Source organism: Streptomyces sp. 7N604 (assembly GCF_052245475.1).
In the GTDB taxonomy this organism is placed as follows: Bacteria; Actinomycetota; Actinomycetes; order Streptomycetales; family Streptomycetaceae; genus Streptomyces.
Genome location: NZ_JBQQBX010000003.1, coordinates 166959 through 222813, shown reverse-complemented (window position 1 = coordinate 222813; position 55855 = coordinate 166959). Strand labels below are relative to the sequence as shown.

Sequence of the window (55855 nt, the reverse complement as noted above, 5' to 3'; positions counted from 1 at the left end):
GCATCGGCGAACCCCACGGCGTCGACTTCGGCACCGACGTCAAAAAGGCGCTGCAGCAGCCACTCCAACTCGACCATGTCAGGTGCTGGAGAGGTCGCGGAGGAGAAGAGCCTCCAGTTCCTCGCGCTGGCGCCCCTCTGGAGGCAACTCACCGGTCACCAGGTACACGGCGTTGAGCAACTGGTCGGTCGCCAGCGTCGCCCGTCCCTCGAGACGTTCGGCGAAGCCCTGGATCAGTTGCTGGACGCTCGCCACGGCCTCGTCGCCCAGATGGGCACGGACGATTCTGGCGAGCCGCTCGGCGCTCGGATCCTTGACCTGGAAGCGGACACAACGCCGCAGGAACGGCGGCGGAAAGCTGCGTTCTCCGTTGCTCGTCATGACGATGACCGGGAAGTGCGTGCAGATGACCCGGCCCGACGAGATGTCCTCCGCACCGGTGGCGTCCCAACGGCGCACGCTCACCGTGGTCTTGTCGTGCCGCGCCAGCTCCGGAATCTCGAACTCGCCGCGCTCCAGGATGTTGAGGAGGTCGCTGGGCAGATCGAAGTCGCTCTTGTCGATTTCGTCGATGAGGAGTACCCGCGGCCCGTCGGACCAGGCCAGCGCCGTTCCGAGGGGGCCGAGGCGGATGAACCGGCCGATGTCGTCGTCCTCGTGGTGGCGCGTGGCGTCCAGACGGCCGAGCGCGTCATACCCGTAGAGCGCGTCGGGGAGCGTGCTACGGGAGGTGATGTGCCAGCGGAGCACCTCACCCAGGCCCAGTTCGCGGGCCACCGACTCGGCGACGGCGGACTTCCCGGAGCCCGGCGGTCCGGTGAGCAGCAACGGCCGCCGCAGGTACAGGGCGGCGTTGACGGCATCGACCAGACCCTCCGGTGGGTCGAAGCGGAAGGTGTCCTCGGCATCGCCGCCCTCGCCGCTTCCGTCGCCGCCGGCTGAGCTGGACGGCAGACGGCGCCATGGCGGGGGCGGGGGGAGTTCGACGGCTCGCTTCTCACCGTCTCCGCGGTAATAAGGGGCCCACGTCACAGTTGTCCTCCTGAGGGAGCGAAGCCCGCTCGATGCCGTTTCAACACATCACAGAACCTCTGCCACTCCCGGTCGTGCCACACTGCCCGGAGCTTCGCCAGAGCCGGGAGCTTCTCCGACGCGTCGGCCCGCCACGCCGTGCGATAGGCACGGAGAAAGGCGGCGGGCAGGTCCGGCCACCAGTCGCGTACATCGCACTCGACCTCGTCCCAGTCGGCCACCGACTCCTCGGGCCACATCAGGATGGGCACGTGCAGGAGCAGAAGGTCCAGCAGCCCCTCGGGGTCCGCCGACGGCAGGGAGCGAAGGCCCACGGCCTTGTAGTCACCGCTGTGGATGCGGCGGGTCAGCGTGGCACGGTCCCGGGCGTCGGCGTCGGGTATCCATTCGATCGCCGTGTCCAAACCGTCCTGCTCCATCTTGGCCAGCCGGAGACGGCACATGCGCAGGGCGCGTCGGCGCTCGGGAGGTTGCGGGCGCAGATGGTCGCTCCACCGCACGACGACATCGTGGTGCGCCCCGAGGCGGTCCCCGATGCGGCACTCCTCGGGTTTGTAACGCACCATCAGGGAGGTGGGTACGGCGACGTCCACCCGGCCGATGAGGAGCCCATGCTGTTCAGCGATGTCGAAGGCGTCCTCATAAATGTCCGCCATCGCCTCCTCGAGGCTCTTTCCCTCGGCCCGGTCCTCACCGGCCGTCCACGGCGGGGCCAGTACCTCGTCACCGTCGAGCAGCCAGGCGCGGAGCCGCTCCGCCCGCGCCGTCGTGCGTACGGCGTGCAGGTCGACGACGAGCCGCACATCGGAGGTACGCGTCTGGGCCGTGAGGCGGTTACGTAGGTCGTTGACGTGCGCGATGTCCGCCACGCTCTCCGCCCAGGCTTCGAACCCCGGGTCGCAGACATCCAGTTCCGCACTCATGGCCAGCCGCAGGGTGAACTCCACGACGGCCCTTCCGCAGCCGTCGTCCGTCACCGGATGGCGCAGCGCGATCAGGTCCAGGTGGTCGTCGAGGCCCACCGGCGACTCGCGCAGCGCGCCGGGCAGAGTGGCCAGCAGCGCCTTGCGGAGTGCTGCCGAGGTGAGGCGCTCCGCCGGTATCCACTGTCTGATGAAGGAGGCGGCGCGCAGGGCCAGCGACAGGTCCTCGACCAACTGCCGCAGATGGTCCGTGACATCGGGCGGGCCGACCTGATGCGAGCCCAGCCACTGACTGAGTCGGCGCAGATCCGGTTCGGTCCAGCGGTCCCCGTGAGGCGGCGCGCCGTCGCTCTGCGCCAAGGCATCGAAGAGTGCCTTGGCGCCGCGGTCGCCGAGCCGCGCGGTCGGGGCGCCCGCGGTGGGGTGCCCCGACGCGACCGGCAGGTCGTACGGCGTGTAGAGGCGGTTGCCGTGCAAGTAGGCGATGTCCAGGAGGTCGATGAGGCTGCCGTGGCGCAGCCGCTCGTGCCCGGCCAGGACGGCTTCGTCGAAGGTGAGTCGCCCGGCGGCCCCGTGCAGCGTCTCCGAATAGGCGAAGCCGGTGCATTCCACCAGGATGAAGGAGTCCGTCTCGACCATTCTCAGCAATGCCGCCTTGACCGCGGGATCACCGGCATCGCGGATCCTTCCGCCGCTGAGAATGGTGTGATCTCCCGGCGCAGGCCGCCCGGTACGGACCAGAGGGTCGACGTCCGCCTCCAGCCAGAGCGCGAGCAGGGCATGGCCTTCCAGGAGCACGACCAGCGGCCGGAGGCGCTGGTGTTCGCTGAGCCCGGCGAACACCAGCGCCAGTTCCAGACAGTTGCCGCCCTCCTGGCGTACCCGGTGCGGTGGGCGGATGACCTGCTCGGCCTCATGGCCGTTCGCGAAGTCCAGACGCGCGGTCTCGTAGGCGATGTTCAGCGCGGCCATGTGGTCGTACAAGGCGCGCACGGTGGTGCGGCGGTCCGTCTGACGCTCGTCGAACGCCGTGCCGTTCCTGGGCGCGGGGACCCCGAACCAGTGCACGATCGCGTTCGGGTCGACATAGCGGGCGAGCCGCTGCGGTTCGGTCTGTTTCCAGTTGACCCACGCCCGGTCGGGGTTGTGGGAGGCCGTGGGAGTCACCAGACCTCGAAGACGTCGGCGACGGTCCGGCTGCCGTAGGTGACGGTGGCCTCGTAGGTCCCGGCCGGCAGTCCTTCGACGACCCAGGCGGCCCCGTTCTCCTCGTCGGTTCGAGTGACCCGCTCGGGCCGCCCGGGGCCGGTGAGTTCCATGCAGGGCGTCGGGTCTTCGGCCGGGGATTCCCGCACAGCGCACCGGAGCGTGACGGGCTCGCCGCCGAGATGGACGTCTTCGACTTCGAGCGCGATGACCGGTCTGTCCTGGTGCGCGTCCCCCGGTTCGGTCAGGGCGGGCGCACCGTCAGGTCCTTGGAGATCGCTGATGCCCGTGCCGTACAGGCCCAGGGTGCGCAGAAGGCGCGCCAGCGCTCGCTCGCCGGTATGGCACGAGGAGTGCGTGCCGTTCTCCCACCAGTGAACCGGTCCCTCGCTCAGTTCGACGGGGATGGCCGACAGGGCCGGCACGGTGCCGTCCCCTGTTCCGAGCCATCGGCGGCCGCTGCCCAGGGCCAGGGGCTCTGCGGATGTCGCGACGCCGCTGTCGGACAGCACCGCGGCTTGCAGTGTGCTGTGCCCGTAACCCACGACGGGGATGAGGTGCCCCTGCCCCGGGCCTGTCCGTTCGGCCGCCTCCGGTCCCATTTCCTGGTGGAAGTCCGTATAGGCGCAGCGCGCTCTGGTCACGGACAACGAGCCGGCCGACTTCTCCTCCAGTTCAGAGACCCGCAGCGGAGCAGTGGGCCGGTCCGGTCCTGACCTGCGGTCGAGGACGACGGGATGGCGGGGCAGCAACTGGTAGACCGAGGTGTAGCCGGCCAGGAGTTCTGAAATCGGAGCGATCTCGATGCCGCATTTCCGATAGCCGTTGGAGAGGAATTCGAGCGCTTGGACCGACCCGCGAAAGGGGGTGCCGAAGGTGATGATGGACCGGGTGTGCGTCCAGCCGCCGAGGACGTCGGCGTAGAACTTGGCGACGAGTCCTCCCATGCTGTGGCACACGAATACGACTTTCGGCCGGCCGTAGGGGAGTGCGGAGCGCCACTTGGGAAGCTCACGGTCGATGAATTCCTTGAGACGGAGGGCGGAGACGCGGTTGTCGCGGCGCCAGTCGTAGGCGAACTCGAAATAGTTCGCGGGCGGTCCGTCCACGGAGGGATCACCCCGGACGACATCCAGACCGGAGAGGATCATCCTGCGCAGCGCGCGGTACTGATTCACCTTGGCGAGCCCGGGGATGGTGACCGGTGTGCCGATGAGTCCAGCGGCGGTCACCCCGCTGTCGTGCTCGGCGTCGTCCAGGTCGGCGCGGTCGCCGGCCAGCGCCTCGAGCAGCTCGGTGCGGTTGCGCAGCAGCCCGCCCGCCAGCTTCAGGGACGGTTCCCACAGGGGCGTCTGCCCTTTGCGTAAAACGCTTCCCCCGATACCGGGCAGTAGCACGATCACGTCGTTGAATCGGATTCGCTCTGTCAATGCCTGGCCTCCCCCCGGAGCCGCACCTGTGCTGCCGACATGATGCCGGGTCATGCGGGAGATGGTGCCCGGAATGAAGAAAGATGGTGCCGCATTGAAGAAAGTTGGGGTGCTTGATCGCGAAGGGGGCGCGCACTTGCTGCGTTCCTGACTTAACGCGCCCCCTCGATCGCTCCCGCACGCCCCCGAGTTCGAGTCATATTTTCGGTGTGCGTGTGGTTGTCTCGAAGGGTGCCAGTCTCCGTCCAGAGGTTACGGCGCGTCAGTTCACCGCTCATGCACCTAGGACCCGCCGTTGCTCATCCATCGTTCGACGATTGCCGGGCCGGCCTCGGCGCGCTCAGCAGAGGGGCGGTCTCGTCCTGTGGCCTGCCCGCCGGCGGCAGAGGCGCTCGGATGACCACGATCGAACCGAGTCTGGACTTCGACAGCTACTTCCACTTCAACTTCGAGGACCTGTCGGTCACGGCTGCGCTGATGCTGGCCGCCGACCTTCCGGCCGAACTGGCGCGCGCCGAGTGGCTGGTCAAGGAGGTCTGCTCGCAGGCGTACAGCCAGTGGGACGCGATAGGCGACCCGGACACCTGGATCAAGGCCAGGATCGCGCGGACGGTGATCGCGGCCTACGGCAGGCGACGCTCCTGGTGGCCGAGAGCAGTGCAGCCGACAGGCCCCGCCCGCCCCGCGCGCGCATCCGGCGACCCGCTCATCGACGTCCTCGACGAGATCCCCGCGCGACAACGGGCTGTCGCCGTTCTCTGGCTGCGCGAGAACTGGCCGCAGGGGAAGATCGAACGCGAACTGGGGATGAAACCGAGGGTGGTCAGCTCACAGATCGCCCGAGCCGAGGCCACGCTCAAGCGCAGGCTCAAACAGCTCGATGAGCCGGACGACTTCAAGGGGGATCAGTCGTGAAGCCGTTCCGCAGGAAGGTCTACGAGCAGCGGCCCGATCCCTTCGTCGCCGCCCGCCTCGCCCGGTCCGGCGCGTCGCTGCAAGCCCGCCTTGCCGACCCCGGAGGCGAGCGCCGCAGCGCGGCGCTCGCCGAGATCAAACGCCGGGCCGGCGGCCAGGAGAGCCCGGTACCAGCTGTCGTGCCAGCGCTCGTGGGCGTGGGCGCGCGGACACGCGAGGCACAGCCCGAGGGCGAGCCACCCGCCGACCCCGAAGAGCCACCGCGACGGGCGCCGCGGCGCAGCACTCCCCGAAGGCCGCGCTGGTACTTACTCACCGCCATCGGCGTGGACATCCTCGCCGCCGGATTGCCCACCCTCCTGCTCCTGCACGCCGCGGACCAGCGGGCCGCGGCGCTGTGCGCCCTGATCGCGGCAGCGGCGTGGATACTGGTCTGCGCCGTCCGCGGGCGCTACGCCCGGTACGCACTCGGCGAAATCAGCTCGCCGCGGCCGGTGTTCTACGACTGGGCGACCCTGCTCGGAGTGCTCGCCATCCTGCACGCCATCACCGACGCCACCACGGATCCCTATGTGGCACTCCTCGCTCTGACGCCGACTCCGGTGCTCAGCGCGACGGTGCGCAGGTCCCTGCACCGCCACCTGTCCGACAGGCGGCGCCGGGCCTCGGGAGTGCGCCGGGTGCTCGTCGTCGGGGAACCGGTGACCGCCGATCATGTCATCAACCTGTTGTCCCGCCACACCGATCACGAATACGTCGTCGTCGGGCTCTGCGCGGTCGGCGCGGGAGAACCGCTGATCGGCCTGCCCATCGCCGCCCGGCTCGACGAGGCCCCACCGGCCGGTACGGCCGACGCGGGGCAGGTGCGCAGTGCCGCCCGCTTCCACCGAGCCGACCTGATCGTGGCCATCCCCGGCGGGGCCATGGTCGGCGAGCGCTTGAGCCGCTTGATCTGGGGAGTGCACGACTCGGGACTTTCGCTGGCCGTCCTGCCCGGGCTCGCCGAGGTCGCACAGCACCGCGTTCGCTCCTCCGAGGCCGGTGGGCTGATGATGCTCCACATCGCGCCGCCGATCCGGCGGGGCGTCGAGTTGCAGACCAAGTATCTGATGGACCGGTTCGGGGCGGCGACGCTGCTGATGCTGCTGGCCCCCGTCATGGGTGTGATCGCTCTGGCCGTGCGGTTCGACTCGCCCGGGCCGGTTTTCCACCGGCAGATGCGGGTCGGCCTTCAGGGGCAGGCCTTCCACACGTGGAAGTTTCGGACCATGGTGGCGGACGCTGAGGCCCGCAAGCGGGCGCTGCTGTCGGAGAACGAGCACGACGGCCCACTGTTCAAGATGCGCCGGGACCCCCGGGTCACCCGGGTCGGCCGTTTCCTGCGCCGGTACTCGCTGGACGAACTGCCGCTCCTGATCAATGTGCTGCGCGGTCAGATGTCCCTGGTCGGTCCGCGCCCTCCGCTGCCCGACGAAGTGGCGCTGTACGACGAGACGGAGCGGCGCCGACTGGCGGTGCGCCCAGGACTCACCGGCATCTGGCAGATCAGCGGGCGGTGGGACCTGTCGTGGGACGAGACCGTACGGCTCGACCTGCGGTACGTGGAGAACTGGTCCCTCATCGGGGACATCGCCATCATGGCGCGCACATTCCGCGCCGTCATCGACGGCCGTGGCGCCTACTGACCCTGGGACCAGCCCCGGCGCAGCCGGCCCCGCTTGCGCCAGGCGACCGTAAGACCCGCGATCCCCGTCACGGCGATGAAACCGATGGCGATCAGGAACGCGGGCGAGGCCGGGGCCGTGGCCCTGCTGCCCGCGATGGCGTACGCGGCCGTGTTCGGCACGCACCCCAAGCCCGTGGCGAGCAGAAACGGCAGCCAGCCCATGCGCGAGACGGCGGCGCAGTAGTTGGCCGCGGCGAACGGCACGCCGGGGAAGAGCCGAAGCGCCAGCATCGAGCGGAAGCCGTGCCTGCTGAGCTGCCGGTCCGCCGCCGTCAGCCAGCGGGCGCGCAGCAGCGGCCGCAGCGCGTCCTGGCCGAGCACCCGCCCGAGGCCGAACGAGATGCCCGCGCCGAGCACCGTGCCCGCGACGGCGGCCGCGAGCCCGAACTGCGCGCCGAACAGCGCACCGGCCGCGAGGTTCAGAATCGGCCGCGGCACGAGCGCGGCCGTGCCCACCCCGTACGCGACGGCGAACAGCACCACGGCCGCGCCGCCCGAGACCCGGGGCGGCCAGCCCTCCGCCAGCAGCTGCTGCGGCTCGAACAGCACGACGGCCGTCGCGGCCGCGGCGAGCAGCACGACGAGCAGGGCGAACCGGGCCCATGGGGACAGCAGCGCCCTGGCATATGTCAGGGCCTGCGGGCGCTGCGCGGCAGGGGCAGGGGCAGGGGCAGGGGCAGGGACGGGCATCGGGGGAGACTAACCGACGCCGGTGTCCGATCGCCGTATGTTGGGCCCATGCGACCCATCACACCGGGCCCGGAACCCGTCGCGCCGGGCCCGGAACCCGTCACTCCGGGTCCGGGACCCGTCATTCCGGGTCCGGGACCCGTCATTCCGGGGCCGGGACCCGTCATTCCGGGGCCGGGACCGACCACGGGCGGGCCGGAGAGTGAGCTCGCGGACACCGTGATCGAGCGGCTGACCGCCGTCTACCCGTCCGCCGCCGATCCCGTACGGGCCGAGGGTGCCGCCGCGTACATGAAAGGCATCGCCCCCTTCCTCGGGATCCCCACCACCGAACGCCGCGCCCTGTCCCGTACGGTCCTCGCCGGCACCGCGCGCCCCGGCGAGGCGGACTGCACGGCCATCGCGCTGCGCTGCTGGCAGCTGCCCGAGCGCGAGTACCAGTACTTCGCGGTCGACTACCTGCGCCGGTACGCGGGCCGCTGCTCGTCCGGATTCCTGCCGGTCGCCCGCCATCTCGTCGCCACCAAGTCCTGGTGGGACACGGTGGACCTGCTCGCCGCGCACGTCGTCGGCCCGCTGGTCGCCGCCGACCGCCGGCTCGTGGCGGCGATGGACGAATGGATCGCGGACGACGACATGTGGATCGCCCGCACCGCCCTGCTGCACCAGTTGCGGTTCAAGGGCGACACGGACGCGGACCGGCTCTTCGCATACTGCCTGCGCCAGTCCCGCCATCCCGGCTTCTTCATCCGCAAGGCCATCGGCTGGGCGCTGCGCGAGTACGCGAAGACCGATCCCCACGCGGTCCGCTCCTTCGTCGAATCCGCACGGGACCGGCTGGCGCCGCTCTCGGTCCGCGAGGCGCTGAAGAACCTCTGACCGGCGGAGGGTTGCGGACAGCGTTCTGAACTGGCGCCTCGCGCAAAATCGTTGGACGCGCGGCCGACCGGGCCGCGATCATTGGCGGCATGTTCCGGCACGCCTTCCTCGCGCTTCCGTCCGCAGTCGCGGACGCGCCGAAGGCTGCCTTCGATCCCTCGGCCATCGCCCTGACCGCCGTTGCCGCAGTGGTCGCCGCAGGCGCTGCTGCCGCCGCTATTGCCGCCGCCGCCGCTGCCACCGACGCAGTCGCCGCGGCTGCCCCGGCACCCTTCGGCGGCGCCCGAAGCTGACCCTTCCCGGATCGTCCGGCGGACCCCGCAGGGGGAGGGTCGGTCAGGCCCAGGGGTCCCGCTGACGCTGCTCACTTCCGAGGAAGCAACCATGTCCAAGCAGGCATACGTGCGGACCAAGCCGCACCTCAACATCGGCACCATGGGCCATGTCGACCACGGCAAGACAACGTTGACCGCCGCCATCACGAAGGTGCTCAGCTCGCGCGGCTCGGGCACGTTCGTGCCGTTCGACCGGATCGACCGGGCGCCCGAGGAGGCGGCGCGCGGCATCACCATCAACATCGCGCACGTCGAGTACGAGACCGACACGCGGCACTACGCGCACGTCGACATGCCGGGCCACGCCGACTACGTCAAGAACATGGTCACCGGCGCGGCCCAGCTCGACGGCGCAATCCTCGTCGTCTCCGCGCTCGACGGCGTCATGCCGCAGACCGCCGAGCATGTGCTGCTCGCCCGGCAGGTCGGCGTCGAGCACATCGTCGTCGCCCTCAACAAGGCCGACGCGGGCGACTCCGAGCTGACCGACCTGGTCGAGCTCGAGGTGCGCGAGCTGCTGTCCGCGCACGGCTACGACGGGGACCGGGCGCCGGTCGTACGGGTCTCCGGGCTGCGTGCGCTGGACGGCGACCCGCGCTGGACCGGAGCCATCGAGGCGCTGCTCGACGCCGTCGACACGTACGTACCGACGCCGGTGCGCTACACCGACGCGCCGTTCCTTCTGCCGGTGGAGAACGTCCTCACCATCACCGGGCGCGGGACGGTCGTCACGGGCGCGGTGGAGCGCGGCCAGGTGCGGGTCGGGGACCGGGTCGAGGTGCTCGGGGCGGGCATCGAGACCGTCGTCACCGGTCTCGAGACCTTCGGCAAGCCGATGGAGTCCGCGGAGGCGGGCGACAGCGTCGCGCTGCTGCTGCGCGGCGTGCAGCGGGACGCGGTGCGGCGCGGGCACGTGGTGGCGGCGCCGGGCAGCGTGCTCCCGCGGCGGCGCTTCACGGCTGAGGTGTACGTGCTGTCGGCGGCCGAGGGCGGCCGGACCACTCCGGTCGCCACGGGCTACCGGCCGCAGTTCTACATCCGTACGGCGGATGTGGTCGGGGACGTCGACCTCGGTGACGCGGCGGTCGCCCGGCCCGGCGACACCGTCACGATGACGGTCGAGCTGGGCCGCGAGGTTCCGCTCGAGCCCGGCCTCGGCTTCGCCATCCGCGAGGGCGGCCGCACGGTGGGCGCGGGCACGGTGACCGCTCTCGCGGACGCGTAACCCGCGGCCGCCGGGGGCAGCGCAGCGCCAGGGGGGCGGCGCCTGCACGATCCCGTGGGCCCGGCGGCGCGGCGCCGACCCGCAGGGCGGCCCCTGCCCCACCGGCCGGCCCTCGGCGATTTCCCATCCACCCGCCCTCAAGAGGGCGGGTGGATGGGAAAACACCGGGCGCGAAGCGCCCGGGCCGCGGCCGCGGAGAAGCCGTGCGGCAGTGTCGGGCGGCCAGCGCCCGGGGGAGGCCGGGGCGGCAGCCCGTGTGGGCTGTCGGTCTTCGGGCAGGGGTGCCAGACTGCCCGGAAGCGCGGCGGCGGAGGGAGCGACACGTGGCGGATACGGCGCTGGTGCTCGGCGGCGGTGGCATCACCGGCATCGGCTGGGAGATCGGCATGCTCGCCGGACTCGCCGAGTCAGGAGTGGACTTGAGCACGGCGGGCGCGGTGATCGGGACCTCCGCCGGTTCCGTCGTCGGTGCTCAGCTCACCTCCGGTCTGCTCACGCTCGACGAGCTGTACGAGCGCCAACTGGCCGACCCCGCAGGGGAGATCGCGGCCCGGATGAGCCCCGCGCTGATCGCCCGCTACGCCTTCGGCGTCCTCCGGTCCCGCGACGGCGCCGCTCTCGGTGCCCGTATCGGCAGGCTTGCCCTCGCAGCGCGTACACCCCCTGAGGCCGAGCGGCGGGCCGTCATCGCGCAGCGGCTCGTCTCGCACAGCTGGCCGGACCGGCGGCTGGTGATCACCGCTGTGGACGCGGTCACGGGTGAGTTCGCGGCCTTCGACAGCTCGAGTGGCGTGGGGATCGTCGACGCGGTGGCCGCGAGTTGCGCTGTCCCGGGCGTCTGGCCGCCGGTCACCATCGACGGCCGGCGCTGGATCGACGGTGGCATCCGGTCGTCCGCCAACGCCGACCTCGCCGCCGAGTACGGGCGCGTGGTGATCCTCGCTCCGCTTTCCCAGGGCGGCGGTCCCGTCCCGACCGTCCGCGCGCAGGCCGCGAAGCTCACCGCCGGCGGCGCCCGGGTCGTACTGCTCACCCCGGACCGGGCGGCCCGCGCCGCCTTCGGGCGTAATCCGCTCGATCCCGCGCGCCGGGCCCCCGCAGCGCGGGCCGGCCGCGCCCAGGCGGCCGCACAGGCCGAGGCGGTGACGGCGGTCTGGGCCGACTGACCGCCGCCCTGCCTGCCCTGTCCTGCCCGCCCCGCCTGGTCCGGTCCCGCCTGGTCCGGCCCCGCCTCACCCCGGCGACAATGGGTCCGTGGACGAGCCGATTCCCGTCACCCGAGCCGTGGACTCCGGGACCGCCAAGCTGCTGCCCGACGTCGACCGGCCGCGGGCCTGGCTGCTCACCGTGAACGGGGCGCCCCAGTCGTACGTCGATCTGGACGACCCGGCGCACCTGGAGTTCGAGTACGCGCGACGGCTCGGCCACGTCCTCGACACGGTTGCCCATCCGGGCCGCCCCCTCGACGTACTGCACCTCGGCGGCGGCGCGCTCACCCTGCCCCGCTACGTGGCCGCAGTCCGCCCCGGGTCGCGGCAGACGGTGATCGAGGCCGACCGGGGCCTGCTCGACCTCGTCGTCGAGCAACTGCCGCTGTCGCAGCGAACCGGAGCCGGAGCAGGAGCCGGGATCACGCTGCACGGGGAGGACGCCCGCGCGTGGCTGGAGAACGCACCGGAGCACGAGGCCGACATCCTGGTCGCCGACGTCTTCGGCGGCGCGCGCGTGCCCGCGCACCTCACGTCCGTTGAGTACGCCAGGGCCGCCGCCCGCGCCCTGCGACCCGGCGGCGTCTACGCGGCGAACCTCGCCGACGCCGCGCCGTTCGCCTTCCTCCGCTCCCAACTCGCCACGTTCGCTGAGACCTTCGGCCACCTCGCCCTGATCGCCGAGCCCGCCGTACTGCGCGGCCGCCGCTTCGGCAACACGGTCCTCGTTGCCTCGGACGCCGAGCTCCCGGTCGACGACCTGGCCCGCCGGACGGCCGCCGACGCCTTCCCCGCGCGCGTGGAGCACGGGGCCGCACTGGAGCGGCTGTACGCCGGGGCCTGGCCGGTCCACGACGCCGACGCCGTACCGTCACCGGAACCGCCCGACGGCGCCTTCAGCATCGGCTGATACGGCACCCGGCAGGCGAAGAACCTCGCCTCACCGGTCGGCCGCACCGTGAACAGGCCGCAGGAAGCAAGCGGTTTGGCGCCGGGGGAGCCGAGCCCAGGTCAGCCGCAGTGCGACCGACGCGCGCGCCGGGAGCAGGACAGGCAGCGGTCAAGAGGCCGATTCGAGCGGGCGCAGTGAGCTCATGATCTTCTGGATGGTCGCGTCGGGGATCTCGTCCGCGACGCCCTTCGCCGCGTAGAGCGACCAGATCGCGAGGTCGCCGCTCTCCGCCTTGTACGCCACCGTGAAGGACTTGCCGTCGGACGAGCACTTGTCCGTCTTCTTCACGCCGGTGACGGTGGCGGAGGAGGAGAAGCCGGTGAGGCCGTGCTTGCTCGCGAACGGCTTGGCCTCGGTGACCTTGCGGGTGCCCGTCTCGTTCTGGTCGTAGCCCGCGTAGACCCACATCTCGGCCGCGTCCTGGGCGGCGCTTGCGGTGCTCTTGGCGCCCTGGGCGCCCTTGGTCCCGGCAGCCCCGAGGGCGGTGGTCGAGTCGTAACCGCTCTCCGTCTTGACGGTGCACCACTTCTCCTTGGCGAAGGCGGGTGCGGACATGACGATGAGGGCCCGCGGTATGTCCGACTTGTCCTTGGAGTCCTCGAACCCGATGGAGGTGCCCTGCGACTCCACCGACCAGTCCGGCGGCACGTCGAAGGCGTTCTGCCGCTTGGCGTTGACCACGACCTTCCAGCCCGGGATGACCGGCTTGACGTCCGAACCACCACCGCCGCGCGGGTTGTCCAGCTCACCTTCGCCGGACGGGGAGCCGCCGCCCTCCGGCGAGTTCCCGGGCGAGGGCGAAACCCGGGTCTTCCGGTCCTGCTTCGCCTCGTCGGTCTTCTCGTCGTCGCCGCCCAGGACGAAGACCCCCGTGATGACAGCTGCGGCCACGACGGCGACGGCCGTGACGATCGCGATCGTCGCGACCTTCTTGTTGCGGTTGTCCTGCGGCGGCTGCGGGGCGCCGGGCGGCATGCCCGGGTTCCACTGCGGGGCCTGCTGCTGGTACGGATTCGGCTGCTGGTACCCCGGCTGCTGATAGGGGTTCGGCTGGTGATACCCCGGCTGCTGGTACGGATTCGCGTTCGGGTCCTGCGGGTTCTGCTCGCCCCCGGGCGGCTGCTGTCCTGGCCACATGGCCCGTAACGATAGAGGGGCATGTGCATGCCTGCCACGGCCGCCCCTCCCCAGCTTTGCTACTCGCTGGTAACGTGGCCGCATGTCCGAGACCCTGCCGTCGATCGGCGAGATGCTCACGGCCACCGTGCCGATGGCCCGCACCCTCAACCTCGAGTTCGCCGAGACCACCGCGGAGCGCGCCGTCGTACGGCTGCCCGACCAGCCTGACTTCCACAACCACGTGGGCGGGCCGCACGCCGGCGCGATGTTCACGCTCGCCGAGTCCGCCAGCGGCGCCATCGTGCTCGCCGCCTTCGGCGACCAGCTCTCGCGGGCCGTCCCCCTCGCCGTACGGGCCGAGATCGGTTACAAGAAGCTCGCGATGGGGCCGGTCACCGCCACCGCCAGGCTCGGCCGCCCGGCCGCCGACGTCGTCGCGGAGCTCGACGCGGGGCAGCGCCCCGAGTTCCCGGTCGAGATCGAGATCACACGCGAGGACGGGGCCGTGACCGGGGAGATGTCGATTGTGTGGACACTGCGCCCCAACGGCTGACAGCTGACGGCTGGCGGCAGGGGCTGACGGCAACGGCTGACGGAACAGCTGTCGGGAACGCGGGAAACGGCCGACGAGAACGCGGGGAACGGCCGACGAGAACGCGGGGAACGGCTGACCGGAGTTGACCGGAGTTTTCCCGGAATCAAGTAGGCTGCCCGGCGTCCGCCCAAACGGCGCGCGCGCCGGGCAGCCCTGTACAGATCACGGGAGGAACCGGCTTGCACGTCCAGGAATGGCTCGAGACCGTGCCCGCGGTCAGCATTTATCTGCTCGTCGGGATCGTCATCGGCCTGGAGAGCCTCGGCATCCCGCTGCCCGGAGAGATCATCCTCGTCAGTTCGGCGCTGCTGGCGTCCCAGCACGGCGAGATCGACCCCGTGATCCTGGGCGCCTGCGCCACCACCGGCGCCATCGTCGGTGACTCCATCGGCTACGCCATCGGCCGCAAGGGCGGCAAGCCCCTTCTGACCTGGCTCGGCGGGAAGTTCCCCAAGCACTTCGGGCCTCATCACATCGCGTCCGCCGAGCGGTCCTTCGAGAGGTGGGGGATGTGGGCGGTCTTCTTCGGCCGCTTCGTGGCTCTGCTGCGGATCTTCGCCGGGCCGCTCGCGGGCGTGCTGCGCATGCCGTACTGGAAGTTCCTCATCGCCAACGTCCTCGGCGGCATCGTATGGGCGGGCGGCACGACCGCGGTCATCTACTACGTCGGCGTGGTCGCCGAGGCGTGGCTGAAGCGGTTCTCGTGGCTCGGCCTGGTCGCCGCGCTGCTGATCGGGCTCACCTCGTTCCTGGTGCTGAAGAGCAGGGCCAAGAAGGCCGCAAGGGAGCAGCAGGAGAAGCAGGCGGAGCAGGCTGCGGCGGGGGCGACCGGCGAGGCGGCCGAGCGGCAGCCCGCACCGGCGGCCGACTGAGGCCGCCGGCCGAGGCCGCCGACCGCTGCGGCGGCGCTCGCATGGCCCGACCGCTGCGGCGGCGCTCGCCAGGCCCCGGGCCGGGGCTTCCCGGTCACCGGGTGGTCGCTTTTTTCGCTCCCCGCCTGCCGTCAGCCTCCCAGCGCCTCCCGGTGCTCCCGCGCCAGGTCCACGTACACCGCAGCGTTGAACCTGACGCCTTCGAGCTCCTCCTCGGTCAGCTGGCGCTTGACCTTGGCGGGCACTCCGGCGACCAGCGAGCCGGGCGGGATCTGCATGCCCTGCGGTACGAGCGCCTGGGCGGCGACCAGCGAACCCGTGCCGATCCGTGCCCCGTTGAGCACCGTGGCTCCCATGCCCACCAGCACGTCGTCCTCGACCGTGCAGCCGTGGAGCACCGCGTTGTGGCCGACGGACACGCGCTCGCCGACGGACACCGGGAAGCCCGGGTCGGCGTGCACGGTGGAGTTGTCCTGGATGTTGCTGTCGGCGCCGATGGCAATCGGGCCGCCGTCGCCGCGCAGCACCGTCTGGTACCAGACGCTCGCCCCCGCGCCGAGCGAGACCTCGCCGAGCACGACGGACGTCGGCGCGGTGAACGCCTCCGGATCGATCTTCGGCTCCTTGCCGTACACCCCTGCGATCAACGCCCGCTCCGCCATCTCGTCCGCTCGCTCTCGTCTCCGGTCGTCCCCCGGTGGCACGTCCGGTCGTCCCTGGTGGCACGCTCTACCGGCACGGTAAGGGAAGGGCCGGGGAGGCTTACGGGCGGGTGGGGTGAAGATCACAGCACGGGGCGTACGCCGCCCGGCCGACGGCTGAGTACCGTGAGCGGGTGCCGAGAAACCGGAACACGTTCTCATCGCTCGCGGACTGGCGCCGCCGGGCCGTCACGCGCGCGGTGCACCGGTGCTGGCGCTGGATGCAGAACGCCGGCGCGGTGACCGCCGAGCGTCCAGGACGGCACCGCTTCGGACGGATAGGCCGCGGCACCCGGATCGCCTTCCCGCAGGGGACGCTCTTCGGCGAGCCGTGGATCCACCTCGGCGATCACTGCATCATCGGCGAACAGGTCACCCTGACCGCCGGGATGATGCCCGGTCTCGATCTGGGTCCCGAGCCGGTCCTGCGGCTGGGCGACGGCGTCGTCCTCGGCCGCGGCAGCCATGTCGTGGCCTCGCGTCCCGTGGTCTTCGGAAACGACGTGTTCTGTGGCCCGTACGTCTACGTCACGAGCGACAACCACAGTTACGACGACCCGGAGCAGCCGGTGGGCCGGCAGTGGCCGCGCACCGCACCCGTTGAGATCGGCGCGGGCAGCTGGCTCGGCGCCGGGGCCGTGATACTTCCCGGCGCCCGCCTCGGCCGGAACGTGGTCGTCGCGGCCGGCGCGGTGGTACGGGGCGAGGTGCCCGACCACGCGGTGGTCGCGGGCGCGCCCGCCCGTGTCGTCCGCCGCTGGGACCCGGATTCGGGCTGGCAGCCGCCGCTGCGCACGCCGCCCCCGGTGCCGATCCCCGAGGGCGTCACCCCGGAGCAACTGCTCGCGCTGGCCGAGCTGGACGAACTGAACGGGCGGGGCGCCGCCCCCGGCACACTGGACCTGTCGGCCGACCGCTGAGGCTGCGGGGGACGGCCGCGAGGAGGTTCGGACGATGAGCAACCGGAATCTGCGCATCCTGCTGGCGATCGCGGTGGTGATCCAGGGCATCGCGCTGGCGCTGTACGCGGCGCGCAGACTCTGACCGAAGGCTCTCAGGCCGTATGCGGCAAGCTCGGGCCGTATGCGGCAGGGGCCACGGCAGGGGCCAGCCCGTACGCGGCAGGCCTCAGGCTGTACGCCGCGGGCTCAGGCCGTACGCGACCCGGACGCGGGCGTCCGGGCCGCAGGTTCAGCCCGCCGCGAGAAGCACCGTGCCGAAGAGCGCGAGCCCCGCGCCCGCCGCCTGCACCAGCCGCAGCCGCTCCTTGAGGACGCCGCGCGCGGCCAGCGCGGTGATCACCGGGTACAGCGAGGCGAGCACGGCCGCGACGGTCACCGGGCCCTGCTGGGCCGCCATGGCGTACGTCCCGTTGGCGGCGACGTCCGCGAGCCCCACGAATCCGAGCGCCGGCAGCGAGGACCGTATCGTCCGCCAGCCCCCGTCCTCCGGCAGCGCGGTGGCGCCGCGCCGCACCGACACGTACAGGGCGGCGCCGCCGACCGCGATGTTCGACAGCCGCTGGACGAAGAGGGCGAGGAAGAGCCCGGTGACGGTGGAGGACGCCTCCGCGATGAGCGCCATCACCGAGCCGAAGCCGAAGGCGGCGACGAGCGTCAGCAGGATGGCCTGCCGCTGCACCGGCGCGCCGCGCAGCTGCGGCCCGCCGGCCAGCACCACTCCCGCGACGGCGACCACGATCCCGGCGACCTGCAGCAGCCCCGGCCGCTCGCCGATCACCAGGCCGACCCCCACGGGCACCGCGACTCCGATCGACCCGAGCGGCGAGACGACGCCCATCGGGCCGAGCGCCAGCGCCCGGTAGAAGCACAGCATCGCGGCCGGACCCACGACGCCCGCCGCGACCGCGAACCACAGCTGGGGTCCGGCCTCCTGCCAGCCGCCGGTCGCGACCACGATGGCGCCGAGCACGGCCGCGGCCATGGTCTGCGAGACCACGACGACCGTCAGGGCCGGGATGCGCCTGGTCAGCAGCCCGCCGCCGAAGTCGGCCAGCCCCCACAGGAAGCTGGTGGCCAGGGCGAAGACGGCTGTCATGGCGAAACCTCGCAGTACAGTGGAGTGAACAATGCAGTGCAGCACACAGTAGTGCATTAAAGTGAACTCTGTCATCCAGGATATTGGACGGAACGTGACGGACCTCGACCACCTCACCCAGTCGCTCGCGCGCAACCTCAAGCACTGGCGCACCGAGCGGGGCTTCACGCTGGACGGGCTCGCGGCCCGCGCGGGAGTGAGCCGGGGGATGATCATCCAGATCGAGCAGGCCCGGACGAACCCGAGCGTCGGCACGACCGTCAAGCTCGCCGACGCCCTCGGCGTCAGCATCACCACGCTGCTCGACTACGACCAGGAGCCCAAGGTCCGCGTCGTCCCCGCCGGCCAGGCCGTACGGATGTGGTCCACCGAGGCGGGCAGTTCGACCTCGCTGCTCGCCGGCGTCCAGACCCCCGGCCCCCTCGAGCTGTGGTCCTGGCGGCTCATGCCCGGCGAGGGCAGCACCTCCGACCCGCACCCGGGCGGGACCTTCGAGCTGCTGCACGTGACGGCGGGTGAGCTGACCCTCGTCGTCGACGGCGAGGAGTACCGGGTGCCGACGGGTGCCGCCGCCAGCTTCGAGGCGAACGGCGCGCACGCGTACCGCAACGACGGCACGGAGCCCGTCGAGATGACCATGACCGTGGCCGTCCCGCCCGTGCGCTGAGACGATCAACCGCGATGTCCGCGCCGCCTGTTAGCGTGGCGGACATGCGCGCTCCCATCGGAAACTTCGACTCCGTCCGGCCCGCCGCCGAGGTCCTGGACGAGCTGAGCCCGCCCGTCGCCGGTGCCGTCCGGGCATGGCGCGGCCCGGTGCCAGTGGAGCAGCTGCTGTACGTCGACACCGCCCCCGAGAGGGCCGACACCGCCGTCTTCGCCGAGGCATACGGGCCCGGGCTCCTCGAGGCGTCGGCGAACTGCGTGGTCGTCGCGGGCAAGCGCGGCCAGAGCGTCACGCTGACCGCCTGCGTGGTCCTCTCCACCACGCGGGTGGATGTGAACGGAGCTGTGCGCCGCCACCTCGGAGTGCGCAAGGCGTCCTTCGCGTCGATGGACACCGCGGTGGGGGAGACCGGCATGGAGTACGGCGGGATCACGCCCATCGGGCTGCCCGAGGGCTGGCCTCTGCTGGTGGACGCGGCGGTCGTGGACGCGCCGTATGTGGTCATCGGCAGCGGCCGTCGGCGCGGCAAGCTGCTCGTCCCCGGCAAGGCGCTCGCCGGGCTCCCCGGCGCGGTGGTCCTGGACGGCCTCGGCATCTGATCCATCCGGCCCGAGGTCGCCGCGGTGCCTCAGCTCAGGAGCGCCGCCGCACCCTCAGCTCAGGAGCGGGATCTCGATCGCCGGGCAGCGGTCCATGACCATGTCGAGCCCCGCCGCGCGGGTGCGCTCGTAGGCGTCCTCGTCCACCACCCCGAGCTGGTACCACACGGCCTTCGCGCCGATCGCGACCGCCTCGTCGGCCACTTTCCCGGCCAGCTCGCTGTTCACGAACACATCGACCACGTCCACCGGGAACGGGATGTCCGCCAGCGTCGCGTACCCCGGCTCGCCGTGGACCGTCTCCGCCTTGGGGTGCACCGGCACGACGCGCTTGCCGAAGCGCTGCAGCACCTTCGCCACCCCGTAGGCGGCCCGCCGCTCGTTGGTCGACAGGCCCACCACCGCCCAGGTGTCGCCTGTGCCGGTCAGAATCCTGCGGATCGTCTCTGCGTCTGCGTACATGCCCCCGACAACCACCGGCCCGGCGGCGCCATTCCCGGCACCCGGCATAGGGTGAGGTGATGCAGGAGCAGTACCGGACGGTCGCGCGCGAGGGCGTGCACGAGACCGAGATCAGCAAGTCGCGGTTCATCTGCGCGCTCGCGCCCGCCGCCACCGAGCAGGAGGCGCAAGACTTCATTCAGCGCATCCGCAAGGAGCACCCCACCGCGACCCACAACTGCTACGCGTACGTCATCGGCGCCGAGGGCGGCATCCAGAAGGCGAGCGACGACGGGGAACCCGGCGGCACCGCGGGCGTGCCCATGCTGCAGATGCTGCTGCGCCGCGAGGTCCGGTACGTCGTCGCCGTCGTCACCCGCTACTTCGGCGGCGTCAAGCTCGGCGCCGGCGGACTGATCCGGGCGTACGGCGGCGCCGTCGGCGAGGCGCTCGACGCGCTGGGCACCATCACCTGCAAGCGATTCCGGCTGGCCACCGTCACGGTCGACCACCAGCGGGCCGGCAAGCTGGAGAACGACCTGAGGGCAACGGGCCGCGAGGTGCGGGACGTCCGGTACGAGGCCGAGGTCACCATCGAGATCGGGCTGCCCGAGGCGGACGTGGACGCCTTCCGCGCCTGGCTGGCCGACACCACAGCGGGCACGGCCGTGCTCGAACTCGGCGGCGAGGCGTACGGAACGGTTTGAATCACCGCAGCGCTTCCCGCAGGGCATGCGGCAGCGCACGGGTGTGCACGAGGCCCAGCGACTGGGTCGCCCGGGTCAGCGCCACATACAGGTCACTGGTCCGGTACGCGGCGGGCTCGACCACGATCACCGCGTCGAATTCGAGCCCCTTCGACTGGCGGGCGTCGAGCAGGACGACCGGCCGGGTCAGGTCGGGTTCCGCGCCCGCCGTCACGCCCGGAAGTTCGGCGGCGAGAGCCCCGTGCAGGGCGCCCGGGGCGATCACGGCCAGGCGGCCGTCCACCGGGGTCTCGTGCGCCACCGCCTCGGCCACGGTGCGGGCGAGAGCCTCCGGGGATGTGGCGCGTCCCCAGGGCCGTACACCCGTCGACCGTACCGAGCTCGGCGGTTCGAACCGGGGGTTCTCCGCTGTCCGGACCGCTGCCGCGACCGACAGGATCTCGGCAGGGGTGCGGTAGTTGACGGCCAGCCGGGCGTGCTGCCAGCGGTCCTCGACGTACGGCGCGAGGATCTCTTCCCATGAGTTGCAGCCCTCCGCCGCCCCGGTCTGCGCGAGGTCGCCGACGAGCGTCATGGACCGGGTGGGACAGCGGCGCATCAGCAGCCGCCACGCCATGGGCGACAGCTCCTGCGCCTCGTCGACGATGATGTGTCCGAACGCCCAGCCGCGGTCGGTCGCGGCGCGCTCGGCGGCGCTGCGATGGTCGGCCTCCTCGTGGCGCTCGGCCATCCGCTCGGCATCGATGATGTCGTGCGCGGACAGCACCTCCGACTCCTCGTCGCCGAGGTCCTCGAACTCGAAGGTGCGCGAGCCGTAAGACAGGTCGAGGACGCCCTGTGCGTAGGCGATCCGCTCCTGGCGCTCGGCCCCCGCCGCGGCCCGGTCGGCCCGGTCGTCCTCGCCGAGGAGCTCGGCCGCCTCGTCGAGCAGCGGGACGTCGGCGGGAGTCCACTCCTGTGGCGTACGGCGTATCAACTCGGCGTCGGTGTCCGGCAGATATCCCTCCGGGCCCGCAAGAAAGTCGGCGATCAGGCGCTGCGGGCTCAGATACGGCCACAGGGAGTGGATCGCCGCGTGCACCCCGGGGTTGGCGTCGAGCTCATCGCGCAGCTGCTCGATGTCGGCGGGCCCGAGCAGGTTGGGCCCGCCGTACGGGTCGGCGCCGATGCGGTCGGCGAGCTGGTCGGTGAGGGCGCCCAGAACGAAGCCCTCGAAGTACTCACGGGCGAGGTTGTGCGGCAGCCCGGTGTCCCGGGCGCGGTCCCGGGCCGTGCGCACCGTCCCCTCGTCCAGGAGCAGCGTGTCGCGGTCGTGCTCGATCGCGAGCACCGGGTCGGGCAGTGCTTGCCGGTCCCGTACGACGGCGGCGAGCACATCGGCCATCTGCGCCCGCCCTTTGACCGCGGCCGCCTCCGGAGTGTCGGTCCCCGTGGCGCGTACGCCGGGGAAGAGCTCTCCCATGGTCGCCAGCAGCACTCCGGTCTCACCGAGGGAGGGCAGCACTTCGCCGATATAGCGGAGGAAGGCGAGGTTCGGGCCGACGATCAGGACCGCGCGCCTGGCCAGCAGCTCCCGGTGCTCGTACAGCAGATACGCGGCCCGGTGCAGGGCCACCGCGGTCTTGCCGGTGCCGGGGCCGCCTTCGACGACGAGGACGCCGCGGTGCGGGGCGCGGATGATGCGGTCCTGCTCGGCCTGGATGGTCTGCACGATGTCCGCCATGCGTCCGGTGCGTGCGGAGTTCAGCGCGGCGAGCAGCACCGCGTCGCCGTGCCGGTCCTCGTAGCCGGAGCGCTCGCGGTCGGTGAGATCCAGGATCTCGTCGTGCAGGGCGGTGACCGTGCGGTCTTCTGTGGTGATGTGCCGTCGCCGCCTGAGCCCCATGGGCGTGTGACCGGTGGCGAGATAGAAAGGGCGGGCGACGGGTGCGCGCCAGTCGATGAGGAGCGGGGTGCGTCCCGCGTCGGCCGCGTGGATTCCCATGCGGCCGATGTGATATGTCCCACCGTCAGTGAAATCGAGCCGACCGAAACACAGCCCGGATTCGTTCGCTTGGAGCGCGGCCAGGTTCCGGGCCTGCTCCGCGACGGTCACATCGCGCTCGAGCATGGCCTGAAACCCGCCTCCCACCTGGGCCATCGACGTCTGAACGGCCGTCTCGGCCGCGGCGCGCAGACGGTCCAGGCGGTGGTGAAGCAGGGAGACGAATTGTTGCTCGTGCCGCCATTCCTCGGTTGACAATTCAACTCCTCGCCGGATAGGATGATTTCGGAAAGTGAGACCTGAAATCTTTTGCCATGGCTCACAGAACCACCCAATATACGCAGCGAAATGCCCCGGACGTCAATCGGTCCGGGGCATTTCGCTGCGTATATCCGCGACGATCTGCGTATCGGCGCACCGGACCCCCGACCCGGGTGAGAAACTGGGGCTGGTGAGGGATAGCGTGCTGTCCGGGCCGACGGGGGCCGGTGTGACTTCCGGGTCCCGTGCCGGTTGGGTACCTCGGAGGCGAAGGGAACGGGAAGCGTGGGGGTCGGAGCGGTACGGTGAGGCTTCTGCACACGTCCGACTGGCACTTGGGCCGGTCCTTCCACCGGGTGAGCCTCCTGCCCGCCCAAGCGGCGTTCCTCGACCACCTCGTGGAGACGGTCCGCGAGCAGCGGGTCGACGCGGTGCTCGTCGCAGGCGATGTGTACGACAGGGCCGTGCCGCCGCTGGCCGCCGTGGAACTGTATGACAGCGCCCTCCACCGCCTTGCCGGACTCGGCGTCCCGACGGTCATGATCTCCGGCAACCACGACTCCGCCCGCCGGCTCGGCGTCGGCGCCGGGCTGATGGAGCGTGCGGGCATCCACCTGCGTACCGATCCGGCGGGATGCGCGGACCCGGTCGTGCTCGCCGACGAGCACGGCGACATCGCGGTCTACGGCCTGCCCTACCTCGAACCCGCCCTCGTACGGGAGCAGTTGGGCGCGGAGAAGGCCGGGCACACGGCCGTGCTCCGGGCCGCCATGGACCGGGTGCGGGCCGACCTCGCCACCCGTACCCCCGGGACCCGCTCCGTCGTCCTCGCCCACGCCTTCGTCTCGGGCGGCGCCCCCAGCGAGAGCGAGCGCGACATCACCGTCGGCGGCGTCGCGGCCGTGTCGGCCGAGCTCTTCGGCGGGGTCGACTACGCGGCCCTCGGCCACCTCCACGGCTGCCAGATCATCGGCGAGCGCATCCGCTACTCCGGCTCCCCGCTCGCCTATTCCTTCTCGGAGGCCGGACACCGCAAGAGCATGTGGCTCATCGACCTCGGCGCGGCTGGCTCGTTCGCGGCCGAGCGGATCGACTGCCCCGTACCGCGGCCGCTCGCCCGTATCCGCGGCCGCCTCGAGGACCTGCTCGCGGAACCGGGGCTCGCGCGGCACGAGCAGGCGTGGGTGGAGGCGACCCTGACCGACCCCGTCCGTCCGCACGAACCCATGGCGCGGCTCACCGAGCGCTTCCCGCACACCCTCCGCCTCGCCTTCGCCCCCGACCGGGCCGCCGAGGACTCGCTCGCCTCCTACGCCGAGCGGCTCAAGGGCCGTACGGACCGGCAGATCGCCGAGGACTTCGTGGCCCATGTACGCGGTGGCGCGGGGCCCGACGACAGCGAGCTGGCCGTGCTCCACGGGGCGCTGGACGACGTGCGCTCCGGTGGCGCCGAACGCTCCGGTGGCGCCGATCGGACCGGTGGCGCCGATCGGACCGGTGGCGTCGCCCGCGAGGTGGGCCGGTGAGGCTGCACCGCCTGCGGATCACCGCCTTCGGCCCCTTCGCCGGCTCGGAGGAGGTCGACTTCGACGAGCTGTCGGCCGCCGGACTCTTCCTGCTCCACGGGCCCACGGGCGCGGGCAAGACCTCCGTGCTCGACGCGGTCTGCTACGCCCTGTACGGCGGCGTACCCGGCGCCCGGCAGGGCGGCCCGTCGCTGCGCAGCGACCACGCCGATCCGCTCACGCCCACCGAGGTGCTGCTCGATCTCACCGTCGGCGGGCGGCGGCTGGAGATCACCCGCCGCCCCGAGCAACTGCGCCCCAAGAAGCGGGGCGAGGGCCTCACGCGCGACAGGGCCCAGACGTGGCTGCGCGAGCACACCGTCGGCGAGCAGGGCGGCGAGCAGCACGGTGAGTGGAAGGCGCTGAGCCGCTCCCATCAGGAGGTGGGGGAGGAGCTCGGGCAACTCCTGGGCATGAGCAGGGAACAGTTCTGCCAGGTCGTCCTGCTGCCCCAGGGCGACTTCGCACGCGTTCTGCGCGCCGATGCCGAGGCCCGGGGCAGGCTGCTCGGCAGGCTCTTCGACACCCGGCGCTTCGCCGCGGTCGAGGAGCGCCTCGCGGAGCTGCGGCGCGCCGCCGAGAAGCAGGTGGGCAGCGGCGACGAACGACTCCTCGCGCTCGCCCACCGGATGGCCCAGGCCGCGGGCGGCAGCGCCGACGTCCGGACACCGGGGGGCCACCCGCTGCCCGAACTCACCCCCGGCGAACCCGGTTTGGCCGACGCGGTCCTGGAGTGGGCGGCCATCGCCCGTACGAGTGCGCGCGAGCGCCTGGACATCGCCGCGGCCGCCGTCCGCGCCGCCGAGAGCTCCCATGAGCGTGCCCAGCGGCACGCCGAGGCAGCGCGGGAGCTCGCCGCGTTGCAAGCGCGACACGCCGAGGCGCGCCGCCGCGCCGCCGAACTCGATGAGCGGCGCGACGACATCGACCGCGTACGGGCGCGGCTGGACCGGGGACGGTCGGCGGAGGGTGTCGTGCCCGCGCTGGAGCTGCGCGAATCCGCCGAGCGCGAGCACCGCGCCGCCACCGCGGCCCTGCGGGACGCTCGCGCGGCGCTGGCCCGGGAACTGGCAGGGCGGGCGGGGGACGGGGCGCCCGACCAGCCCTGCGCCCGCGGGGGCGCGCCGGGTGCCGTCGGTGAGTGCGCGGCCGACCCGGAGCAGTCCGCCCAGCTGGGGCGGGAGACCGCCCTGTCCTCCGAGCGCGCCGTGCCCTCCGAGCGCGCTGTGTCCTCCGAGCCCGCCGTGCCCTCCGAGTTCGCCCCGCCCTTCGGCTCGGCCATGCTCTCCGATCTCGCCGAGGCCGGTGCGGAGCGCCTCGCCGCCCTTGAGCGCGAACTCCGCGAGGAGCTGGGCGGCTTGGCCGCCGCCCGGCGCGCCGAGCAGCGGGCCGCCCGGATCACCGCGGAGCGCGCGGACCTCGACCGCGAGGCGCGTGCCGACGAGGAGGTGCTCAGGGAAGCCGCGCACTGGCTCGCCGACTGGGACAACACGCGCCGGCGGCACCAGCGGCGGATCGAAACCGCCCAGGAGGCCGTCACCCGGGCAGAACAGCTCGCCGGCCAGATCGAACCGGCCCTGCAACGCCTCGACGCGGCCCGGCGGCGCGACCGCCTCGCCACCGAGTTGCACGACGCCGAACAGCAGCTGCTGCGCGCCCGCGAGCGCGCCACGGCAGCCCATGAGCACTGGCTCGACCTCAAGGAGCGCCGACTGCGCGACATCGCCGCCGAGCTGGCCGCCGGTCTGCGTGAAGGCCACCCGTGCGCGGTGTGCGGCGCCACCGAACACCCTGCCCCCGCGCAGGAACAGGCCGGCCACGTCGACCGGGACGCCGAGGAATATGCCCTCCAGGCGTACCAGCAGGCGGAGGACGGCCGCGCGGATGCCGACAGGGACGTGCAGTCCCTGCGCGAGGCCCTGGCGGGAGCCGCGGTGGCAGCCGGCAGCGCCACCACCGCGGAACTCGCCACCGTCGCCGAAGAGTTGCGCCGGTCCCACGCCGAGGTCCGTGGTGCGGCCGCCGACCTGCACGCCGGCCGCGAGGCCCTCGCCCGCGCCGAGCGCGAACACGAGCGGCGCCGCGCTCAGCAGCAGGACGCAGAGCGCCGCGCCGCCGCCCGCACCTCCCGGCGAGAGGCCCTCGCGGGTGAACTGGAGGCGCTGGAGGAGGAGTTGGAGCAGTCGCGCGGCGGTGCGGCGAGCGTCGCCGCGCGAGCCGCACTGCTGGAGCGGCACGCCGTCCGGCTCGCGGAAGCGGCCGAGGCGGTGCGCGCCGCCGACGTCGCAGCACAGCGGCTGAAGGAGGCCGACGCGCGACTCGCCGACGCCGCCTACCGGGCGAAGTTCGACACGCCGGAGTCGGCGGCCGATGCGGTACTCGCCGAGCCCCAGCGGCGCGAGCTGCAGTGGCGCCTCGACCAGTGGCAGGCCGAGAGCGCCGCGGTCGCCGCCGAGCTGGCGGACCCGCGGACCGCCGAGGCCGGGGCCCGCCCGCCCGCCGACCCCTCCTCCGCCCAGGTGGCCGTGGACGCGGCCACCCGGCGGCTGCGCGCCGCCTCCGCCGCAGAGGCCGAGGCCCGTACGCGCTGCGCCGAGCTCGACCGGCTCAGCGCCCGCGCCACGGCCGACGCGCGCGAACTGGCCCCGCTGCGCGAGTCGTACGACCGCGTGGCGCGGCTCGCCGGACTCGCCGCGGGCACCTCGGCCGAGAACGAGCGCAGGATGCGCCTGGAGTCGTACGTCCTCGCCGCACGGCTCGAACAGGTCGCCGCGGCGGCGAGCGTGCGCCTCCAGCACATGTCCTCCGGGCGCTACACGCTCGTCCACTCCGACGCCAAGGCGGGCGGCCGCGGCCGCTCAGGCCTCGGCCTGCACGTGATCGACGCCTGGACGGGCAGCGAGCGCGACACCGCCAGCCTCTCCGGCGGCGAGACCTTCTTCGCCTCGCTGTCCCTGGCCCTGGGCCTCGCGGACGTGGTCACGGAGGAGGCGGGTGGCACCCGGCTCGACACGCTCTTCATCGACGAGGGCTTCGGCAGCCTGGACGAGCAGACCCTCGACGACGTGCTCGACGTACTGGACGCGCTGCGCGAGCGGGACCGTACGGTGGGCATCGTCAGCCACGTTGCGGACCTGCGGCAGCGCATCCCGGCGCAGCTGGAAGTGGTCAAGTCCCGTACGGGCTCGGCCATCCGCCGCCGGGCGCCGGGTACGGCGGGCTGAGCCGCGCCGGGGAACGCACAGCAGCGGTAGCCGGGGGAGGGCGGGTCAGGGGAGAGGCCCGCTGAGCGGCCGTCGCCGCAGCGGCGAGGAGTACACCACGCTGGTCGTCACCGAACCGAGCCCGGAAATCCGCCCGGAGACCTCCTCCAGGTGGGACATCGAGCGTGCGGCGACCTTCAGGGCGAAGCAGTCGTCGCCCGTGACGTGATGTGCCTCCAGAATCTCCGGTGTCGTGTCGAGAAGGTCATGGAACGGCTTGTAGTTGCCGGTCGGGTACCGGAGTCGTACGAAGGCCAGGATTGGCACGCCCAGCCGCTCCGGCTCCACGACCGCCGCGTAGCCCGAGATCACCCCCGCCTCCTCCAGCCGCCGCACCCGCTCAGTCACGGCGCTTGCGGACATGTTCACGGCGCGCGCCAGCTTCGCGTAGCCGGCGCGGCCTTCGCGCTGGAGGACATCGAGAATGCGCCAGTCGGTGGGGTCAGGGGAATAGCCGGTCATGGCGCATCAATAGCAGGGTAATCCCCGGCAGAACAAGGGAGATGCCGGGGAATCCCACTTCATGAGGCCCTGGCGCCGCCCATAGATTTCCCGGCATGACACAGCACATCGCACCGGCCGTTCCGTCCCCGTCCGCCACCCCGTCCGCCGACCCCGTCCTCCGCGTGCCGCCCGCCGCACCCGAGGACGCCGCCGCCTACTTCGCCGCGAGCCTGGCCTTCCACACCGACGTCGCCGATGTCGCCGCCGCCCTCGAAGCGGGCGGCCGCGGCTTCACTGTGGCCGACTCCCGCAGCGCCGAGGCCTGGGAGCAGGGCCGCATTCCCGGCGCGCTGCACCTGCCCACCGCCCAGATCCCGTACCTGGCAGGGAAGTTCCTCGATCCGTCCGTGCCGGTCGTCGTGCACTGCTGGGGACCCGGCTGCAATGGCGCCACGCGCGCCGCGTACGCGCTCGCGCGCCTCGGCTACCAGGTCAAGGAGATGCTCGGCGGCATCGAGTACTGGATCCGGGAGGGCTTCCCGGTCGAGACCGGCGACGGCACCGAGCGGCGCCCCGCCGACCCTCTGACGGCGCCCGCAGGCGGGGGCCACTGCGGATGCTGACGACCGGTCCGTTGCCCCCGGCCCTGCCGGCCGGGCGGCTGATCCCGGCAGCGGTCCTCTGCCCACGGTTCCCGTCCACGGTCCGCGCCCGAGCCCCCCGGCAGGCCCGCCCGGCGCTCACCAGGCCCCTGACTCCGCAGGCTCCTGTTGCACCGGGGCGGACATGATCGTGTCCAGCATGCCGCGCGCCGCCTGGAGTTCGTCGATGGCGGTGATCCGGTCACGCTCCAGGGAGAGGCGGCCACACGGCCGACACGCCCGAACGTGCCCGGGAGACGGCGAGTTGGGCCGCCGCTCGCGGGGCCGACTACCTCGACGGGGCGATCATGACCCCGACGCCCACCATCGGGGAGCCCTCGGCCGTCGTCCTCTACAGCGGACCGGAGGCGGTCTACGCGGCCCACCGGCCGGCACTGGCGAGCCTCGGGGGCACGGCCACCCACCTCGGTACGGACCCCGGCCGGGCAGCGGCTTACGACGTGGCGTTGCTCGACATCTTCTGGACGGCCATGAGCGGCTCTGCCCACGCCCTCGCCCTGGCCAAGGCAGAAGGCATCGCGGCGCAGGAACTCCTGCCGTACGCCCGGGGGATCAGCGATCTGCTCTCGGACATCATGGGCGAGTTCGCGCGCAATGCTGACAAGGGGCACTACCCGGGCGAGCAGTCCACCATCGTCTCGGCCGCCGCCGGCATGGCCCACATCATCGACGCGGCCCGGGCCCGCGGCATCGACGCGAGCGTGCTGAGCGCCGCAAGGGCCGTCGCTCGGCGGGCCATCGACGCGGGGCACGGCACAGACGGCTTCGCGCGCCTGGCCGATGTACTCGGCAGGACGTCTCCCGAGGAGTGACGTCGGCGGGGCGGCGGGGCGGCGGGGCGAAAAGCGGATGACAGCCGCCCGCCCCCGCACCATGATGGCCTGCCGTGCCTAAGGATCATCGGCAGCCCGCGGAGCCCACTGCACACACGTCGCGCACGACGCCACCCAGCCCTGGGGCGCCGACGCGGACGGGCCCGAGGCGCTCGCCGGTGCCGTGCGCGAGGCGCTCGGCGACCCGGACGCCCGGGTCGCTCACGGCCCGGCCGACCTCGCGGCCCCGGAGGCCCCGGCCGAGCTGCTGACCGCCGCCGCCGAAGCCCTCGGCGGCCGCGTCGACATCCTCGTCGCCAACCACGCGCTGAGCGGGCACGACGGCACGCCCGACACCATCGACGCGGCGATGCTCGACGCTCACTGGGCGACCGACACGCGGTCCGTCGTGCTGCTCGCGCAGCACGGTGAACCCGGGACCGGTCGACACCGGATACATGACCGGTGACACGCACGCCGCCATCGCCGCGATGTTCCCCGCGGGCCGCTGGGGCGCGCCCGACGACCCGGCGCGGCTCATCGCGTGGCTCGCCACGGACGAGGCGGCCTGGATCACGGGCCAGGTCATCGACTCGGAGGGCGGCTTCCGCCGCTGAGCGGTCCGGCCGGTGGGCGTACCCCACCGGCCGGACCCGGGCGACCGCACGCGCAGACCGAGCCGGATACGCGCAGACCGAGCCGGATACGCGCGGGCAGAGCCGGATACCCGTACACCGAGCCGGATACCCCGCAGACTGAGCCCGATACGAGCAAACCGAGCCCGATACAAGCGGACCGAACGGGATCCGATGGACCGTCAGGCCCCGTGGCCTCAGAGGCGGGACAGTTCCTCGACGAGGTCGTCCAGGCCCAAGGAGCCCAGGGACAGCGCCGCCATATGCCACTTCTTCTGGTCGAAGGCGGCCCCGTGCGCCGCGCGGGCGGCCTCCCGGCCCTTGAGCCAGGCGCGCTCGCCGAGCTTGTAGCCGATGGCCTGCCCCGGCATTCCCAAGTAGCGGATCAGCTCGCTGTCGACGAAGTCGGCAGGCCGCCCGCTGTGCATGCCGAAGAACTCGTGCGCCAGCTCGGGCGTCCAGCGCTCGCCGGGGTGGTAGGGCGAGTCCGCGGGGATCTCCAGCTCGAGGTGCATGCCGATGTCGACGATCACGCGCGTGGAGCGCATCATCTGTGCGTCGAGGTAGCCGAGCCGCCGCTCCGGGTCGGTGAGGAAGCCCAGTTCGTCCATCAGCCGCTCTGCGTACAGCGCCCAGCCCTCCGCGTTGGCGCTCACCATGCCGACCGTCGCCTGGTACCGGGAGAGCCGGTCGGCGACGTGTGCCCACTGCGCGAGCTGCAGATGGTGCCCCGGCACGCCCTCGTGGTACCAGGTCGACACCAGGTCGTAGACGGGGAAGCGGGTCTCACCCATGGTCGGCAGCCACGTGATGCCGGGGCGGGAGAAGTCCACCGACGGCTGGGTGTAGTACGGGGCCGCCGCGCCACCGGGCGGGGCGATCCGCGACTCGACCCGCTTCACGCGCTCGGCGAGTTCGAAGTGCGTGCCGTCCAGGGATTCGATCGCCTCGTCCATCAGCCCCTGGAGCCAGACCCGCACCTCCTCGACACCTTCGATGTGCTTGCCGTGCTCGTCCAGGTACTTGATGGCCGCCCAGGGGGTGGCCGCACCCGGCAGGATCTTCTCGGCCTCGGTGCGCATCTCGGCCAGCAGCCGGTGGTACTCGGACCACCCGTACGCGTACGCCTCGTCGAGATCGAGGTCGGTGCCGTTCCACAGGCGCGACCAGCGGGCGTAGCGCTCGCGGCCCACGACGTCGCGGGCGCCCTCGACCGCGGGCGCGTACGTGTCGCGCAGCCAGTCGCGCAGATCCGCGAAGGCCCCGGCCGCGGTGGCGGCCGCCGTGTCGAGCTCGGTGCGCAGCTCGCCCGGGCCGGCGGCGGTGAACTCCGCGAACCAGCTGCGGTCCTTGCCGACCCACTCGTCCAACTGTCCGATGACGGTCTCCACTTGCCGGGGTCCGGCCGGCAGCCCCAGCTCGATGCCTTCGGCGAGCGAGGCGCGGTAGCCCTCCAGGGCCGCCGGGACGGCGCGCAGCCGCTCGGCGACGGCCGCCCAGTCCTCCGGGGTCTGCGTCGGGGTGACCGTGAAGGCGGCACGGACCGAGTGCGCGGGCGAGTGGATGTTGCTGACGGCCCGCAGGCCCTCGTGGGCTTCGTGGACGGCGAGTTCGGCGGTCAGCCGCTCGCGCAGCAGCCGGGCGCAGCGACGCTCGGCGTCGCTGTCGCCGCCCGGCCGGGCCTCCGCCTCGGCCAGCCGGTCCAGCGTCGTACGGGCCAGGTCGGCGAGGGCCTGCTGCCCGGCGGGGGAGAAGTCCGGGAGCCGGCTCGAACTCTCGGCAACGCCCAGGTAGGTGCCGGTGATCGGGTCGAGGTCGACAAGCGCGTCCACGTAGGCGTCGGCGACCTGGCGGGGCAACGGGCTGCTGATGTTGTCGGACATGGGCTCATCCTCGTACGGGACGGGCCACCGCGTCACCACCACCCGGCGACAGGCATGCGCCTGGCAGGGCGTGTCCGGCGGATCTTTCCCCTATGGGCCAGGAGCCGGCGGGAGCAGGGGGCCGCACTCCCACTGCTGGAAGATCAGCCGCGTCTCGACCCGTGCCACCTCGCGCCGCGACGTGAACTCGTCGATGACCAGACGCTGAAGGTCAGCGGTGTCGGTGACGGCGACATGGACCAGATAGTCGTCCGGACCCGTCAGATGGAACAGGGCGCGCGACTCCGGCAGCGCGCGGATCCGCTCCACGAACGGGCCGATCAGCTCGCGGCGGTGCGGTCGCACCTGCACCAGCAGCAGGGCCTCAAGACCGCGCCCCAGCTTCGCGGGGTCCAGCCGCAGCTCGTGCCCGAGGATCACCCCGGCGCGGCGCAGCCGCGCCACCCGGTCGAGGCACGTCGACGGCGCGACCCCGACTTCGGCCGCGAGGTCGCGGTACGTGGTCCGGGCGTCGTTCTGCAGAAGCCGCAGAATCTGCAGATCCACCGGATCCAGGGGTACGGAATCGGCCATTGGCCGAACATAGCACGGAGAATCGCCGCCGTACCCCGTCGAGTGTTCAGCATCGGACCATGGACACGACAGCGACGACAACCGCGGCGACGCCATCCCGCTCGCTCGCCACCGAAGCCGTGCACGCCGGCCGCGAGGACCTCGCCGAACTGGGCCTGCACGCCCCGCCCCTGGACCTGTCGACCACCTATCCGTCGTACGACAGCCGGGCCGAGGCCGCCCGGCTCGACGCCTTCGCCGCCACCGGCGCGCAGCTCGACGGACCGCCGGTCTACGCCCGGCTCGACAACCCGACCACCGCCCGCTTCGAGACCGCACTGGCCCGGCTCGAAGGCACCGAAAGCGCGGTCGCCTTCGCCAGCGGCATGGCCGCCCTCACCGCCTGCCTGCTGGCCAGGACGAGCCTGGGGCTGCGCCACGTCGTCGCCGTCCGCCCGCTCTACGGCTGCAGCGACCACCTGCTCACCGCGGGCCTGCTCGGCAGCGAGGTCACCTGGGTGGACCCGGCTGGGGGTACCCCCGACGAAGTCAGGGGGAGCGTCGCCGACGCCATCCGGCACGACACCGGCCTGGTCATGGTGGAGTCACCGGCGAACCCCACGCTCGCCGAGATCGACCTGCGGGCTGTCGCCCACGCGTGCGGTGTGGGCCCCTCCTCCCCGAAGGGGGGCGAGGAGGGAGTGCCGCTGCTGGTCGACAACACCTTCGCCACGCCCGTCCTCCAGCGCCCCGCCGAGCAGGGCGCGCGGATCGTGCTGCACAGCGCGACGAAGTACCTCGGCGGGCACGGCGACGTACTCGGCGGAGTCGTCGCCTGCGACGAGGAGTTCGCCCGGAAGCTGCGACAGGTACGGTTCGCCACCGGTGGGGTGCTCCACCCGCTCGCCGGCTATCTGCTGCTCCGCGGGCTCGCCACCCTCCCCGTACGCGTGCGGGCCGCCTCGGCGTCCGCGGCGCGGCTCGCGGAGCGGCTGGCGGCCGATCCGCGGGTCGCCCGCGTCCACTACCCGAAGCTCGGCGGGGCGATGGTGGCCTTCGAGGTGTACGGGGACCCGCACGAGGTGATCGCCGGGGTGCGGTTGATCACCCCGGCGGTCAGCCTCGGCAGCGTCGACACGCTCATCCAGCACCCGGCGTCCATCAGCCACCGCATCGTGGACGAGGGCGACCGCCGCTCCGCCGGGGTGAGCGACCGGCTGTTGCGGATGTCGGTGGGGCTCGAGGACGCCGAGGACCTGTGGCGGGACCTCGACCGCGCGCTCGGTGATCCGCGCGCTTCCCGCGGTGCCGTGGCCGACAGCCCGGGCGCGGGCCTGGGCGTCCCGGTCAGCGCTCGGCCGACGGCTGGTACACCGGCCCGTACGACTCCCCCCGCCCCGGGGCCGGCTCCTGCGGGCCGTGCGGGCCGTGCGGGCCGGGGGTCACGACGGGTGTCGGGGCCAGCCGGGCGGTGATGACGAGCGTGCCCTCCTCGATCTGGTAGTCGAGCGGCAGGCCGAGGCCGCGCATGGCGGCGACCATCCCGGTGTTCGACGACTGCGTGACGGCGTACACGCTGTCGCAGCCCGCTTCGACGGCCAGCGCGACCAACCGGCGCAGCAGCTCAGCGCCGACCCCGCGGCGCTGCCAGTCGTCCTCGACGATCAGCGCGACCTCGGTCTCGTCGCCGTCCCAGAGCAGATGGCCGAGGGCGACGAGCCGTCCTGACGGGGTCTGCACGGCGAGCGTGCGGCCGTAGCGGGGGCTGAGCAGGTGGGCGAGGTAGCGGTCGGCGTCGCGGACCGGGCCGTGGTAGCGCATCGACAGCGTCCGGGCGGAGCAGCGCGCCTGCATGTCGCGGGCGGCGGCCAGGTCGTCGGTGTCCGCCCGCCGCACGGTGATCTCGTTGCCCTCCGGCAGCGTCAGCACGTCCCGGCTGCTGGGCACGCGCGGGCCGAGCCGCGCGTCCAGCTCGACGAGGGCGCGGGCGCGGGCGAACTCGGTGGGCGTAAAGGGCAGATACGGCCGCTCGACCGTGATGACCCCGCCTGAGGGGTCGGGCAGCCGCAGCACGGTGTCCTCCAGGACGCCCTCCTCGGGGACCGGCTCGGCGAGCGGCTGCCCGCTGAGGGACTGCGCGGGCAGCGAGTGGATCGTGCAGCGGCCGAGCAACTGCCGTAGCGCGAGGGGGAGTTCGGCCGCGTCCAGGGCGGTGCGCGTTGCGAGGTTCAGCACCCGGGTCGGGGCGTCGACCAGGTCGTGGGCGTCGGCGCGCTCGATCCAGGTGCCGCGGCCGCCGACCGCGGCGATCTCGCGCGTCAGCTGGGCGGGAGCCAGTTCTTCCGGGGCGCGCAGCAGGAACTCGTCCACCGTGCCGTCGGACAGCGGGTGCGTCTGGAGGGTCAGGATGTCCACGCGGCGGCGGGCGAGGGCGGTGCACAGCACGGCGAGGCTGCCGGGAACGTCCCGTACGGTGGTCCGGAGGCGCCACAGCGTCGTACCGCCCGCATCCGGGCCCGCCGTGGCGGCGGGGGCCGACGCGGACGCGGCGGCGACGCCGTGGCCGGTATCGCCGGTATCGCCGGTATCGGGCGTATGGCCCAGCGGCGGGGCGTGGCCGTGGCGTCGTGCCCACCATGTGTGGAAGCCCGCCGTGGCGATCATGGCGACGGCGGAGGTGATCAGCAGTACGGGGCCGTGGGGGCCGTGCACGATCATGTTCGCGACGGCGTCCGCGACCGCGACGGCCGTGAAGAGGGCGGCGAGTTCGATGAGATCCCGCCGCCAGTGGTGCGGGCGGCGGGAGCTCTTCGCAGATGTCACATCAGTCATGGGATCACCCTGCCTGAAGGGTGTTGCGTGATCACGAACGCTTTGTGACCGACGGGTTAAGGGTGGTTCTGGTCGCCTAAGGCCCGGTTTTGGTCATTTATGAGCGGCCCGTGACGGGCGAGGTCTCGAGCCCCGGCAGGCACGAGCGCGTCATGGAAAGGACGGTAGGCCCCGGCACTGACCGTCAACGGGCTACCGCCCCACCATGGTCAGCGGTTCACTGCCCGACCCGCCCCGGCTCGAGGACCTTCGTGAACAGCACCGCGCCGCCGTCCTCGCGCAGCCGCACCGTCAGTTCCCCACTGTGCCCGTCGATGTCCACCTCGCCGTAGAACTGGTAGCCCTCGGCGGGCGAGACGTTCGCCCTCGCCGGGGCCTTCACGAAGACCCGGTCCGGACCGAACGTCCCGTCCAGCGCGTTCGCCGGGAACGAACCCGCGTTCAGCGGCCCGGACACGAACTCCCAGAACGGCGCGAAGTCCGTGAACGCCGCCCGCGACGGGTCGTAGTGCTGCGCCGACGTGTAGTGCACGTCCGCCGTCAGCCATACCGTGCCCGTGATCCGGCTGTGCTTGATGTACCGCAGCAGCTCCGCGATCTGCAGCTCGCGGCCGAGCGGCGCGCCCGGGTCGGCGTTCGCGACCGCCTCGAAGTCCGTGGCGCCGTCCGGCACCACGAGCCCCAGCGGCATGTCCGAGGCGATCACCTTCCACGCCGCCCGCGACCGGCCCAGCTCGCGCTTGAGCCACTCCAGCTGCTCGCGCCCGAGGATGCCCTGCGTGTCCTCCGGCTGCCGGTTCGGCGAGTTCCGGTTCCGGTACGTCCGCATGTCCAGCACGAAGACGTCCAGCAGCGGACCGTGCCGGACCACCCGGTGCACCCGCCCCTCCGTCCGGCCGGGCCGCAGCGTCGGGATCGGGAAGTACTCCGAGAACGCCTGCCGCGCCCGCCCCGCCAGGACGTCCACCGACTTCTCCGTGTACCGGGCGTCGTCCAGGATCTCGCCGGGATACCAGTTGTTGACGACCTCGTGGTCGTCCCACTGCACGATCGACGGCACCTGGGCGTTGAAGCGCCGCAGGTTCTCGTCCAGCAGGTTGTAGCGGAAGTTCCCGCGGTACTCGGCCAGGGTCTGGGCGACCTTCGCCTTCTCCTCGGTGGTGACGTTCCGCCACACGCGCCCGTCCGGAAGCGTCACGCTCCCCGTCAGCGGCCCGTCGGCGTAGACGGTGTCCCCGCTGAAGAGGAAGAAATCCGGGTTCCTGCGCCGCATCTCCTCGAAGATGCGGTAGCCGCCGTGCTCCGGGTTGATGCCCCAGCCCTGCCCTGCGAGGTCGCCCGACCACACGAACCGTACGCCCTCGCGCCGCCGCACCGGTGCCGTGCGGAACGTCCCGTACACCGGCTCGCCCGTACGCCGCGGGTCGTCGGGGTCGGCGAGCAGCACGCGGTAGTGGATCTGCTCACCCGGGGGCAGCCCGCGCAGCGGAGCCGTTCCGGTGAAGTCCGTGCCCGGGCCGACCACGGGGCCGTACTGGCGCTGTGCGTTGCGGAACGACTCGGTGGCCGACGTCTCGACGATCACTTGGGCCGGACGGTCGGACCGCACCCACACCAGGCCCGACGAGGCGGTCACATCGCCGACCTGCACGCCCCAGCGGGCCTCGGGCCGTCCCGACAGGGCCTGCGCGGGCGCCGCCCCGGTCAGCGAGAGCGACGACGGCAGCGCGAGCCCCGCCGACGCCACGGCCCCGCCCCGGAGAAGCGACCGCCGCCCGACGCCTCTCCCGGATCCCTGCGATCCCTGCCCCATCTGGTACCTCCCGTTGCTCACACCAAGTCCTGCCCCGGCCGCCCCGGCTGTCCGCGGCGCCGTCACCGTTGCTACCGGTGCCAGATGTCAGGCACCAAAACGCGCAGCCAACTTCTCGGCCCTGAAGGACCGAGCTTGGTGACTCGGTGCCCTTAAGCCAAGTCGCGCTCGCGGCTGTCCCCTACGACAGGACGGCTCACAATGCCGCTCGACCAGCAACGCAGCCAACTCCGGTGCTTCGCCGCTCCGTTCCGACGACCCATTCTTCCCCGGCCTGAAGGCCGGGACTTCCTGAGAGAAACCCGGTGAACAACCCGCCGCTGCCCAGAAGCCCTCGCGCAGGGCGCTGGCACTGCGCAATCGCGTGGTTCAAGCCCCGCCCGCGCCCCGCCACGCAGCCCCGATCGCCCCTTCCCACGTCGCCCGCCGCAGGGCAGCCGGGAACGGCGCACCGGCGCCGGGGCGTTGAGCGGGCATGATGATGACGAGCCTGCTGTCCATAAGCCTGCTGGTGATGGTGCCCTTCATGCTGGCCTCGGCCCGGTACGTGGTGCTGCGACGGGGCCGTCCGGAGTGGTTGCACCGCCGCTTAGCCGTACGCAGGCCCCGCACCGGGGTGGGCGTGGGAACCACCGCAATTGAGGAGCTGCACGCGTTCCTGAATGCTAATAAGCGCGTACAGCTGGAGCAGCGCCAGGTGGAGCAGATCGTGCGGAACGATGTCCAGGACGGTGCTCCGCCGCGCGTGCGCGTCGACCTGGACGCGGGGCGGGCGGTGGTCCGGCGGCGGGATGAGAGGCGGTCATGATCTGACCGCCGATCCCAGCAGGCCCACGGCCCGGGCGATCTCCGCTGGAGGCAGCTGCGCGTAGCCGAGCACGAGCCGTACCGCCCCGTCATTGCCCCGCCCGTCGTCCACCGCCCCGCCCCCCATCGGCAGCGTGCCGTACTCGGACAGCGGCCGAAGCGCCACTCCCGCCGCGGCCGCGCGCGACACGAAGCGCGCCTCGGGCCCATAGCGGGCCGGGAGGCGGACGATCGCGTGCAGGCCTGCGGCGATCCCGGTCACCTCCGCGCCGGGAAAGTGCGCGGCCAGGGCCGCCACCAGGGCATCCCGCCGCTCGCGGTACGCGCGCTGGCAGCGACGAAGCTGCCGGTCGTAGTCGCCGCGGACGACGAAATCGGCCAGGACCGCCTGGCCCAGGGCGGGATTGCCGAGGTCCATGGTCCGTTTGCGGGCGACCAGTTCACCGAGCAGCCGGTCCGGCACGACCGCCCACCCGAGCCGCAGGCCTGGCGCGAGGGACTTGCTGACCGAGCCGGTGTACGCGACCCGGTCCGGGTCGAGGCCCTGGAGCGCCCCCACCGGCGCCCGGTCGTAGCGGAAGTCCCCGTCGTAGTCGTCCTCCACCACCAAGCCGTCCACCTCGCGAGCCCACGCGAGCAGCCGGGCGCGGCAGTGCGCGGAGTACGCGATCCCGGACGGGAACTGGTGCGACGGTGTGGTCACCACCGCCCGTACGCCCGACGCGGCCAGCACCTTCGTGTCCAGGCCGTCCGCGCCCAGCGGCACTGGCACCGTCTCGACGTCCGTCGCGGCGAACAGCGCGCCGTGCTCCGGACTACCCGGGTCCTCGACCCCGACCGCCCGCTGTCCGCGCCCGCGCAGCACGAGCCCGAGCAGGGTCATCGCCTGGGCCACGCCCGAGCAGACGACGATCCGGTCCGGGTCCGCCACCACGCCCCGGCGGCGGGCGAGCAGGTCGGCGAGCGCCCGGCGCAGCTCCGGCAGGCCGCGCGGATCGGGGTAGCCGAGCCTGCTGTGCGGCAGCCGGGCCAGGACTCTCCGGTGCGCGGCCGACCAGCCGGCGCGCGGGAAGAGCGCCAGGTCGGGGGTGCCGGGCCGGAAGTCGGCGACCGGCCTTACGTGCGCCGTGCCGCCTTCAGGTGCCCGCCGGGCGGCGGACCGCGCTGCCTGTCCGACCTGCCCGACCCAAGTGCCCGCTCCTCGCCGGCTGTCCAGATAGCCCTCGGCCGTCAACTGCTCGTACGCGTCCGTGACCAGTCCACGCGACACCCCGAGGTCCGCGGCCAGCTCGCGGCTCGAGGGCAGCCGCGTTCCGGGGGCCAGCCGACCTGAGCGCACCGCCTGGCGCAGCGCCGACTGCAGCAGCCGGCCGCGCTGCCGCGGCGGCGCCGACGCGGTCGGCAGCAGCAACTCCCATGCGGCGGTCCATGCGGCGGCCCGCGTGGCGGCCTGCGCGGCGGCCTGCGCGGCGGCTTGCGCGTCGGTCTGCGCGTCGGTCCGTTCGTCGGTCCGCGCGGCACCGTCGCCCCCGCCTCCGCCCGAAGCCGAAGTGGTCCCTGAATCGCTCATCGGATTGGACCTTAAGGCGGTCCGGTTCCGTGCCTAGCGTCGGGGGCGTCCGGCTGCCTCCGGGCGGGGGAGGGGCAGCCGGTGGACAGGCCCGCGGGCGCGCAGCGCCGGTGGCCGTACCGGCCCGTTCCCGACGCCCCGCGAGGTGGACCACATGAACACCGCACACCGGCTTGGGGCGCTCCTCGCCGCCTTCGCCTGCGTCCTCGTCGGCGGGTCCTTCACCGCCAACAGCGTGCTCGGCAACTACCCGCACGCCGGCGGGCAGGCCCTCCGCTACGGGCTGGCGGCCCTGCTCCTCCTTCCGCTGCTCGGCCGCGGTGGCACGGCGCCGCTGCGCTCACTGACGGCCCGTCAGTGGATGCGCATGGCGCTGCTCGCCGCCACGGGCATGACCGGCTTCAACCTGGCGGTGCTGGCGGCCGAGCGGACCGCCGAACCGGCCGTACCGGGTGTCTTCGTCGGCTGCGCCCCCGTCCTGGTCGCGGTGATCGCCCCGGCCGCGGACGGCCGCAGGCCCGCCCGCCCCGTCCTCTACGGCGCGCTGCTCGTCGCGGCGGGCGCGTTCACGGTCCAGGGCTGGGGGCGCACGGACGCGGCAGGGCTCGCCTGGTCGCTCGGCGCCCTCGCCGGTGAGGTCTGCTTCGCGCTGCTCGCAGTGCCCGTGCTGCGGCCGCTCGGCCCCAAGCTGCTCTCGGCTGTGGCCTGCGCCATCGCGGCTCTGGAGTCCGCGGCGCTCGGCCTGCTGCTCGACGGGGGAGCGGTGCTGCGGGTGCCGGGCCCGGCGGAGGCGGTGGCGCTGCTGTGGCAGGCCGCCGTCGTCACCGTCGTCGGCTTCGTGTGCTGGTACAACGGCGTCCAGCGGATCGGGGCCGAGCGCGCCACCCTCTTCTCCGGCCTCATCCCGGTGTCCGCCGCACTGACCGCACCGGCCGTCGGCACGGGTGCGTACGGCGTGGCGCAGGCGGCCGGCAGCCTGCTGGTCGGAGCGGGCGTCGCGCTGGGCTCGGGGGTGTTGGGCTCAGGGTCGCCGGGTTCGAGGGCGCCGGGCTCAGAGGCTCCGGATTCGGCGGCGCCGGCCCCCAGGGCACCGGCCCCCAGGGCACCGGGCTCAGGGGCCACGGGCGCCCAGGCCTCCGGGCGCTTCCGTGGAACGCCGCGCCCCGGGCCCTCAACTCCCCATCGGTGGACGACTGCCGTCGAGGATCACCCGCGCCACGAGCGCCGGGTCGTCGCTCATGGGGACGTGACCGCACCCGGGGAGCCGTACGAGCCGGGCGCCGGGGATCGCGTCCTTGGCGCGGACGCCCTGGCGGGAGAGCAGGAGGCAGTCGCGCGTACCCCAGGCGATGGTGACCGGCACCCCGGGCACGTCGTGGGTGAACAGCACGTCACGCCCCGCGGAGAGCGTGGAGTGGAAGCCGGTGGCCTCCCGCAGGGCCCGGGTCTCGGCGGCAGCGGCCTCCGGTGAACGCCGCCCCGGCCGCGCGTAGATGGAGCTCACCAGCACCGCACGCCCGGCCGTCGTCCGCGACAGCCGCTCCACCACGGGCGGCGGCAGCAGCCGGGCCCCGGTCCGCATGCCGCGCAGCACGCCGAAGGCGTAGCGGCGCTCGGCCTGCGTCCAGAACCCGGCGGGGGAGAGCGCGGTCACGGACCGTACGAGCTTCTCGCGGCCCATGTCGAGCGCGAGGAGTCCGCCCAGCGAGTTCCCCGCGACATGCGGCCGGTCGAGCTCCAGCGCCTCGCACAGGGCGCCGAGGGCCGGGACCACCGTCTCCAGGTCGTGGGGCACGCCGTCCGGCAGTGCCGGAGACTCCCCGAAACCCGGCAGGTCGACGGCGACGACCTCGCGCTCCGCGGCGAGGACGCGCAGCACCGGGTCCCACGCCTGGCGGTGGTGGCCGATGCCGTGCAGGAGCAGCAGGGGCTCGCCCGAGCCCAGGCGTTCGTACGCGACGGTGACCGGATGCCTGCCGGACTGGGAGTCGATCGTGAAGGAAACCGTCGCGGGCATGGGGGTGCGCTCCTGACCGTCGCGGGACGACGCCGAGGGACAGCCGGTGGGCTGAGGTAGACAGGGTGTCAGGAATAATTACCCTTCGGTAGCCCGGAGTTCAAGAGGGCGTCCGCCCCCGTCCGCGGGATCCGGTCGAAACGGCCACGGCGCGCCCGCCGCCTGGACACGGGACCCGCCCGTCAGGTGGGATGAGCGCGTGGGCACCGATACCGCGACCGACGTCTTCGAGGAGCACCGGCCCGTCCTGACCGGCGTCGCGTACCGCATGCTCGGTCGCGTCGCCGACGCCGAGGACGTCGTCCAGGAGGCCTGGCTGCGCTGGTCGCGCGCCGATCGCGAGACCGTGCGCGAGCCGCGCGCCTACCTCGTACGGATCGCCACCCGGCTCGCCCTCGACCGGCTGCGCCAGGCCCAGTCCCGGCGCGAGTCCTACGTCGGTCCGTGGCTGCCCGAGCCGATCGTCACCGACTTCGCGGGCACGGTCCCGGACGCCGCCGAGCGGGCGGTGCTCGCCGAGTCCGTGTCGCTCGCCGTGCTCGTCGTCCTGGAGTCGCTGTCGCCACTGGAGCGCGCGGTGTTCGTGCTGCGCGAGGCGTTCGGCTTCCCGTACGCGGAGATCGCCGCGATCCTCGAGCGCGGCGAGCCCGCCGTACGGCAGCTCGCGGGCCGGGCCCGCCGGCATGTGGAGGAGCGCAAACCCCGGTTCCCGGTCGATCCGGCGGAGCAGCGTGACCTGACCGAGCGGTTCCTCTCCGCCGCGACCGGCGGAGACCTCGACGACCTGCTGGCGCTGCTCGCCCCCGACGCCCGCCTGGTCGGGGACAGCGGCGGCAAGGCGAAGGCCCCGCTGCGGGTCCTCGAGACCGCGGACAAGGTCGGCCGCTTCCTCTTCGCGGTGGCCCAGCAGCCCATCCCGGACATGGAGTTCCTCTTCCGGGAGATCAACGGCGTCCCGTCCCTGCTCGTACTCTCCGGCGGGAAGCCGGACAGCGTCATGTCGCTCGACATGACCGAGGACGGCCGGATCGCCTGTGTCTACATCGTCCGGAACCCTGACAAGCTCGGCGCCGTCGCGCCTTGAGCGGCTCCCGGGACCACGGCCTACAGGCCGCCCGCGACCCGCAGCACCGCCCCCGTGGTGTACGAGGCCTCGGGGGACAGCAGCCACGCCACCGCGGCCGCGACCTCGTCCGGCTCGCCGGGGCGGCGCATCGGCACGCGCTCCGGGTTGCGCCAGGGCCGCTCCGGGTCGCCCATCGAGGCGTGGATATCGGTGAGGATCATGCCGGGCTGCACGGAGTTCACCCGGATTCCCTCGGCGCCCAGCTCCTTGGCCAGGCCGACGGTCAGCGCGTCCACGGCCGCCTTGCTCGCGGCGTAGTGCACGTACTCGCCGGGGCTGCCGAGCGTGGCCGCGCCCGAGGAGATGTTGACGATGGCCCCGCCGCGGCCGCCGTACCGGGTCGACATCTCCCGTACGGCCCGGCGCGCGCAGAGCAGGGCGCCCGTGACGTTCACGTTCACCACGCGGCGCATCACGTCGGGCGGGGTGTCCGCGAAGCGGCCCAGCGGGCCGGTGATCCCGGCGTTGTTGACCAGCCCGGTGACCGGTCCCAACTCCTCCCGCACGGCGTCGAACAGGGCGTCGGCCTGCTCCTCGACGCTGGTGTCCGCCTGGACGACCACGCACGCGGAGCCCGCGTCCCGCACGGCCGCGGCCGTCTCCTCTGCGGCGTCGCGGGCGCGCTCGTAGCCGATGCCGATCCGGTGTCCGGCGCGGGCCAGCCGTACGGCGACCGCCGCCCCGATCCCGCGACCACCGCCGGTGACCACCGTGACCTGGTCCATCGCCCGTCGCCTCCCGTTCCGCCGGTGATCATCGACGCTACATCGCGCCACTTCCCGGTCATCGGGCCGGGGCTACACGAACGCCGTGTGAATGCTCTGTCGCACGGCTGCGGAAGGCGGGCAGCCGATCGAGGATTGGTATTGACCAAGGATGAGAGCCGCCCTATGGTCGCAGAGATAGTGCAAGAACCTTTAATAAACAAGGGCGATAAAACCTCTACCCCGGCCTTCGGTGCGGGGGATCCCAGGGACACGGAGATTGCGGAGGACAGGGTGGGGACTACGCAGCTCGAATCGGTGCCGGAGCCGAAGTACTGGCACCTGAAGACCGTGCTCAGTGAAGCGCTGGACTCCGAGTTCGAGGTGGGCGAGATCCTGCCCAACGAGCGTGAACTCGCAGCCCGGTTCGGTGTCGCGCGTGCCACCTTGCGGCAGGCACTCGAGCAGCTCGAACTCGAAGGCAGGCTGCAGCGCCGCCGCGGCGTCGGCACCACGGTCGCCCCGCCCCGGGTCGGCGTGGCCGTCGGCCCCGAGCAGCACGGCTGGCCCGGTTCGGGCGGCGACGCCTGGCAGCCCGTCGACTGCGAGGAGACCGTTCCTCCGGCCGCGGTCGCCCGATTCCTCGGCACCGACCCGGAGGAGCAGGTCCACACGGTGCGGCGTACGCGCAGGACGCACGGCCAGCCGGTCGCCGCGGAGCTGCTGTACGTACCGGCCGGATCCGTGCCCGGCCTCGCGGCCATCGACCGGCTCGCCGGTGCTGCGCGGGCGCGGGCCGTGCTGCGCGAGCTGCAGCGGCTGGAGCTGGAGGGCCAGGACCGCGCCGTCGAACTCGGTTCCGCGCGCGCCGACGACGCCAGGCAGCTCGACCGGCTGCCGGGCGCGCCGGTGCTGGTGCTCACGACGCGGTACTTCGCGCAGGGCCGTACGGTCGCGGTCGCCGTCGCCACGTACCGGGCGGACACCTGCCGCCTCACCTTCGGCGAGACCGGCTCGGTCCAGATCACACATACCGGCGAGGAGCGCCGCGCGTCCTGAGCGGTGCGAGCCGCGCGCTCACGCCCTCTGCGCGAGATCTCCCACCTGCCCGTCCGGAAGTGATTCCGGGCGGGCAGGTCGCAAGTTCCCGCCGCGCAGCGGCCGTTCAGCCGCACCGCTCGGTTGGCTCAGGCGTAGCCCCACGCCTCGTCTCAGGTCTCATCTCAGGTCTCAGCGCCGAGCGGTGACCGTGCCCTCGACGGCGAAGAGCTGTTCCTCCACATGATCCAGGGCCAGCCGCAGGGCCCCCGTGGCCACCGCCGCCTCGCCCAGCATCGACAGCTCGACCCGCGGCGGCCGCAGGCAGTAGCGGGCCAGTTCGACCCGCAGCGGGTCCAGGACGCCGTCGAGGCCCGCGGCCCAGCCGCCCACCACGACCAGCTCGGGGTCCAGGGCCAGCACCAGCGCCGCCACATCGTGCACCAGCCGCCGGATGAACCGCTCCACGGCCTGCTGCGCCCGCTCGTCCCCTTCCCACGCCTGCGCGAACACCCGTGCCACCGCCGCCTCGTCGAGCGGCGGCAGCGGCTCGCCGGTCGTCGACAGCACCTGCTCCGGTGTGGCCTCCCGCCCCAGCAGGTGCAGCGCGCCGATCTCCCCGGCCGCCCCGCCGTACCCGCGGTGCAGCCGCCCGCCGATGAGCGAGCCCGCGCCCGGGCTCAGCCCGGCCAGCACGAAAACGATGTCATCGGAGCCTGCGCCCGCGCCCTTCCAATGCTCGGCGACCACCGCCGCGTTCGCGTCGTTCTCCACGAGCACCGGGCAGCGAAAGGACCGCCGCAGCCGCTCGCCGAGCTGCAGCCCGGTCCACCCGGGCAGCGCCGTGCACAGGCGTACGGTCCCGTCCGCCTCGACGATGCCCGGCGTACCCACGCCGACGGCGCGCAGCGAGCTGCGCGCCACGCCCGTGCGGCGCAGCAGGTCGGCGACCGCCGCGCGGACCCGTTCGAGCCGCTCGTCCGCGGACGCCTTCTCGGGCACCTCGCGCACCGCGGACCCCGCCAGGTTCCCGCTGAGGTCGGAGAGCAGCGCCGCGACCCGGTGCGGGCCGATCTCGACACCCAGCAGATGCCCGGCCTCGGCGTGGAAGCGGAAGTGGCGGGCGGGGCGGCCCTGACGGCGCGTCCCGCCCTCCTCGGCGGGCGCCTCCCGCACCAGGCCGGTCTCGATCAGCCCCTCGACGACGCCTTCGACGGTTGGCCGCGACAGCCCCGTGACCTGGACGAGATGGGTCAGGGTCGCAGCTCCGCCGTCCCGGAGCGCGTACAGCACCACCGCCGAGTTGATCCGTCGCAGCAGGGATGGGTCCCCGCCGGTGAGCCGCGCCAAACCCGGCCTCCCTACCAGTGTGTGTGAGCCGGATCGTAGCCGCTGAGCTGCGGCGCGGCGAGCGTCGTGCGCATCTCGTAAGGCACCCGGCACGCTATCCGGGCTCGACGAACCCCGACTCGTACGCGGCGATCACCGCCTGTGTGCGGTCGCGTGCTCCCAGCTTCGCCAGCACCGCGCTGACATGCGACTTCACCGTCCCGGCGCTGAGCACCAACTCCGCGGCGATCTCGGCGTTGGACAGGCCGCGCGCCCGATCGATCGGGCCCGACCACGCGGGCTGGCAGGTGATGCACCCGGTGCCGGAGGGCCCGCTGGGTGCGTGGGCGGGTCTGGCGGTGATGGCCGGCTGGACCGCAGCCGCCGTGTGGGCGGGGTGGTGGGCCCTGGAACGGCGCGACGCCTAACGCCCGTCCGGCTCGGCGCCTGACGGCCCGCCAATTGTCAGTGGCAGCAGTTTTACTGACGGCATGGACACCACGAGGTCGCACCTGACGGCCATCGAGCGGCTGTGTGCGCGCCCCTTCCCCGCGCAGCGGTGCGTGGAGGGCCGGGTCGAGAGCGGCCCGGGGTTCCATCTCGCCGAACTCGACGCCGTGGACGGGCTCTGGGGGCAGGACATGTCCGTCGTGCAGGATGCGCGCGAGGAGTTCGAGTCCGAGCTGCAGGTGCTCGTCCAGGTGCTGACCTACCGCTGGGGCGAGCCCGAACGGACCCGGTTAACCGGCCGCTTGGAACGGGTCGCGAAGGGCGAGCCGGTCCCGGAGCCGCTGCGGACGCTCAGCGCGCTCGTGGGGGAGGTGTACGCCTGGCGGGTCGAGGGCCGCTGGGTCGGGCTCGGCATCACCCGGGAGGACGACCCGGAGCCGCCGCCGCGGCTGCAGCTCTTCGCCGCGATAGGGGAGGAGGACGTGCGCTGAGCCCGGGCAGCGCGGTAGCGCATACGGAGTCGGGCATGCGGAGTCGGGCATGCGGAGCGGGGCAGACAGAGCCGCGCACACGGAGCCGCGCGCACGGAGCTGCTCCCATGGAGCCGGTCGCCGCCTCCACCAGGCGTTACTCCGGTGACCGCGTCCCGTCCCCGGCGAGAAGACGCGCGGCGTCCCGGGCGCCCCGCTGCAGCGCCCGCACCAGTGCGTCGCGGTGGGCGCGGAGCGCCGGGACGGGCACCGCCACGGAGACGGCAGCCAGCACCCGCCCGTCCGGTGCGGTCACCGGCACCGACACGCACGCCTCACCGGGTGCGTGCTCCTCGACCGCCATGGCGATCCCCCTGCGCCGCACGCGCTCGAGCTGGGTCTCCAGGCGGGCGACGTGTGTGATGGTGCGTCCGGTCAGCCTCGGCATGCCCCGCCCCTCCAGGTACCGCCGCCTGGCGGAAGCCGTCAGGCCGGACAGCAGGACCTTGCCGTGGGCCGTGGCATGGGCATGGAGGTCCGGGCCGAGCGGGAGGACGGACTCGGGGCCGACGCCGGGCGCGTGGGCTCCGCTCTCGATGACGACGCTGCCCCCGCGGAAACGGGAGTAGTACGCCGACGACGTGCCACCCGCCCGCCGAACTCCTTCGAGCACGGCGCCGACATCCTCGGCGGCAGGCCCGCGCCGCACCCTGGCCCGGTGGAGGGCGGATACCCGGTCGCCGAGGACGTAGCCCCCGTCCGCGCGTTCCAGGTAGCCGCCGGCCATCAGTGTGTTCACGAGGTTGTAGGCGGTGGACAGGGAACAGCCGAGCTCGCGGGCGAGCGCCTTGGCCGTCACCGGCTCGGACGAGGCCGCGGCGGCGTCCAGAACCGCCATGGCGCGTTCGATGCTCCGCAGAGCCTGCCCCTCGGACATCCTGCCGCCCTTCTGCCCTTCTTCCGTCCTCTTCGCGGTGAACCCGGCACCTTACCCGGCTGGTTCGCCGTCAGGCGCTGACGGGAGCGTGCTCGCGCAGCAGCTCGGTGAAGGCGCGCATCCACGCCGGGTGGTCGTTCCAGGCCCGGGCGGAGACCATGTTCCCGTCCACGACGGCGGCCTCGTCGACGAAGGTGCCGCCGGCGCTCTCGACGTCCGGCGCGCACGCGGGCCAGGCAGCCGTACGCCGCCCCTTCAGCACGCCCAGGGAGGCGAGCGCCACGGCCGCGTGGCACACATGCGCGACCGGCTTGCCGGTTTCGAAGAAGTGGCCGACGACGCGCTGGAAGTCGGCATTCAGGCGCAGGTACTCGGGCGCACGGCCGCCGGGTATGACCACCGCAGCGTAGTCGGCCGGGTCGACCTCCGACAGCGCGAGGTCGGCAGGCCAGGCATGGCCGGGCTTCTCGGTAAAGGTGTCGAAGTCCTCGACGAAGTCGTGCACCACGAACTGGAGCTTCTTGCGTGACGGGGCCGAGATGTGCACCTCGTAGCCCTCTTCCAGCAGCCGCTGGTAGGGGTAGAAGACCTCGAGGTCCTCGGCGGCGTCACCGGTGACGATCAGTACCTTGGGCATGGGGCTCACTCCTCAGTCCGTTTACGGCGGATGCCGCGGGCATGCGGTCCGCTGTGGAGCCACCCTGACCGATCACCGGCCGACCGGGGAAACCATCCCGGGGCGCTTTCCAACGATGCTGGAAAGCGCCGGGGAAGCCCTGGTGGTGTGCCGGGGCGCTCGAGCGGCCTACCCGCTCGGGCCGGCGGCGAGCAGGCGGGAGACGCGGGCGGCCCCGAGACGTACGGCCTCCTCCAACTGCCGCCGGCGCGGCGCGAACAGCGTGGTGGGAACCGAGGTGGCCACGGCTCCCGCCACCTCGCCGTCGCTGTAGACCGGGGCGGCCACGCACGACAGCTCGGAGCTGAACTCCCCGACCTCGACGGCCACACGCGAGGACTGCACCTGCCGCAGATGCCCTTCCAGGACGTCGGGTGCGGTGATGGTGGAAGCGGTGAGACGGGCCAGGCCCTGGCCGCGCAAGTAGTTCTGGCGCCTTCTGGCAGGCAGGGACGAGAGCATGACCTTGCCGAAGGCCGTGGCGTGCGGCGCCTCGTGGAATCCGATGCCGAGCGGTTCGGCCCGCGGCGCCTCGGGTGAATCCGCCACCTCGGCGACGACGATGTCCTCGTCCCGGAAGACGGTGTAGTAGGCGGCGGCCGTGCACTCCTGGTGGATCTCGTGGAGCACACCGGAGACACCGGGGGTGACATCGAGCTCCGCGCACAGGTGGCGGTGCAGGTCGGTGAGCTTGTAGCCCAGCCCGTAGCCGCGGGAGTGGTGGAGACGGACCAGGTAGCCGTCGTGTACGAGCGTGTTCAGCAGGCGGTAGGTGGTGGGCAGGGTCAGACCGAGGCGGCGGGCGACGGCCTTCGCGGTGATGCCGTCGCCGCACGTGGCCACCACTTCCAGCACCATCAGCGCGCGCCGCACCGATCCGAGCAGGTCATGGGGCTCGACCGCGTACTGGTCGTTGCCGTGCATCGTCGCCCCCTTTCATGGGCTTCCGTGGGCCCCCGGGGTCCGGCCCGACGGGCCGGTCGCCGCCACGTCATGCGACGGCGGCCGGCGCGCCACGCTAACAGTCAGGCCGTGGCCGTCCGAATTCTGCTGACCGCGACATAGGTGCGGCCGGCCAGCAGACCCCCCACCACCTGCGCCGCGAGGTACACCGGCAGCTGCGACCAGAGGGCCGTACCGCCTCCCAGCGCGGCGGTGACCAGCGGCCCCAGGGTCCGCGCCGGGTTGAGCGCGGCTCCGGTGACCGGGCCCACGGCGACCGCGATCGCGAAGACGGCGAAACCGATGGGCAGACCCGCGAATCCGCCGGGGGCCCGCTGGTCGATGACGCCGAAGACGACGAAGACCAGGATGAAGGTGCCCACGGCTTCGGCGAAGAACGCCTGGGAGGAGGAGGTGGGGGCCGCGTAGGTGGCGACGCCCAGCCCCAGCCGCACCGCCCGCGTTCCGAGTACGGCGACGATGGCCGCGGCGCCGACGACCGCCCCCGCGCACTGGGCCAGGATGTAGCCGGGCACCTCCCGCCGGCTCATCCTGCCGGTCGAGGCCAGGGCCAGGGTCACGGCCGGATTGATATGGCAGCCCGAGACGTGCCCGATGGCGAACACGGCGGCCACGACCGCCATGGCGAACGCGAAGGCGATCATGCCCAGGTCTGCCATGGTGAAGCTGGTCTTTCCGCTTTCCTGCAGCATCAGCGTGGCCGGAATCGAGCCGACGCCGAGGAAAACGAGAAATCCGGTACCGAGGAATTCGGCAAGAAGTCGCTGACGGAAACTGTTCTCTGTCATGGCTTCACCGGTGGCCGTGGCCGTGGACGGCGCCGGGAACCAGAATTCCCCGGCCCTGCAGACGCCCGTTGTCCAGGTCGTCCATCGCGTCGTTCACCGCGTCCAGCGGATACGTCGTGGTGTGCAGCCGCACCTTTTCCTGAGCGGCGAGTGTCATCAGCTCCTCGAGGTCGTTGAAGCTTCCGACGAGGTTGCCGACGACATTGATCTCCGCGGAGATGATGTCGATGGTGGGGACGTTCACCAGCCCCCCGTATCCGACGACGAAGTAGGAACCGGCTCTGCGCAGCATCGCGACGCCCTGCGACTCGGTGCCCTGCTCGCCGACGAAGTCGATGACCACGTGCGCACCTTGCCCGGCGGTGATCTCCCTGACCGCCGCGACCGGGTCCCCGGCGGCGGCGTTCACGGTGTGGTGCGCCCCGAGGTTCTTGGCGAGCTCCAGCGCCGCATCCGACCTGTCGACCACGACGATTTCGGCGGCGGTGAGCGCCGTCAGGCACTGGACCCCGATGTGGCCGAGGCCGCCCGCGCCGATCGCCACGACGGTGGCGCCGGGGTAGAGCAGGGGCAGCGCCTTCCGTACGGCGTGGTACGCGGTGAGGCCCGCGTCGGCCAGAGCTGCCACGTCGGCGGGCTGCAGAGCGGGGGCGAGCTTCACACACGAGCGGGCGCTCGTCCGCATCAGTTCGGCCATGCCGCCGTCCGAGTCGATCCCGGGGAAGGCGCTCGCCGAGCAGTGCACATCATCACCGGAACGACAGGCGCGGCACAGCCCGCATGTCATCAGGGGGTGGATGATGACGGCGTCGCCGACCTCCAGACCGGACACTCCAGAACCGGTCTCGCGGACCCATCCCGCGTTTTCGTGCCCGATGGTGTAGGGCAAATCCACACCGGATTTCTCATTCCACTGGCCTTCGACGATGTGGAGATCGGTACGGCAAAGACCGGCACCTCCGATTTCCACGATGACATCCAGCGGGGACTCGATCACGGGCTCCGGAACGTCCTCGACGACCGGCCGCTCGTGGTAATTATGCAAACGCACTGCCTTCATTTTCACGGCTCCTCATCGCTGTATCCCTTGGCGATTGAGGAAATGCTCGTTCGTTCTCGACCATGGGTCAACCACGAAAATTCCGGCTATTGGGAAAACGGACATTTCTCTACGAGTCGCCCCGGTGCCGGGCGTCCGCCACGCCCGCGGCCTCGCGGAGCTTTCCGAACTCCTCGGCCATCGTCCGCAGGGTCCAGTGGGCGTTCAGCCCGCTGGGGTTCGGCAGCACCCAGACCCGCGTCCCGCCGATCGTCCGCTCCTGCGGCCCGACCTTCGCGTGCCGGTCGCCGAACGCCACCCGGTAGGCGGTCACGCCGACCACGGCGAGCCACCGCGGCTCGTACCGGCGTACCTTCTCCCGCAGGATGCGCCCGCCCTCGCGCAGCTCCTCGTCGTCGAGCTCGTCGGCCCGCGCCGTGGTGCGGGCCGCCACGTTCGTGATGCCGAGGCCGTACGCCGGCAGTTCGCCCTGCTCCGCGGGGAGCAGCCGGCGAGGGGTGAACCCGGAGGCGTGGAGTACGGGCCAGAAGCGGTTGCCGGGCCGGGCGAAGTGGTGCCCCGTCGCCCCGGACATCAGCCCGGGGTTGATGCCGCAGAAGAGCACATGCAGACCGCCCGCGAGCACGTCGTCGATCGTGCGGTCGCGGGCGGCCTCCAGGTCCTCGGGCCGAAGGCTGGTCAGAGGATCGCCCCGGGCGCGTACGCCGCGGCGTCCGGGTGCTGCGCCGCGATCTCCTCGATCCGCCGTACGACCGTCGCGACCTGGTCGGCGGCGGCACCCGTGAACGACAGCCGGTCGGCCATCAGCGCGTCCAGCTGCGTGCGGTCCAGCGGGATGCGCTCGTCGTCGGCGAGCCGGTCGAGCAGCTCGTTGCGCTCCACGCCCTTCTCGCGCATGGCGAGCGCCGAGGCGACGGCGTGTTCCTTGATCACCTCATGTGCGGCCTCCCGCCCGACCCCGCCCCGCACAGCGCCCATGAGGACCTTCGTCGTCGCGAGGAAGGGCAGGTACCGGTCGAGCTCGCGGGCGACGACAGCGGGGAAGGCGCCGAACTCGTCGAGCACCGTCAGGAAGGTCTCCAGCAGCCCGTCGAAGGCGAAGAAGGCGTCCGGCAGGGCCACGCGGCGGACCACCGAGCACGAGACGTCGCCCTCGTTCCACTGGTCGCCCGCCAGCTCGGCGGCCATCGAGGCGTAGCCGCGCAGGATGACGGCGAGTCCGTTGACGCGCTCGCAGGAGCGGGTGTTCATCTTGTGCGGCATCGCGGAGGAGCCGACCTGGCCGGGCTTGAAGCCCTCGGTCACCAGCTCGTGCCCGGCCATCAGCCGGATGGTCTTGGCGAGCGAGGACGGTGCGGCGGCGAGCTGGACCAGCGTGCTCACCACGTCGTAGTCGAGGGACCGCGGGTAGACCTGGCCGACGGAGGTGAAGGCGTGCGAGAAGCCGAGGTGCTCCGCCACCCGCCGCTCCAGGTCCGCCAGCTTCGCGGTGTCGCCGCCGAGGAGGTCGAGCATGTCCTGCGCGGTGCCGACCGGGCCCTTGATGCCGCGGAGCGGGTAGCGGCCCAGCAGGTCGTCGAGGCGCGCGTACGCGACGAGCAGCTCGTCGGCCGCCGACGCGAACCGCTTCCCGAGGGTCGTGGCCTGGGCCGCGACGTTGTGCGAACGGCCCGCCATCACCAGCTCGGCGTGCTCGGCCGCCAGTCGGCCCAGGCGCGCCAGGACGGCGACCGTGCGGTCCCGGGCCAGCTCCAGGGAGAGGCGGATCTGCAGCTGTTCGACGTTCTCGGTGAGGTCCCGCGAGGTCATGCCCTTGTGCACGTGCTCGTGCCCGGCGAGGGCGTTGAACTCCTCGATACGCGCCTTCACATCATGCCGGGTGACCTTCTCGCGCTCGGCGATCGAGGTCAGGTCGACCTGCTCGAGGACCCGCTCGTAGTCGGCGAGCGCCTGCTCCGGCACCTCGATGCCGAGGTCCTTCTGCGCGCGGAGCACGGCCAGCCAGAGCCGCCGCTCCAGCGTCACCTTGTACTCGGGGGACCACAGGACGGCGAGCTCCGCAGAGGCGTAGCGGCCGGCCAGGACATTCGGGATGCGGGGCTTGGAGGTCACGTGTAGGGATTCTACTGGCGATCCGCGCAGGCCAGTGCCCTGCCCGTCCCGGTGGCCCGCTACGCGATGGGCCGCAGGACCGCTACGAGGCCGGGACCTCGTACGGCAGCAGCTCGGGGCGCTTGGGCGGACGGCCGTCGCCCGACGAGCGGCCCGTCAGCCGGCGCCCGATCCACGGCACCAGGTGCTCGCGCGCGAACCGCAGGTCGCCGGCGCGCCGGGCCGCCCACCCCGGCCGCACGGCGGGGGGCAGCATGGCCCGCCAGTCGTGCTCCGCCTCGAGGCCGAGGGTCTGCCACACCGCCTCCGCGACCCGCCGATGACCCTCGGCCGTCAGATGCAGCCGGTCGACGTGCCACAGGCGCTGGTCCGCCAGCACCGGAGCCCCGTACAGATCGACGACGAGGGCGCCGTGCCGCGCCGCCAGTTCGTCGACGAAGGAGAACAGCTCCTCCATGCGCGGGCGGAATCGCTCCATCACCGGGCCGTTGCGGCCGGGGCTGCGCATCAGCACCAGCTGCCTGCAGGAGGGGGCGAGCCGCCCGGCGGCGTCCTCGAGCAGCCCGCGGACCCGGCCCATGTCGCACTTGGGCCGAAGGGTGTCGTTGAGCCCGCCGACCAGTGTGATCACGTCCGCGCCCATCGCTGCGGCGGTGTCCACCTGCTCGTCGACGATCTGCCCGATGAGCTTGCCGCGCACCGCGAGGTTGGCGTAGCGGAAGCCGGGCGTGCGGGCGGCGAGCCGTGCCGCGAGGAGGTCGGCCCAGCCACGGTACGTGCCGTCGGGCAGCGCGTCCGACATGCCTTCGGTGAAGGAGTCGCCGACCGCGACGAGGCTGGTGTAGGGAGCATTCATCTGCATGGCGCGGTGATCCTACTCCCGGGTACGGCCGCCCCCAGCCGCGGCCCCCGGGGAGTACGGGGCCATGTCGCTCAGGCGGAATCCGGCGGCGAGGCCGACGCGTCGATTTCGTCGGCGAGGGCGGGATCGATGTGCCGGAGCGCGCCCACGGTGAAGGCTGTGGCGAATTCCCCCGCGGCCGCGGTGTCCAGGGATTCGGTGGAGAGCGCATAGCGGGCGCCCTCGACGGTCAGGCCCACAATCAGCGAGGCGCACAGCTCCGCGCTCACGCCCCAACGCCCCCTCCCGTGGCGCTCGGTGAAGTCGCGAATACGCCGGGCGAGTTCCTGGGCCGTGGTGCCGGTCATCCGCTGGCGGGCCTCCGCGACGGTGCCGACCGGGTCGGGGCCGAAGAGCAGCAGGAATTTCGACGGATGCCGGGCGGCGTAGCCGAAAAGGGTCTCCATGCTGGCCCTGACCTGGGCCTCCAACGGAAGTTCCGCGGCCGCCGCATACGACTCGAAAACCCGTGTACCGAGAGTGTCGGCAGCGAACTCTGCGCACCGCCGATAAAGATCGTCCTTGCTGCCGAAATGGGCATAGAGGGTGGGCTTCGTTGTTTTCGCGTGGGCCGCGATGTCCTCCATCGTGGCCGCGTGGAAACCGACTTCGGCGAATACCGCGCAGGCGGCGTCGAGCATGTCCTCATCACTCGGGCGATCGATCATGTACAGCACTTTACTTCTCGGTAAAGCCAAATTAGGGTCGTACCAGGCAGTATGACCGTGACAGTGATCCTGGGACGTGATCACTTTCCCGAGACGGGAAGCACAGCAAAGGCGGTCCCTACCAGGCCGGCATTCTCGAGCCGCCGGCCATGGCCCAGTGGAGACCCGATGCACCATCCCCACATACCCGGGGCCCGGGAGGTTGCCTTTCCGCAGAGGGCGGAGGGGCCGGTCCTCTCGGGCGTCCCTCGCCAGGACGGCCGCATATCCGGACCCTGGCATCTGCCGAGCGACCCCCTTGCGTGCCGTCGCGCCCGGACCGCCATACGCGCCGTACTCGCAGACTGGCAGCTCGGACATCTCACCCACACCGCCGAGCTGCTCGTGAGCGAGCTCGTCGGGAACGCACTGCTGCACACCGACGGGCCGCTCCAGCTCACCGTCGAGCGGCGCCAGGGTCTGCGGTGCCGGGTCGAGGACGGCAGCCGGAAGCTGCCCAGGAGGCGATCCGCCGCTCCCGACGACGAACACGGCCGGGGTCTGGAACTGGTCCACCTGATGTCCAGCGAGTGGGGTGTCGAGCAGACCCTGGAGGGCAAGTCGGTCTGGTTCGAACTTCGCTGAGCCCACCGCCGTACCCCGCCCCGCACGGCGCTCGTCTTGTCGCGCCGAGCCGGTCCCGCCCTACCTACCGATCTTCCAAGGGCAGCAGCCGCCCGTCCGCCATCTCCCGCCTCGTACCGGTGAACCGTGCCCGCAGCCTCCGGTCGTGCGACACCACCACGAGCGTGCCCGCGTACGCCGAGAGGGCCTGCTCCAACTCCTCCACGAGCTCCGGCGACAGGTGGTTCGTCGGCTCGTCCAGCAGCAGCAGCTCCACGGGCCGGGTGAGCAGCCGGGCCAGGGACAGCCTGCGTCGCTGGCCCACCGACAGGCCGCTGACCGGCACCTGGAAGTCCTCCTCGCGGAACAGCCCCAGCGCGGCCAGCGCCTCCGCGTGCTCCTCCGGCTCGCCCGGCAGACCCTCCGCGAACGCCGCGAGCAGCGGTCGCCGCGACGCGATGGCGGGCACCTCCTGCGGCAGCCTGCCGATCCGCTCAGGAAGCCGGACCCGGCCCCGGTCGGGCGCCAGCTCCCCGGACAGCACCCGCAGCAGCGTCGTCTTGCCCGCGCCGTTCGGGCCCATCAGCAGCAGCCTTTCGCCCGGGGCGAGCGCCAGCCGGTCCACCGACAGCCGCCCGTCGACCGCCACC

At 72.5% G+C, this 55855-nt stretch carries 52 protein-coding genes and 4 pseudogenes (2 of these 56 only partly in view); 26 read left to right on the top strand and 30 right to left on the bottom strand.

Annotation, left to right across the window (positions count from 1 at the left end; translation table 11 throughout):
* The 4 genes in view from ACTWP8_RS04880 to ACTWP8_RS04865 are tightly spaced (at most 1 nt apart) and all read right to left on the bottom strand, a layout consistent with a single transcriptional unit that may run on beyond the window.
* Positions 1-77 carry the start of an SAV_2336 N-terminal domain-related protein gene (locus tag ACTWP8_RS04880; RefSeq protein WP_443320901.1) on the bottom strand. Its footprint begins 4522 nt before the window's first position, so only the first 77 of its 4599 coding nucleotides appear in the window; it begins with the start codon at positions 75-77; its stop codon lies off the left edge, out of view.
* A 1-nt stretch (position 78) separates the two neighbouring features.
* Positions 79-1032: an AAA family ATPase gene (locus ACTWP8_RS04875; RefSeq protein ID WP_443320900.1), complete on the bottom strand. Its 954-nt coding sequence runs from the start codon at positions 1030-1032 to the stop codon at positions 79-81.
* Entirely contained in the window at positions 1029-3122 is a 2094-nt protein-coding gene (locus ACTWP8_RS04870) for a vWA-MoxR associated conflict system protein (RefSeq protein ID WP_443320899.1), read from the bottom strand. Before ACTWP8_RS04870 ends, ACTWP8_RS04875 begins: the two co-directional genes overlap by 4 nt.
* Positions 3119-4591 carry an esterase/lipase family protein gene (locus tag ACTWP8_RS04865; protein WP_443320898.1) on the bottom strand — a complete coding sequence of 491 codons (1473 nt, stop codon included), beginning with the start codon at positions 4589-4591 and terminating at the stop codon, positions 3119-3121. Before ACTWP8_RS04865 ends, ACTWP8_RS04870 begins: the two co-directional genes overlap by 4 nt.
* Before the next feature lie 396 nt (positions 4592-4987).
* Here ACTWP8_RS04865 and ACTWP8_RS04860 point away from each other — a divergent pair, with 396 nt between their 5' ends.
* Both ACTWP8_RS04860 and ACTWP8_RS04855 read left to right on the top strand, forming a co-directional pair.
* A complete protein-coding gene (locus ACTWP8_RS04860; protein WP_443320897.1) occupies positions 4988-5506 on the top strand; it encodes a hypothetical protein in 519 nt (172 codons plus the stop codon).
* Positions 5503-7191 (top strand): sugar transferase, encoded by a 1689-nt coding sequence (locus ACTWP8_RS04855; protein ID WP_443320896.1) that lies wholly within the window; start codon positions 5503-5505, stop codon positions 7189-7191. The genes ACTWP8_RS04860 and ACTWP8_RS04855 overlap by 4 nt, the downstream gene beginning before the upstream one ends.
* Here ACTWP8_RS04855 and ACTWP8_RS04850 read toward each other — a convergent pair.
* Positions 7185-7922 (bottom strand): TVP38/TMEM64 family protein, encoded by a 738-nt coding sequence (locus tag ACTWP8_RS04850; protein WP_443320895.1) that lies wholly within the window; start codon positions 7920-7922, stop codon positions 7185-7187. The two genes, ACTWP8_RS04855 and ACTWP8_RS04850, sit on opposite strands and share 7 nt — an antisense overlap.
* A gap of 48 nt (positions 7923-7970) precedes the next feature.
* Here ACTWP8_RS04850 and ACTWP8_RS04845 point away from each other — a divergent pair, with 48 nt between their 5' ends.
* The 5 genes from ACTWP8_RS04845 (at position 7971) to ACTWP8_RS04825 (ending at position 12479) form a co-directional block, all read left to right on the top strand.
* A complete protein-coding gene (locus tag ACTWP8_RS04845) occupies positions 7971-8801 on the top strand; it encodes a DNA alkylation repair protein (RefSeq protein WP_443320894.1) in 831 nt (276 codons plus the stop codon).
* Positions 8802-8890: 89 nt separating this feature from the next.
* Entirely contained in the window at positions 8891-9094 is a 204-nt protein-coding gene (locus tag ACTWP8_RS04840) for a hypothetical protein (RefSeq protein WP_443320893.1), read from the top strand.
* A 91-nt stretch (positions 9095-9185) separates the two neighbouring features.
* A complete protein-coding gene (gene tuf / locus ACTWP8_RS04835) occupies positions 9186-10361 on the top strand; it encodes an elongation factor Tu (protein ID WP_443320892.1) in 1176 nt (391 codons plus the stop codon).
* A gap of 323 nt (positions 10362-10684) precedes the next feature.
* A complete protein-coding gene (locus ACTWP8_RS04830; protein ID WP_443320891.1) occupies positions 10685-11527 on the top strand; it encodes a patatin-like phospholipase family protein in 843 nt (280 codons plus the stop codon).
* 88 nt (positions 11528-11615) lie between these two features.
* Positions 11616-12479, top strand: coding sequence for a spermidine synthase (locus tag ACTWP8_RS04825; protein WP_443320890.1), 864 nt, complete (start codon positions 11616-11618; stop codon positions 12477-12479).
* A 150-nt stretch (positions 12480-12629) separates the two neighbouring features.
* On the opposite strand, the gene ACTWP8_RS04820 is transcribed toward ACTWP8_RS04825, so the two are convergent.
* On the bottom strand, positions 12630-13658 hold the full coding sequence (locus ACTWP8_RS04820; RefSeq protein WP_443320889.1) for a hypothetical protein: 1029 nt from the start codon (positions 13656-13658) through the stop codon (positions 12630-12632).
* A gap of 82 nt (positions 13659-13740) precedes the next feature.
* Here ACTWP8_RS04820 and ACTWP8_RS04815 point away from each other — a divergent pair, with 82 nt between their 5' ends.
* Both ACTWP8_RS04815 and ACTWP8_RS04810 read left to right on the top strand, forming a co-directional pair.
* On the top strand, positions 13741-14193 hold the full coding sequence (locus ACTWP8_RS04815) for a DUF4442 domain-containing protein (RefSeq protein WP_443320888.1): 453 nt from the start codon (positions 13741-13743) through the stop codon (positions 14191-14193).
* A 221-nt stretch (positions 14194-14414) separates the two neighbouring features.
* The gene (locus ACTWP8_RS04810; protein WP_443320887.1) at positions 14415-15107 is read left to right on the top strand and encodes a DedA family protein; all 693 of its coding nucleotides are present in this window, start codon (positions 14415-14417) and stop codon (positions 15105-15107) included.
* A 131-nt stretch (positions 15108-15238) separates the two neighbouring features.
* On the opposite strand, the gene ACTWP8_RS04805 is transcribed toward ACTWP8_RS04810, so the two are convergent.
* Entirely contained in the window at positions 15239-15769 is a 531-nt protein-coding gene (locus tag ACTWP8_RS04805) for a gamma carbonic anhydrase family protein (protein ID WP_443315281.1), read from the bottom strand.
* 173 nt (positions 15770-15942) lie between these two features.
* Here ACTWP8_RS04805 and ACTWP8_RS04800 point away from each other — a divergent pair, with 173 nt between their 5' ends.
* Positions 15943-16728 carry an acyltransferase gene (locus tag ACTWP8_RS04800; protein ID WP_443320886.1) on the top strand — a complete coding sequence of 262 codons (786 nt, stop codon included), beginning with the start codon at positions 15943-15945 and terminating at the stop codon, positions 16726-16728.
* 271 nt (positions 16729-16999) lie between these two features.
* On the opposite strand, the gene ACTWP8_RS04795 is transcribed toward ACTWP8_RS04800, so the two are convergent.
* The gene (locus tag ACTWP8_RS04795) at positions 17000-17866 is read right to left on the bottom strand and encodes an EamA family transporter (protein WP_443320885.1); all 867 of its coding nucleotides are present in this window, start codon (positions 17864-17866) and stop codon (positions 17000-17002) included.
* A gap of 94 nt (positions 17867-17960) precedes the next feature.
* Between ACTWP8_RS04795 and ACTWP8_RS04790 the strand changes: the two genes are divergently transcribed.
* Positions 17961-18533 carry a helix-turn-helix domain-containing protein gene (locus tag ACTWP8_RS04790; RefSeq protein ID WP_443315173.1) on the top strand — a complete coding sequence of 191 codons (573 nt, stop codon included), beginning with the start codon at positions 17961-17963 and terminating at the stop codon, positions 18531-18533.
* 44 nt (positions 18534-18577) lie between these two features.
* Positions 18578-19132, top strand: coding sequence for a YbaK/EbsC family protein (locus tag ACTWP8_RS04785; protein WP_443320884.1), 555 nt, complete (start codon positions 18578-18580; stop codon positions 19130-19132).
* A gap of 54 nt (positions 19133-19186) precedes the next feature.
* Here the strand turns inward: ACTWP8_RS04785 and ACTWP8_RS04780 are convergent, their stop codons facing one another.
* A complete protein-coding gene (locus ACTWP8_RS04780; protein ID WP_443320883.1) occupies positions 19187-19594 on the bottom strand; it encodes a CoA-binding protein in 408 nt (135 codons plus the stop codon).
* 59 nt (positions 19595-19653) lie between these two features.
* Between ACTWP8_RS04780 and ACTWP8_RS04775 the strand changes: the two genes are divergently transcribed.
* On the top strand, positions 19654-20280 hold the full coding sequence (locus tag ACTWP8_RS04775) for a YigZ family protein (protein WP_443320882.1): 627 nt from the start codon (positions 19654-19656) through the stop codon (positions 20278-20280).
* 1 nt (position 20281) lies between these two features.
* Here the strand turns inward: ACTWP8_RS04775 and ACTWP8_RS04770 are convergent, their stop codons facing one another.
* The gene (locus tag ACTWP8_RS04770; protein ID WP_443320881.1) at positions 20282-22264 is read right to left on the bottom strand and encodes a HelD family protein; all 1983 of its coding nucleotides are present in this window, start codon (positions 22262-22264) and stop codon (positions 20282-20284) included.
* On the opposite strand from ACTWP8_RS04770, the gene ACTWP8_RS04765 reads away from it, so the two are divergent.
* From ACTWP8_RS04765 to ACTWP8_RS04755, 3 genes are all read left to right on the top strand, one after another.
* Positions 22253-22519, top strand: coding sequence for a hypothetical protein (locus tag ACTWP8_RS04765; RefSeq protein WP_443320880.1), 267 nt, complete (start codon positions 22253-22255; stop codon positions 22517-22519). The two genes, ACTWP8_RS04770 and ACTWP8_RS04765, sit on opposite strands and share 12 nt — an antisense overlap.
* 311 nt (positions 22520-22830) lie before the next feature.
* The gene (locus ACTWP8_RS04760) at positions 22831-24051 is read left to right on the top strand and encodes an exonuclease SbcCD subunit D (RefSeq protein WP_443320879.1); all 1221 of its coding nucleotides are present in this window, start codon (positions 22831-22833) and stop codon (positions 24049-24051) included.
* The gene (locus ACTWP8_RS04755) at positions 24048-27314 is read left to right on the top strand and encodes an AAA family ATPase (protein WP_443320878.1); all 3267 of its coding nucleotides are present in this window, start codon (positions 24048-24050) and stop codon (positions 27312-27314) included. Before ACTWP8_RS04760 ends, ACTWP8_RS04755 begins: the two co-directional genes overlap by 4 nt.
* A gap of 45 nt (positions 27315-27359) precedes the next feature.
* Here ACTWP8_RS04755 and ACTWP8_RS04750 read toward each other — a convergent pair whose 3' ends face one another.
* Entirely contained in the window at positions 27360-27815 is a 456-nt protein-coding gene (locus tag ACTWP8_RS04750) for an Lrp/AsnC family transcriptional regulator (protein WP_443320877.1), read from the bottom strand.
* A gap of 95 nt (positions 27816-27910) precedes the next feature.
* Between ACTWP8_RS04750 and ACTWP8_RS04745 the strand changes: the two genes are divergently transcribed.
* The 3 genes and pseudogenes from ACTWP8_RS04745 to ACTWP8_RS04735 all read left to right on the top strand — a co-directional run.
* Complete coding sequence (locus ACTWP8_RS04745; RefSeq protein ID WP_443320876.1) at positions 27911-28420, top strand: rhodanese-like domain-containing protein; 510 nt, start codon at positions 27911-27913, stop codon at positions 28418-28420.
* A 326-nt stretch (positions 28421-28746) separates the two neighbouring features.
* The gene (locus ACTWP8_RS04740; protein ID WP_443320875.1) at positions 28747-29271 is read left to right on the top strand and encodes an imine reductase family protein; all 525 of its coding nucleotides are present in this window, start codon (positions 28747-28749) and stop codon (positions 29269-29271) included.
* 115 nt (positions 29272-29386) lie between these two features.
* Positions 29387-29888 (top strand): annotated as a pseudogene (locus tag ACTWP8_RS04735) (SDR family oxidoreductase); the annotation flags it as partial.
* A gap of 215 nt (positions 29889-30103) precedes the next feature.
* Here the strand turns inward: ACTWP8_RS04735 and ACTWP8_RS04730 are convergent.
* Positions 30104-31789 (bottom strand): DUF885 domain-containing protein, encoded by a 1686-nt coding sequence (locus tag ACTWP8_RS04730; protein WP_443320874.1) that lies wholly within the window; start codon positions 31787-31789, stop codon positions 30104-30106.
* Positions 31790-31879: 90 nt separating this feature from the next.
* On the bottom strand, positions 31880-32362 hold the full coding sequence (locus ACTWP8_RS04725; RefSeq protein WP_443315162.1) for an Lrp/AsnC family transcriptional regulator: 483 nt from the start codon (positions 32360-32362) through the stop codon (positions 31880-31882).
* 59 nt (positions 32363-32421) lie between these two features.
* On the opposite strand from ACTWP8_RS04725, the gene ACTWP8_RS04720 reads away from it, so the two are divergent.
* Entirely contained in the window at positions 32422-33816 is a 1395-nt protein-coding gene (locus ACTWP8_RS04720; protein ID WP_443320873.1) for a trans-sulfuration enzyme family protein, read from the top strand.
* Here ACTWP8_RS04720 and ACTWP8_RS04715 read toward each other — a convergent pair.
* Positions 33743-35173 (bottom strand): annotated as a pseudogene (locus ACTWP8_RS04715) (GNAT family N-acetyltransferase); the annotation flags it as partial. The gene ACTWP8_RS04720 and the pseudogene ACTWP8_RS04715 sit on opposite strands and share 74 nt — an antisense overlap.
* Positions 35174-35390: 217 nt before the next feature.
* The gene (locus ACTWP8_RS04710) at positions 35391-36986 is read right to left on the bottom strand and encodes an alkaline phosphatase D family protein (RefSeq protein ID WP_443320977.1); all 1596 of its coding nucleotides are present in this window, start codon (positions 36984-36986) and stop codon (positions 35391-35393) included.
* 475 nt (positions 36987-37461) lie between these two features.
* Between ACTWP8_RS04710 and ACTWP8_RS04705 the strand changes: the two genes are divergently transcribed.
* Complete coding sequence (locus tag ACTWP8_RS04705; RefSeq protein ID WP_443320872.1) at positions 37462-37794, top strand: DUF6191 domain-containing protein; 333 nt, start codon at positions 37462-37464, stop codon at positions 37792-37794.
* Here the strand turns inward: ACTWP8_RS04705 and pdxR are convergent.
* The gene (pdxR, locus tag ACTWP8_RS04700; protein WP_443320871.1) at positions 37789-39363 is read right to left on the bottom strand and encodes a MocR-like pyridoxine biosynthesis transcription factor PdxR; all 1575 of its coding nucleotides are present in this window, start codon (positions 39361-39363) and stop codon (positions 37789-37791) included. The genes ACTWP8_RS04705 and pdxR overlap by 6 nt on opposite strands.
* Before the next feature lie 154 nt (positions 39364-39517).
* Here pdxR and ACTWP8_RS04695 point away from each other — a divergent pair.
* Positions 39518-40393, top strand: a pseudogene (locus ACTWP8_RS04695) (DMT family transporter); the annotation flags it as partial.
* A gap of 141 nt (positions 40394-40534) precedes the next feature.
* Here the strand turns inward: ACTWP8_RS04695 and ACTWP8_RS04690 are convergent.
* Positions 40535-41380 (bottom strand): alpha/beta fold hydrolase, encoded by an 846-nt coding sequence (locus ACTWP8_RS04690; protein WP_443320870.1) that lies wholly within the window; start codon positions 41378-41380, stop codon positions 40535-40537.
* Positions 41381-41579: 199 nt separating this feature from the next.
* Here ACTWP8_RS04690 and ACTWP8_RS04685 point away from each other — a divergent pair, with 199 nt between their 5' ends.
* On the top strand, positions 41580-42464 hold the full coding sequence (locus ACTWP8_RS04685; RefSeq protein ID WP_443320869.1) for an RNA polymerase sigma-70 factor: 885 nt from the start codon (positions 41580-41582) through the stop codon (positions 42462-42464).
* Between the two features lie 20 nt (positions 42465-42484).
* On the opposite strand, the gene ACTWP8_RS04680 is transcribed toward ACTWP8_RS04685, so the two are convergent.
* Positions 42485-43231, bottom strand: a complete 747-nt coding sequence (locus tag ACTWP8_RS04680; protein WP_443320868.1) for an SDR family oxidoreductase — start codon at positions 43229-43231, stop codon at positions 42485-42487.
* Positions 43232-43504: 273 nt separating this feature from the next.
* Between ACTWP8_RS04680 and ACTWP8_RS04675 the strand changes: the two genes are divergently transcribed.
* The gene (locus ACTWP8_RS04675; RefSeq protein ID WP_443320867.1) at positions 43505-44269 is read left to right on the top strand and encodes a GntR family transcriptional regulator; all 765 of its coding nucleotides are present in this window, start codon (positions 43505-43507) and stop codon (positions 44267-44269) included.
* Positions 44270-44440: 171 nt separating this feature from the next.
* Here the strand turns inward: ACTWP8_RS04675 and ACTWP8_RS04670 are convergent, their stop codons facing one another.
* Together ACTWP8_RS04670 and ACTWP8_RS04665 are read right to left on the bottom strand one after the other, a co-directional pair.
* Positions 44441-45598, bottom strand: a complete 1158-nt coding sequence (locus ACTWP8_RS04670; protein WP_443320866.1) for an ROK family transcriptional regulator — start codon at positions 45596-45598, stop codon at positions 44441-44443.
* A gap of 94 nt (positions 45599-45692) precedes the next feature.
* Positions 45693-45851: pseudogene (locus ACTWP8_RS04665) on the bottom strand (response regulator transcription factor); the annotation flags it as partial.
* 217 nt (positions 45852-46068) lie between these two features.
* Between ACTWP8_RS04665 and ACTWP8_RS04660 the strand changes: the two are divergent.
* Positions 46069-46518, top strand: coding sequence for a hypothetical protein (locus tag ACTWP8_RS04660; RefSeq protein ID WP_443320865.1), 450 nt, complete (start codon positions 46069-46071; stop codon positions 46516-46518).
* A gap of 136 nt (positions 46519-46654) precedes the next feature.
* Here the strand turns inward: ACTWP8_RS04660 and ACTWP8_RS04655 are convergent, their stop codons facing one another.
* The 9 genes from ACTWP8_RS04655 to ACTWP8_RS04615 form a co-directional block, all read right to left on the bottom strand.
* Positions 46655-47434, bottom strand: a complete 780-nt coding sequence (locus tag ACTWP8_RS04655; RefSeq protein WP_443320864.1) for an IclR family transcriptional regulator — start codon at positions 47432-47434, stop codon at positions 46655-46657.
* 70 nt (positions 47435-47504) lie between these two features.
* Positions 47505-48071, bottom strand: coding sequence for a DJ-1/PfpI family protein (locus ACTWP8_RS04650; protein WP_443320863.1), 567 nt, complete (start codon positions 48069-48071; stop codon positions 47505-47507).
* 168 nt (positions 48072-48239) lie between these two features.
* Positions 48240-49034 (bottom strand): IclR family transcriptional regulator, encoded by a 795-nt coding sequence (locus tag ACTWP8_RS04645; protein WP_443320862.1) that lies wholly within the window; start codon positions 49032-49034, stop codon positions 48240-48242.
* 101 nt (positions 49035-49135) lie between these two features.
* A complete protein-coding gene (locus ACTWP8_RS04640) occupies positions 49136-49861 on the bottom strand; it encodes an MIP/aquaporin family protein (protein WP_443320861.1) in 726 nt (241 codons plus the stop codon).
* 4 nt (positions 49862-49865) lie between these two features.
* On the bottom strand, positions 49866-50921 hold the full coding sequence (locus tag ACTWP8_RS04635; RefSeq protein ID WP_443320860.1) for an NAD(P)-dependent alcohol dehydrogenase: 1056 nt from the start codon (positions 50919-50921) through the stop codon (positions 49866-49868).
* Between the two features lie 109 nt (positions 50922-51030).
* Positions 51031-51603: a G/U mismatch-specific DNA glycosylase gene (mug, locus tag ACTWP8_RS04630; RefSeq protein ID WP_443320976.1), complete on the bottom strand. Its 573-nt coding sequence runs from the start codon at positions 51601-51603 to the stop codon at positions 51031-51033.
* Positions 51600-53033, bottom strand: a complete 1434-nt coding sequence (purB, locus tag ACTWP8_RS04625) for an adenylosuccinate lyase (RefSeq protein WP_443320859.1) — start codon at positions 53031-53033, stop codon at positions 51600-51602. Before purB ends, mug begins: the two co-directional genes overlap by 4 nt.
* An 82-nt stretch (positions 53034-53115) precedes the next feature.
* Positions 53116-53895, bottom strand: coding sequence for an SGNH/GDSL hydrolase family protein (locus tag ACTWP8_RS04620; protein ID WP_443320858.1), 780 nt, complete (start codon positions 53893-53895; stop codon positions 53116-53118).
* Positions 53896-53966: 71 nt separating this feature from the next.
* Positions 53967-54602 carry a TetR/AcrR family transcriptional regulator gene (locus ACTWP8_RS04615; protein WP_443320857.1) on the bottom strand — a complete coding sequence of 212 codons (636 nt, stop codon included), beginning with the start codon at positions 54600-54602 and terminating at the stop codon, positions 53967-53969.
* A gap of 168 nt (positions 54603-54770) precedes the next feature.
* Between ACTWP8_RS04615 and ACTWP8_RS04610 the strand changes: the two genes are divergently transcribed.
* Complete coding sequence (locus ACTWP8_RS04610) at positions 54771-55226, top strand: ATP-binding protein (protein ID WP_443320856.1); 456 nt, start codon at positions 54771-54773, stop codon at positions 55224-55226.
* A 64-nt stretch (positions 55227-55290) separates the two neighbouring features.
* Here the strand turns inward: ACTWP8_RS04610 and abc-f are convergent, their stop codons facing one another.
* A protein-coding gene (gene abc-f / locus ACTWP8_RS04605) for a ribosomal protection-like ABC-F family protein (RefSeq protein WP_443320855.1) crosses the window boundary here: on the bottom strand, positions 55291-55855 show its 3' end. 1076 nt of this gene lie beyond the right edge of the window; 565 of the gene's 1641 nt are visible here — the last part of the coding sequence; its start codon lies beyond the right edge, outside the window; it ends in the stop codon at positions 55291-55293.

Excerpts from the sequence above, each read along its gene's own strand:
- ACTWP8_RS04860 (WP_443320897.1), top strand. The coding sequence starts at position 4,988 with ATGACCACGATCGAACCGAGTCTGGACTTCGACAGCTACTTCCACTTC.
- ACTWP8_RS04850 (WP_443320895.1), bottom strand. The coding sequence starts at position 7,922 with ATGCCCGTCCCTGCCCCTGCCCCTGCCCCTGCCCCTGCCGCGCAGCGC.
- ACTWP8_RS04845 (WP_443320894.1), top strand. The coding sequence starts at position 7,971 with ATGCGACCCATCACACCGGGCCCGGAACCCGTCGCGCCGGGCCCGGAA.
- ACTWP8_RS04840 (WP_443320893.1), top strand. The coding sequence starts at position 8,891 with ATGTTCCGGCACGCCTTCCTCGCGCTTCCGTCCGCAGTCGCGGACGCG.
- tuf (WP_443320892.1), top strand. The coding sequence starts at position 9,186 with ATGTCCAAGCAGGCATACGTGCGGACCAAGCCGCACCTCAACATCGGC.
- ACTWP8_RS04820 (WP_443320889.1), bottom strand. The coding sequence starts at position 13,658 with ATGTGGCCAGGACAGCAGCCGCCCGGGGGCGAGCAGAACCCGCAGGAC.
- ACTWP8_RS04815 (WP_443320888.1), top strand. The coding sequence starts at position 13,741 with ATGTCCGAGACCCTGCCGTCGATCGGCGAGATGCTCACGGCCACCGTG.
- ACTWP8_RS04805 (WP_443315281.1), bottom strand. The coding sequence starts at position 15,769 with ATGGCGGAGCGGGCGTTGATCGCAGGGGTGTACGGCAAGGAGCCGAAG.
- ACTWP8_RS04795 (WP_443320885.1), bottom strand. The coding sequence starts at position 17,866 with ATGACAGCCGTCTTCGCCCTGGCCACCAGCTTCCTGTGGGGGCTGGCC.
- ACTWP8_RS04785 (WP_443320884.1), top strand. The coding sequence starts at position 18,578 with ATGCGCGCTCCCATCGGAAACTTCGACTCCGTCCGGCCCGCCGCCGAG.
- ACTWP8_RS04780 (WP_443320883.1), bottom strand. The coding sequence starts at position 19,594 with ATGTACGCAGACGCAGAGACGATCCGCAGGATTCTGACCGGCACAGGC.
- ACTWP8_RS04775 (WP_443320882.1), top strand. The coding sequence starts at position 19,654 with ATGCAGGAGCAGTACCGGACGGTCGCGCGCGAGGGCGTGCACGAGACC.
- ACTWP8_RS04770 (WP_443320881.1), bottom strand. The coding sequence starts at position 22,264 with ATGGGAATCCACGCGGCCGACGCGGGACGCACCCCGCTCCTCATCGAC.
- ACTWP8_RS04750 (WP_443320877.1), bottom strand. The coding sequence starts at position 27,815 with ATGACCGGCTATTCCCCTGACCCCACCGACTGGCGCATTCTCGATGTC.
- ACTWP8_RS04745 (WP_443320876.1), top strand. The coding sequence starts at position 27,911 with ATGACACAGCACATCGCACCGGCCGTTCCGTCCCCGTCCGCCACCCCG.
- ACTWP8_RS04740 (WP_443320875.1), top strand. The coding sequence starts at position 28,747 with ATGACCCCGACGCCCACCATCGGGGAGCCCTCGGCCGTCGTCCTCTAC.
- ACTWP8_RS04730 (WP_443320874.1), bottom strand. The coding sequence starts at position 31,789 with ATGTCCGACAACATCAGCAGCCCGTTGCCCCGCCAGGTCGCCGACGCC.
- ACTWP8_RS04725 (WP_443315162.1), bottom strand. The coding sequence starts at position 32,362 with ATGGCCGATTCCGTACCCCTGGATCCGGTGGATCTGCAGATTCTGCGG.
- ACTWP8_RS04720 (WP_443320873.1), top strand. The coding sequence starts at position 32,422 with ATGGACACGACAGCGACGACAACCGCGGCGACGCCATCCCGCTCGCTC.
- ACTWP8_RS04710 (WP_443320977.1), bottom strand. The coding sequence starts at position 36,986 with ATGGGGCAGGGATCGCAGGGATCCGGGAGAGGCGTCGGGCGGCGGTCG.
- ACTWP8_RS04705 (WP_443320872.1), top strand. The coding sequence starts at position 37,462 with ATGATGATGACGAGCCTGCTGTCCATAAGCCTGCTGGTGATGGTGCCC.
- pdxR (WP_443320871.1), bottom strand. The coding sequence starts at position 39,363 with ATGAGCGATTCAGGGACCACTTCGGCTTCGGGCGGAGGCGGGGGCGAC.
- ACTWP8_RS04690 (WP_443320870.1), bottom strand. The coding sequence starts at position 41,380 with ATGCCCGCGACGGTTTCCTTCACGATCGACTCCCAGTCCGGCAGGCAT.
- ACTWP8_RS04680 (WP_443320868.1), bottom strand. The coding sequence starts at position 43,231 with ATGGACCAGGTCACGGTGGTCACCGGCGGTGGTCGCGGGATCGGGGCG.
- ACTWP8_RS04660 (WP_443320865.1), top strand. The coding sequence starts at position 46,069 with ATGGACACCACGAGGTCGCACCTGACGGCCATCGAGCGGCTGTGTGCG.
- ACTWP8_RS04655 (WP_443320864.1), bottom strand. The coding sequence starts at position 47,434 with ATGTCCGAGGGGCAGGCTCTGCGGAGCATCGAACGCGCCATGGCGGTT.
- ACTWP8_RS04650 (WP_443320863.1), bottom strand. The coding sequence starts at position 48,071 with ATGCCCAAGGTACTGATCGTCACCGGTGACGCCGCCGAGGACCTCGAG.
- ACTWP8_RS04645 (WP_443320862.1), bottom strand. The coding sequence starts at position 49,034 with ATGCACGGCAACGACCAGTACGCGGTCGAGCCCCATGACCTGCTCGGA.
- ACTWP8_RS04640 (WP_443320861.1), bottom strand. The coding sequence starts at position 49,861 with ATGACAGAGAACAGTTTCCGTCAGCGACTTCTTGCCGAATTCCTCGGT.
- ACTWP8_RS04635 (WP_443320860.1), bottom strand. The coding sequence starts at position 50,921 with ATGAAGGCAGTGCGTTTGCATAATTACCACGAGCGGCCGGTCGTCGAG.
- ACTWP8_RS04620 (WP_443320858.1), bottom strand. The coding sequence starts at position 53,895 with ATGCAGATGAATGCTCCCTACACCAGCCTCGTCGCGGTCGGCGACTCC.
- ACTWP8_RS04615 (WP_443320857.1), bottom strand. The coding sequence starts at position 54,602 with ATGATCGATCGCCCGAGTGATGAGGACATGCTCGACGCCGCCTGCGCG.
- ACTWP8_RS04610 (WP_443320856.1), top strand. The coding sequence starts at position 54,771 with ATGCACCATCCCCACATACCCGGGGCCCGGGAGGTTGCCTTTCCGCAG.